The organism is Actinokineospora globicatena (assembly GCF_024171945.1).
Lineage (GTDB): Bacteria > Actinomycetota > Actinomycetes > Mycobacteriales > Pseudonocardiaceae > Actinokineospora > Actinokineospora globicatena.
On the sequence record NZ_JAMTCR010000002.1, the window covers coordinates 285685 to 343355 of the forward strand.

42 protein-coding genes are annotated in these 57671 nt (G+C 70.0%); 13 read left to right on the plus strand and 29 right to left on the minus strand.

Annotation, left to right across the window (positions count from 1 at the left end; all coding sequences use genetic code 11):
* Positions 1 to 51 precede the first annotated feature (51 nt).
* The 3 genes from LV79_RS01390 to LV79_RS01400 all read left to right on the plus strand — a co-directional run bounded on the left by LV79_RS01390 (position 52) and on the right by LV79_RS01400 (position 3185).
* The gene (locus tag LV79_RS01390) at positions 52 to 1521 is read left to right on the plus strand and encodes a S10 family peptidase (protein ID WP_253831363.1); all 1470 of its coding nucleotides are present in this window, start codon (positions 52 to 54) and stop codon (positions 1519 to 1521) included.
* A 106-nt stretch (positions 1522 to 1627) separates the two neighbouring features.
* Positions 1628 to 2803: a helix-turn-helix domain-containing protein gene (locus tag LV79_RS01395; protein WP_253831364.1), complete on the plus strand. Its 1176-nt coding sequence runs from the start codon at positions 1628 to 1630 to the stop codon at positions 2801 to 2803.
* 166 nt (positions 2804 to 2969) lie between these two features.
* The gene (locus LV79_RS01400; RefSeq protein WP_092779822.1) at positions 2970 to 3185 is read left to right on the plus strand and encodes a hypothetical protein; all 216 of its coding nucleotides are present in this window, start codon (positions 2970 to 2972) and stop codon (positions 3183 to 3185) included.
* Between the two features lie 764 nt (positions 3186 to 3949).
* Here LV79_RS01400 and LV79_RS01405 read toward each other — a convergent pair.
* The 11 genes from LV79_RS01405 to LV79_RS01455 form a co-directional block, all read right to left on the minus strand.
* Positions 3950 to 4402, minus strand: coding sequence for a hypothetical protein (locus tag LV79_RS01405; RefSeq protein ID WP_253831365.1), 453 nt, complete (start codon positions 4400 to 4402; stop codon positions 3950 to 3952).
* Positions 4403 to 4467: 65 nt separating this feature from the next.
* Entirely contained in the window at positions 4468 to 5769 is a 1302-nt protein-coding gene (locus LV79_RS01410; protein WP_253831366.1) for a caspase, EACC1-associated type, read from the minus strand.
* Between the two features lie 89 nt (positions 5770 to 5858).
* A complete protein-coding gene (locus LV79_RS01415) occupies positions 5859 to 7589 on the minus strand; it encodes a S8 family serine peptidase (protein ID WP_253831367.1) in 1731 nt (576 codons plus the stop codon).
* A gap of 43 nt (positions 7590 to 7632) precedes the next feature.
* On the minus strand, positions 7633 to 8631 hold the full coding sequence (locus tag LV79_RS01420) for an ABC transporter ATP-binding protein (protein ID WP_253831368.1): 999 nt from the start codon (positions 8629 to 8631) through the stop codon (positions 7633 to 7635).
* Complete coding sequence (locus tag LV79_RS01425; RefSeq protein ID WP_253831369.1) at positions 8624 to 9658, minus strand: ABC transporter ATP-binding protein; 1035 nt, start codon at positions 9656 to 9658, stop codon at positions 8624 to 8626. Before LV79_RS01425 ends, LV79_RS01420 begins: the two co-directional genes overlap by 8 nt.
* Before the next feature lie 4 nt (positions 9659 to 9662).
* Entirely contained in the window at positions 9663 to 10616 is a 954-nt protein-coding gene (locus tag LV79_RS01430; protein ID WP_253831370.1) for an ABC transporter permease, read from the minus strand.
* Positions 10609 to 11538: an ABC transporter permease gene (locus tag LV79_RS01435; RefSeq protein WP_253831371.1), complete on the minus strand. Its 930-nt coding sequence runs from the start codon at positions 11536 to 11538 to the stop codon at positions 10609 to 10611. The genes LV79_RS01430 and LV79_RS01435 overlap by 8 nt, the downstream gene beginning before the upstream one ends.
* Before the next feature lie 75 nt (positions 11539 to 11613).
* Entirely contained in the window at positions 11614 to 13284 is a 1671-nt protein-coding gene (locus tag LV79_RS01440; protein WP_253831372.1) for a peptide ABC transporter substrate-binding protein, read from the minus strand.
* Positions 13285 to 13562: 278 nt separating this feature from the next.
* A complete protein-coding gene (locus tag LV79_RS01445; protein ID WP_253831373.1) occupies positions 13563 to 14534 on the minus strand; it encodes a Ppx/GppA phosphatase family protein in 972 nt (323 codons plus the stop codon).
* 237 nt (positions 14535 to 14771) lie between these two features.
* Positions 14772 to 15464 carry an enoyl-CoA-hydratase DpgB gene (gene dpgB / locus LV79_RS01450; RefSeq protein WP_253831374.1) on the minus strand — a complete coding sequence of 231 codons (693 nt, stop codon included), beginning with the start codon at positions 15462 to 15464 and terminating at the stop codon, positions 14772 to 14774.
* Positions 15465 to 15866: 402 nt separating this feature from the next.
* Entirely contained in the window at positions 15867 to 17129 is a 1263-nt protein-coding gene (locus LV79_RS01455) for a lytic transglycosylase domain-containing protein (RefSeq protein WP_253831375.1), read from the minus strand.
* A gap of 264 nt (positions 17130 to 17393) precedes the next feature.
* On the opposite strand from LV79_RS01455, the gene LV79_RS01460 reads away from it, so the two are divergent.
* On the plus strand, positions 17394 to 19028 hold the full coding sequence (locus tag LV79_RS01460) for an acyl-CoA dehydrogenase family protein (RefSeq protein WP_253831376.1): 1635 nt from the start codon (positions 17394 to 17396) through the stop codon (positions 19026 to 19028).
* A 234-nt stretch (positions 19029 to 19262) separates the two neighbouring features.
* On the opposite strand, the gene LV79_RS01465 is transcribed toward LV79_RS01460, so the two are convergent.
* Both LV79_RS01465 and LV79_RS01470 read right to left on the minus strand, forming a co-directional pair.
* A complete protein-coding gene (locus LV79_RS01465; protein ID WP_253831377.1) occupies positions 19263 to 19517 on the minus strand; it encodes a hypothetical protein in 255 nt (84 codons plus the stop codon).
* A gap of 97 nt (positions 19518 to 19614) precedes the next feature.
* On the minus strand, positions 19615 to 20001 hold the full coding sequence (locus LV79_RS01470; protein WP_253831378.1) for a tetratricopeptide repeat protein: 387 nt from the start codon (positions 19999 to 20001) through the stop codon (positions 19615 to 19617).
* 157 nt (positions 20002 to 20158) lie between these two features.
* Here LV79_RS01470 and eno point away from each other — a divergent pair, with 157 nt between their 5' ends.
* From eno to LV79_RS01485, 3 genes are all read left to right on the plus strand, one after another.
* Entirely contained in the window at positions 20159 to 21445 is a 1287-nt protein-coding gene (eno, locus tag LV79_RS01475) for a phosphopyruvate hydratase (RefSeq protein WP_253831379.1), read from the plus strand.
* Between the two features lie 71 nt (positions 21446 to 21516).
* Positions 21517 to 21975, plus strand: a complete 459-nt coding sequence (locus LV79_RS01480) for an FtsB family cell division protein (protein WP_253831380.1) — start codon at positions 21517 to 21519, stop codon at positions 21973 to 21975.
* Positions 21972 to 22457, plus strand: a complete 486-nt coding sequence (locus LV79_RS01485; protein ID WP_253831381.1) for a DUF501 domain-containing protein — start codon at positions 21972 to 21974, stop codon at positions 22455 to 22457. The genes LV79_RS01480 and LV79_RS01485 overlap by 4 nt, the downstream gene beginning before the upstream one ends.
* On the opposite strand, the gene LV79_RS01490 is transcribed toward LV79_RS01485, so the two are convergent.
* From LV79_RS01490 to LV79_RS01530, 9 genes are all read right to left on the minus strand, one after another.
* Entirely contained in the window at positions 22454 to 23158 is a 705-nt protein-coding gene (locus tag LV79_RS01490; RefSeq protein ID WP_253831382.1) for a hypothetical protein, read from the minus strand. The two genes, LV79_RS01485 and LV79_RS01490, sit on opposite strands and share 4 nt — an antisense overlap.
* 655 nt (positions 23159 to 23813) lie before the next feature.
* On the minus strand, positions 23814 to 24638 hold the full coding sequence (locus LV79_RS01495; protein ID WP_253831383.1) for a lytic transglycosylase domain-containing protein: 825 nt from the start codon (positions 24636 to 24638) through the stop codon (positions 23814 to 23816).
* Positions 24639 to 24781: 143 nt separating this feature from the next.
* On the minus strand, positions 24782 to 25618 hold the full coding sequence (locus tag LV79_RS01500) for a class I SAM-dependent methyltransferase (protein WP_253831384.1): 837 nt from the start codon (positions 25616 to 25618) through the stop codon (positions 24782 to 24784).
* An 11-nt stretch (positions 25619 to 25629) separates the two neighbouring features.
* Positions 25630 to 28833: a S41 family peptidase gene (locus tag LV79_RS01505; protein WP_253831385.1), complete on the minus strand. Its 3204-nt coding sequence runs from the start codon at positions 28831 to 28833 to the stop codon at positions 25630 to 25632.
* Positions 28834 to 29648: 815 nt separating this feature from the next.
* The gene (locus LV79_RS01510) at positions 29649 to 30548 is read right to left on the minus strand and encodes a nucleoside triphosphate pyrophosphohydrolase (protein ID WP_253831386.1); all 900 of its coding nucleotides are present in this window, start codon (positions 30546 to 30548) and stop codon (positions 29649 to 29651) included.
* A complete protein-coding gene (locus tag LV79_RS01515; RefSeq protein ID WP_253831387.1) occupies positions 30545 to 31540 on the minus strand; it encodes a hypothetical protein in 996 nt (331 codons plus the stop codon). The genes LV79_RS01510 and LV79_RS01515 overlap by 4 nt, the downstream gene beginning before the upstream one ends.
* 53 nt (positions 31541 to 31593) lie before the next feature.
* Positions 31594 to 32337 (minus strand): ESX secretion-associated protein EspG, encoded by a 744-nt coding sequence (locus LV79_RS01520; protein ID WP_253831388.1) that lies wholly within the window; start codon positions 32335 to 32337, stop codon positions 31594 to 31596.
* Complete coding sequence (locus LV79_RS01525) at positions 32334 to 33641, minus strand: PPE domain-containing protein (protein WP_253831389.1); 1308 nt, start codon at positions 33639 to 33641, stop codon at positions 32334 to 32336. The genes LV79_RS01520 and LV79_RS01525 overlap by 4 nt, the downstream gene beginning before the upstream one ends.
* Complete coding sequence (locus LV79_RS01530) at positions 33638 to 33952, minus strand: hypothetical protein (RefSeq protein WP_253831390.1); 315 nt, start codon at positions 33950 to 33952, stop codon at positions 33638 to 33640. Before LV79_RS01530 ends, LV79_RS01525 begins: the two co-directional genes overlap by 4 nt.
* Positions 33953 to 34206: 254 nt before the next feature.
* Here LV79_RS01530 and LV79_RS01535 point away from each other — a divergent pair, with 254 nt between their 5' ends.
* The 3 genes from LV79_RS01535 to LV79_RS34900 all read left to right on the plus strand — a co-directional run bounded on the left by LV79_RS01535 (position 34207) and on the right by LV79_RS34900 (position 35814).
* A complete protein-coding gene (locus tag LV79_RS01535; protein ID WP_253831391.1) occupies positions 34207 to 34662 on the plus strand; it encodes an SUKH-3 domain-containing protein in 456 nt (151 codons plus the stop codon).
* A gap of 41 nt (positions 34663 to 34703) precedes the next feature.
* Positions 34704 to 35177: an SUKH-3 domain-containing protein gene (locus tag LV79_RS01540; RefSeq protein WP_253831392.1), complete on the plus strand. Its 474-nt coding sequence runs from the start codon at positions 34704 to 34706 to the stop codon at positions 35175 to 35177.
* Positions 35178 to 35355: 178 nt separating this feature from the next.
* Positions 35356 to 35814, plus strand: coding sequence for a hypothetical protein (locus tag LV79_RS34900; RefSeq protein ID WP_490240425.1), 459 nt, complete (start codon positions 35356 to 35358; stop codon positions 35812 to 35814).
* Positions 35815 to 35856: 42 nt separating this feature from the next.
* Here LV79_RS34900 and mfd read toward each other — a convergent pair whose 3' ends face one another.
* Entirely contained in the window at positions 35857 to 39414 is a 3558-nt protein-coding gene (gene mfd, locus LV79_RS01545; RefSeq protein WP_253835663.1) for a transcription-repair coupling factor, read from the minus strand.
* A gap of 255 nt (positions 39415 to 39669) precedes the next feature.
* On the opposite strand from mfd, the gene LV79_RS01550 reads away from it, so the two are divergent.
* Positions 39670 to 40266, plus strand: a complete 597-nt coding sequence (locus LV79_RS01550; RefSeq protein ID WP_253831393.1) for an HD domain-containing protein — start codon at positions 39670 to 39672, stop codon at positions 40264 to 40266.
* Here the strand turns inward: LV79_RS01550 and LV79_RS01555 are convergent.
* Positions 40240 to 41004, minus strand: a complete 765-nt coding sequence (locus tag LV79_RS01555; RefSeq protein ID WP_253831394.1) for an enoyl-CoA hydratase/isomerase family protein — start codon at positions 41002 to 41004, stop codon at positions 40240 to 40242. The two genes, LV79_RS01550 and LV79_RS01555, sit on opposite strands and share 27 nt — an antisense overlap.
* 66 nt (positions 41005 to 41070) lie before the next feature.
* Between LV79_RS01555 and LV79_RS01560 the strand changes: the two genes are divergently transcribed.
* The gene (locus tag LV79_RS01560) at positions 41071 to 42219 is read left to right on the plus strand and encodes a PQQ-dependent sugar dehydrogenase (RefSeq protein WP_253831395.1); all 1149 of its coding nucleotides are present in this window, start codon (positions 41071 to 41073) and stop codon (positions 42217 to 42219) included.
* 13 nt (positions 42220 to 42232) lie between these two features.
* Here LV79_RS01560 and LV79_RS01565 read toward each other — a convergent pair whose 3' ends face one another.
* The 3 genes from LV79_RS01565 to LV79_RS01575 all read right to left on the minus strand — a co-directional run bounded on the left by LV79_RS01565 (position 42233) and on the right by LV79_RS01575 (position 52648).
* Positions 42233 to 42685, minus strand: coding sequence for an SUKH-3 domain-containing protein (locus LV79_RS01565; RefSeq protein ID WP_253831396.1), 453 nt, complete (start codon positions 42683 to 42685; stop codon positions 42233 to 42235).
* A gap of 285 nt (positions 42686 to 42970) precedes the next feature.
* Entirely contained in the window at positions 42971 to 44482 is a 1512-nt protein-coding gene (locus tag LV79_RS01570) for a Hint domain-containing protein (RefSeq protein ID WP_253831397.1), read from the minus strand.
* 129 nt (positions 44483 to 44611) lie between these two features.
* Positions 44612 to 52648 carry a LamG-like jellyroll fold domain-containing protein gene (locus LV79_RS01575; protein WP_253831398.1) on the minus strand — a complete coding sequence of 2679 codons (8037 nt, stop codon included), beginning with the start codon at positions 52646 to 52648 and terminating at the stop codon, positions 44612 to 44614.
* A gap of 295 nt (positions 52649 to 52943) precedes the next feature.
* On the opposite strand from LV79_RS01575, the gene LV79_RS01580 reads away from it, so the two are divergent.
* Positions 52944 to 55691 (plus strand): tachylectin-related carbohydrate-binding protein, encoded by a 2748-nt coding sequence (locus LV79_RS01580; RefSeq protein WP_253831399.1) that lies wholly within the window; start codon positions 52944 to 52946, stop codon positions 55689 to 55691.
* A gap of 42 nt (positions 55692 to 55733) precedes the next feature.
* On the opposite strand, the gene LV79_RS01585 is transcribed toward LV79_RS01580, so the two are convergent.
* Positions 55734 to 56330, minus strand: a complete 597-nt coding sequence (locus LV79_RS01585) for a TetR/AcrR family transcriptional regulator (RefSeq protein ID WP_253835665.1) — start codon at positions 56328 to 56330, stop codon at positions 55734 to 55736.
* Positions 56331 to 56425: 95 nt separating this feature from the next.
* Complete coding sequence (locus LV79_RS01590) at positions 56426 to 57373, minus strand: acyl-CoA desaturase (protein ID WP_253831400.1); 948 nt, start codon at positions 57371 to 57373, stop codon at positions 56426 to 56428.
* Positions 57374 to 57671: the final 298 nt, after the last annotated feature.

Here is a 57671-nt window from a genome sequence, read left to right on the forward strand (position 1 = left end):
AATCACACCACGTCACGACCCCGTCGCGCTCGCGCCGCTAGGGTCGAGGACATGGCACAAACCGATGCGGACGACGAGGCCAAGCCCGTTGTCGAGCCGACCGACGACCTGGTCAGCACCTCCCACTCGCTCACCGTGCGCAGGCGCAAGCTGAACTACACGGCCACCACCGGCCGGGTCGTGCTCCGCCAGGAGGTGACCACCGACGGCAAGTTCGACGGGCACCAGGCCAAGGCCGAGGTGTTCATCACCGCCTACACCCTCGACGGGGCCGACCCGGCGCGCAGGCCGGTCACCTTCGCCTTCAACGGCGGCCCCGGCTCGGCGAGCGTCTGGCTGCACCTGGGCCTGTTCGGGCCGCGCCGGGTGGTCAGCGGCGACGTCGGCGACCTGGCCGCGCCGCCCTACGGGCTGGTCGACAACACCGAGACGCTGCTGGCGCACAGCGACCTCGTCTTCATCGATCCGGTGTCCACCGGGTACTCGCGCGCGGTCAAGGGCGAGAAGGCCGACCAGTTCCACGGCTTCGGGGCCGACATCGAGTCCGTCGGCGAGGTCATCCGGCTGTGGACCTCCCGCAACGGGCGCTGGATCTCGCCGAAGTTCCTCGCCGGTGAGTCCTACGGCACGACCCGCGCGGCCGGGCTGGCGCACCACCTGCAGACCAGGCGCGGGATGTACCTCAACGGCCTGATCCTGATCTCCTCGGTGCTCGACTTCGGCACCCTGTACTTCACCCCGGGCAACGACACCCCGTACCCGCTGTTCCTGCCCAGCTACGCCGCGATCGCGCACTACCACGGCCTGCACGGGGACCGGCCGCTGCGCGAGGTGCTCGACGAGGCGGAGGCCTTCGCCGCCCGGGACTACCCGTACGCGCTCGCCAGGGGTTCTCGACTGTCCACTGAGGAGCGGGAGACGGCGGTGGCCACCCTCGCGCGGCTGACCGGCCTGAGCCCCGACTACGTCGACCGGGTGGACCTGCGGGTCGAGCACGTTCGCTTCTTCACCGAACTGTTGCGCCACCGCAAGCAAACCGTCGGGCGGCTCGACGGCAGGTTCACCGGGTGGGACACCGACTACGGTCGTGAACGGTTCAGCGACGACCCGACCAGCGCGGGCATCATGGGCGCCTACACCGCTGGTATGAACCACTACCTGCACGCGGAACTGGCCTACCCCAACGACTTGCCCTACGAGGTGCTCAGCTTCGAGGTGAATCGATCCTGGTCGTTCAAGGAGTTCGAGAACGCGCACGTCACGGTCACCGACAAGCTCTCGGCGGCGATGCGGGCCAACCCGCACCTGCGGGTGCACGTCGCATCCGGGTACCACGACGGCGCGACCCCGTACTTCGCCACCGAGCACTCGTTGGCACAGCTCGACATCCCCGCCGAGCTGCGCGACAACATCGAGGTTTGCTACTACGAGGCCGGGCACATGATGTACGTGCACGAGCCGTCCCGGTTGCGCCAGTCGAAGGACATCGCCGCGTTCATCGGGAAAACCGTTAGCGGATAAGCGGTTACCCCGCGGACCCCGACGCCGTACGCTGGGCGGCGTGGCCCCCGGCCGGTCCGGCCGGGGGCGGTCTCAGCTGAGCCTCCCTTCGGCGAAGGGGTCGAGCGTGAGCGATATCGGGCGCCGCCTGCGGCAGATCCGCAACGCGCGGGGCAAGTCGCTTGCGGTCGTCGCGGGCCTGGCTGGCATCTCGCCGTCCTACCTGAGCAGGCTGGAGTCCGGGCACCGGGCGCTGGACCGGCGGTCGCTGATCATGTCGCTGGCGCGGGCGCTCGACGTCGCGCCGACCGAGATCACCAACGTCGCGCTCTCGTCCCCCGGCGAGGCGGAGGAGGACCGCTCGCTCGGCGCGGTCCGGCTCGCGTTGTTCGGGGCGGCCATGCACGTCGAGCGCGGCCGGGTCTGCGGGATCGACGAGCTGCGGGCCAGGGCCGACCACCTGCTGGAACGGCAGCGGCAGTGCGACTACGGGCTCGTCGGCGCCCAGTTGCCGGATCTCATCGACGACCTGCACACCACGTTGGCCGCCGGTGGTGACCGGCAGGAGGTCTTGCGGCTGCTGGTCATCACCCACGTGCAGGGCACGCAGGCCTGGTTGGGTGACATCGGCGCCAGCCAGGACCTGGGCTGGCAGGCGGCCACCCTGGCCGCCGACGCGGCGCAGCGGCTCGACGAGGCCGCGTACCTGGCCGTCAGCGGGTTCGGCACCGCGTTCGGGCTGATCGGGGCCGGTGGGTTCGACCTGGCCCAGCGGGTGCTCGACGACACCGACCCGGGCACGGCGGGCAACACCGAACTGCAGATGTCGGGCATGTTGACGCTCACCAGGTCGCTGGTCGCCGCCGCCAAGGGCGACCAGGGCGAACGGGCCGCGGCGCTCGACCACGCCGAGGACCTGGCCGGGCACGCCGGTGAGGGCAACGCGCTGTGGTTCGGCTTCGGCCCGTCCAACGTCGGCGTCTGGCGCATGACGGTGGCCCTCGAGGCGGGCGAGCACGCCGAGGCGGTCCGGATCGCGAGCACGGTCGACCCGAACGTCCTGCCGTCACCGACGCGCAAGTCGGCGTACTGGCGCGAGTACGGCCGAGCCCTGGCGCGGATGCCCAACCGCCGCGACGAAGCCGTCCTGATGCTGCGCCGCGCCGAACGCATCTCGCCCGCGCGTGTGCACCGGCACCCGTTCATGCACTCCGTGCTCGCGGAACTGTTGGCCCGCGCCCGCGACGACGCCATCGGCCGCGAACTGCGCGGACTCGCCTACCGCGCGGGATTGCTGACGTAAGGTCCCATATGCGTTCCCGCTCATGGGTTTGCGCGGTGCGCCGAACGGGGGACCTTGCCACAGTGGCAAAGCCCGCCACCCACCCGCTCCTAGCGTTGACCGCGGTGGAGGAGGTGGTGGGCGTGGTCGGGGAGATCGGGTCCGCGGCACGGATGGGTGGCACGGTGTGACGGCGACCCCGGAGCAGGTCGACACGGCACGGGCGATCGTCCTGCTCGCCGCCAAACTGGACACGCTACCCACCCGGCTGCGCGACTACGCCTCCGGTCTCATCATCGGCTGGGCCTCTCCCGAACAGGCCGACGCCCTGGCCGACGCCCTTGAGGAGACAGCACGACAGATCCGCCTCAACCGACCGAGGTTCGTGCTGACCATGGAATGACCCCCTTCCACCACAGGGCAGCGGGTCCCGCCGAGACCGACTCGACGGGGCCCGCTGTCATCCACCCCAGCGGTGGCCCGTCCGCAGTGGAGCCAGTGGGACAATCCAGTACGTGGGAGCGCGGACCAACTACGTCGTAGTCGAGAACGGCACCCGGGAGCTGTACTACTCCCACTGGGGCGCACAGGAGCTCGACGTCGGTTGACCGACCTGATCCGCTACGTCGGCGAGGACCCCGCGCTCACCCGCGCCAGGAAAGTCCTGGACTCCGTGACACCCGCCCCGGTCAAGAACGCCGACTGCCTCGTCACTATCCGGGACACAGACGGCGTCCGGGCCTATGCGGTGTACCAGGCCATGTGCGTCGCACTCGGCCCCGCCATCGCGAACCAGCTACCGCCACCGGGAACGATCACCCACCTCGACCGCTTCCTCCAGCCAGGCCTGCACGTCGACCTGACCACCCGCACCGCGGGTCACTGGACCTTCGACTACCTCCACATCGACTTGTCCACAGTCAGGACCGCTGGCGCGGCTGGGGCCTCCAGTTCTGGGAGGACAACCACCGCGCCCACGCCGCCAACCGCGCGGACCTGTTCCCCTGCCCGACCTCGACCTGCCAAAGGGCTTCGACATCCTCACCAAGCGCGTAGCCGAATTCGACCAACCCGATCCTGTACCCCGAGCCCAAGAAGCGGCGATCGTGGCCGAGGCTCGCGTCCTGCTCTGGCACAGGAGCAGCCGGCGCTGTCCACTGTGGAGCTTTACGGTCTACCGGTGTTGGCTGTCGGCAGCGGCGGGGTGCCTTGGTCCTCGGGGATGTCGTGCAGGTTGACGAACCAGTGGTCGTTCACCCGGTTGAGGAAGATCCGCTCGCTGAACACCTCACCCGATGCGGTGCGCCCGACCAGGTTGACGGAGGCCTGGTGCGGGGCGGGCCCGTACCGGACCCGCCGGTCGCCGATCGTGATCCCCTTGCCGCCGCTGGTGTCGAACCGCCGCTTGATGCCAGCGTCCAGGGTCGGTCCGTCGGTGATCGAGAGATCCCGCAACCGCGCCTCGTCCCACCGGTTCAGCGCGTGGACATAGATCCCAGCAGCGTCCTCCGGCGACTCGGCCCCAGACCCCACGGTCCGCTCACCCCACGGCGCCCACAGAACCACCCCCACCACTGCGGCGACCAAGACCAGGGCCAGAACGAGCCATCGGCTAGTCACACCGTCCGGTATACGCCGATTCCACTTGCCCCGCAACGGAATCAAGACTTCCCGCCGCTCGACGGCTAGTCGCAGGTGACCGGCGGGCGGGTCTCGCCTGCGGGAAGCTTCTCCGGGGAGCGGTAGTCGTTGGTCACGATGACCAGCACGCCGGGCGAGGCGTCTTTGATCCCGTCGAAGCGGGACTCGCAGCGGGCGCCGAGGTCGGTGGCCACTTTCTCGGCCAACTCCCGCTCGTACTGGTCGCCTGCGCGGAAGTAGATGGTGGTCATCGGGATCGTACCGCCGGAGTAGTTGCCACCTGGGGCGACGTCGTACCCCAGATCGCCGATGTCCTCTGCCGCCTTCGCCCCTAGGCCAGGAACGGAGGAGTTGTTGTACACCTTGATAACCGGCTTCTCGGTGACCGATGTGGGGGCGGTCGGCGTGGTGGTAGTGGTGGTCACGACGGCGGGTTTCGCGGGAGCTGAGGTGGGTGTCGGAGAAGAGGAGGTCGGGGCGTGGAGCGCGTCGAACGGGTCTGGAGTGAAGCTCTCGTAGGCGAACCAGCCCGCGAAGGCGGTGGCGATACCCAGGGCCGCGGCCACAACCACCGTCCCCCAAGGGAAGCGGCGGCGTTCGGCGACGGGCGGCAGTGGACGCGGGTGGTGCACGGGGTTCCGGGCGAGCGCGAGCAGGCCCGCGTTGTGCGAGCCCGCGCTGCCGGGTAAGGGATAGCCGTGGGCGGACATGCGGGAGTGGACCGCGCGGTAGATGTCGTCCAGGCCGAGGAGTTCCGAGTCGTTGGCGACGCCGTGGGTCAGGACGTGCAGGAGTTCGCCGGTGAAGGCGGTGTGGGTGTGGCCTCTGGGCGCGAGAGCGACAGCGTTGGGTGGTGTGGCGGCGAGGGTGTACGTGCCGGTGACCTCGACCTGGCCGACGACCGTGCCCATCGCGTCGGGGAGGGCGCGGCCGCTGAAGCAGCAGTCCAGGACCAGGACCCGGTTGGCGGCGGGCGATTCGCGCAGCACCTCCCGCACCACGTCGAACGCCAAGGCGCTGACCCGGACCTCGTCGGGGTCCGTGTCCGACAGCGCCAAGTGCAGTTCGCCCTTGCCCGGACTGATCAGGCCGTGCCCGGCGAAGTAGACCAGGACCGTGTCCTGCGCCTTGGTCTGCTCCCGCAGCGCCCGGTACACCTCGCGCACCGAGGTCGGGTTCGCCAGCACCACGCAGTGCTCCGGGGCGAACCCGCCCAGGTCCGGGTCGGTGAGGGCGGCCGCGAGGTCGCGCAGGTTCGCCCGGACGGCCGGGAGGTCGGGCAGGCGCTGGTAGTCGGTGGTTCCGATCAGGATGGCCCGGGAGCGGGCGGGATCGGGCAGGCGCATCGACGTCCCTCGGCAGGCGGCGGGTCCGGGACGACGATAAACGAAAAGGCCCCCCGGGTGCACCGGGGGGCCTTCGCGTGGAACTGGTGCTACTTCAGGAACTTGCGACCGCCGGTCACCGCGTTCCAGGCGTCCACGGAGCCGTGGCCGTAGAAGCTGTTGAAGGAGGCGGTGCCGGTGCAGGTCGCGTTGAACTCGGCCGGGCGGCCGATGGGGGTGTAGTCCACCGTCCGCGGGGTCGGGCAGGCGATCTCGGCCGCGGTGCCCTCGAGGACCCGCTTGACCTTGTCCGGGGACAGCGACACGCCGTTGCGGGTGTAGTCGCCGTACTGGGACACGATCAGGGCGGCCACGCCGGAAGCGTGCGGCGAGGCCATCGAGGTGCCCTGCAGGTACTGGTAGTAGCCGCAGGTGCCGTTGGGCTTGCAGGCCTTCTGGACCCCGAGCGCCTCACCGTCCGGGGTGATGTCCCCGGCCTCGTCGATCGCCCCTTCGGTCAGTGCGACGTTGCGGGGGTAGGACGAGAGGATGAGGTTCTCGTTGGTGCGGTACCAGTCGGTGCCCAGGCCGTCGCGGAAGTACCCACCCGGCGCCGACACCGAGATGCGCTCGGTGCCGTAGTTCGAGTAGTCCGCCTTGGCCTGCGACGGGCCGTACGCGCTGACACCGATGGCGTGCGGGCCCTCGATCGGCAGCGAGAAGCACGTCGCGTTGTCGATCGTGCGCAGGTACGCCGCGCCTGCCGGGTAGTCCGGGCTGCTGGAGTCGGGCAACGGGTTGCCCAGGTCCATGTGCCCGTTGCCGAGCGAGACGATCTGGCTGACGCCCTTGCGGTGCGCGTACTCCATCGCCCGGTTGATGGACCGGACGATCAGCCGCTGCTCGGCGCGCTGCTCCGGGCTGTCGGCCGGGTTGTTGGCGCAGTTGTAGAGCCACGGGTCGACGTAGAACGACATGTTGACCACGTCGATGCCCGCGTCGCCCGCGTAGGTCATCGCGTCGACGACCGGCTGCAGGAAGAAGTAGCCGGAGTCCTGGCCACCGCGGATGTTGACGATGGACACGTTCGGCGCGACACCGGAGATGCCGAAGCCGTCGGCGGCCGCGGCGATGGTGCCCGCGACGTGCGTGCCGTGCCCGCCGTTGTCGACGTCCGCGGGGTCGACGCAGCCCCGGTACTCACAGGGGCCGTCGACGACCTCGCCGTTCTCGTCGAACGGGATGTCGCGGGTGAAGTTGCGCGACAGCGCCCGGTCGAAGTTGGGCGCGATGTCCGGGTGCGACGCGTCGACGCCGGTGTCCAGGACACCGACCTTGACCCGCTTGTCCCCGGCCTGCTTGGTGCGGGCCAGGTCCGAGCGCACCGCGGACAGGCCCCACGCCAGCGAGTCGAGCGGGTCGAGACCCGCCGTCGACGCCTTCGGGGCCTTCTTCTTGCCCACCTTGGCCGAACGGCCCTCCTGCTCGACGGCCTTGGCCTTGGCCGCCTTGGAACCGCGCGGCGACTGGCCGATGGACTTCGAGCGGGCGGCCGTGTCGACCGCCCTGTTCCCCGCGAGTCGGGCGGTGAAGCCGTTCTCGGGAGCGGTGGCGGTGATCAGACCAGCGGCCTTGTTGCTGGTCACCACGGTGCCACCGGCCGCGCGCACGGCGGCCTCGACCGACTCGACGGACGCGCCGTCAGCGGTGAGGACGTTGAACTCGACGGTCTTGCCGGACAGTGCTGGCTGGGCGTGGGCCGCGCTGGGCGCGACGAACCCGGCCAGGGTCACCACCAGCGGAACCGCGAGCGCGGCACCGACCAGTTTGCGACGATTCACGCGAACTCCTCCTCGTGCACCATCCCTGAGGTCTGCCCCCGACTCAGGGAACGATCGACTTCTCCTCGGCGAAGTGGCAGGCGCTGGGGTGGTTGGCCACCCTGGTCACCAGCTTCGGCGCCTCCTGCGCGCAGATGTCCTGCGCCTTCCAGCACCGGGTGCGGAACCGGCAGCCCGACGGCGGGTCGACCGGGCTGGGGACGTCGCCCTCCAGCCGGATGATCTGCCGGGAGCTGCGCAGCTCCGGGTCCGGCACCGGCACCGCCGAGAGCAGCGCCTGGGTGTAGGGGTGGGTCGGGTGCTCGTAGATCTCCTCTTCCGTCCCGATCTCCACCACCTTCCCCAGGTACATCACGGCGACCCGGTCGGACAGGTGGCGGACCACGGACAGGTCGTGCGCGATGAACACGTACGACAGCCCGAACTCGGTCTGCAGATCACCGAGCAGGTTCATCACCTGCGCCTGGATGGACACGTCCAGCGCCGAGACCGGCTCGTCGCAGACGATCACCTTGGGCCGCAGCGCGAGCGCGCGGGCGATGCCGATGCGCTGGCGCTGACCGCCGGAGAACTGGTGCGGGTAGCGGTTGATGTGCTCGGGGTTGAGCCCGACCACGTCGAGCAGCTCGCGCACCTTCTTCGCCCGCGAGCCCTTCGGCGCCACCTCGGGGTGGATCTCGAACGGCTCGCCGATGATGTCGCCGACGGTCATCCTCGGGTTGAGCGAGGTGTACGGGTCCTGCAGCACGATCTGGATGTCGCGGCGCAGCTTGCGCAGCTCGCCGCCCTTCATCTTCAGGATGTCGCGACCCTCGAAGGTGGCCGTGCCGCTGGTCGCGGGCTCCAGCCGCATCAGCACCTGGGCCAGCGTCGACTTGCCGCAGCCGGACTCGCCGACCACGCCGAGGGTCTCGCCGCGCTTGAGGTCGAAGGACACGCCGTCGACCGCGCGCACGTGCCCGACGGTGCGCTTGAACAGCACGCCGACCCGGACCGGGAAGTGCTTGACCAGGTCGCGGACCTCGATGATGTTGTCAGTCACCGCTGATCAGCTCCTCGGCGAAGTGGCAGGCGCTGAGCCGACCTGGGGCCAGGCGGTGCTGCGGCGGGACCTCGGTCTTGCAGATGTCCTGCACGCGGGGGCACCTCGGGTTGAACGGACAGCCCTTGGGCACGTTGAGCAAGCTCGGCGGCAGCCCCTTGATGGTGCGCAGCTCGGTGCCCTTGAGGTCGAGCCGGGGCAGCGAGTCGAGCAGCCCCTGGGTGTAGGGGTGGCCGGGCTTGCGGTAGAGGTCGCGCGCGAGCGACTGCTCCACGATCCGCCCGGCGTACATGACCGCGATCCGGTCGGCGACCTCGGCGACCACGCCGAGGTCGTGGGTGATCAGGATCAGGCCCATGTTCCGCTCGACCTGGATGTCCTTGAGCAGGTCCATGATCTGGGCCTGCACGGTGACGTCGAGCGCGGTGGTCGGCTCGTCGGCGATGAGCATCTCCGGGTCGAGCGCGAGCGACATCGCGATCATCGCGCGCTGCCGCATGCCGCCGGAGAACTCGTGCGGGTACTGGCGCACCCGGCCCTTCGCGTTCGGGATCTTGACCTGGTCGAGCAGTTCGACGGCGCGCTTGCGGGCGTCCTTTCGCGACATCCCCCGGCGCAGCCGCAGCTGCTCCTCGATCTGGAAGCCGACGGTGAAAACCGGGTTGAGCGCGGAGAGCGCGTCCTGGAAGATCATGGCGATGCCCGATCCGCGCACCTCCCGCCGCCGCCGCGCCGAGGCCTTGAGCAGGTTCTCGCCGTGGAACCGGATCTCGCCGCCGGTGATGAAGCCGGGCGGCATGTCCAGGATGCCCATGATCGTCTGCGCGGTCACCGACTTGCCGGAGCCGGACTCGCCGAGCACGGCGAGCGTCTCACCCGGCTCGACCCGGTAGCTGACGCCGTTGAGCACCTTGGCCACCCCGTCGCGGGTGCGGAACTCGACGAACAGGTCGTCGACCTCCAGCAGCGGGGCCCCGGGGACCTGGCCTGGTTCTTCGAAGTCCACTTCGGACTGTGTGGTGGTCATGGCGCTACCTCGCCTTGGGGTCCAGCGCTTCGCGCACGGCGTCGCCGAGCATCACGAAGGCGAGCACGGTCGCGGTCAGGAACGCAGCGGGGAACAGCAGGCTGTGCGGGGCCACCCGGATCACGTCGCGCGAGTCCGAGATCATCACGCCCCAGGACACGACCGGCGCGCGCAGCCCGATGCCGAGGAACGACAGCGTCGCCTCCGCACCGATGAACGCGCCGAGCGCGATGGTCGCGTAGACCAGCACGGGCGCGACCGCGTTGGGCAGCATGTGCCGCAGGATGATCCGCGACGTGCTGGCGCCGAGCGCGCGGGCGGCCTTGACGTAGTCCTGCTGCTTGGCGGCGATGGCCGCCGACCGCATGATGCGCATGCACACCGGCCACGACAGGATCGAGATGGACAGCACGACCAGGAAGATGATCTGGGTCGCGCTGGTGTCGCCGCTGGCGCGGAAGCTGGACAGGATGACGATGGCGCCCAGGACGAAGGGCAGGCCGAAGAACACGTCGGCGATGCGCGACATGAGTCCGTCGAGCCAACCGCCGTAGTACCCGGCGAGCAGGCCGAAGGTCGATCCGATGAGGACGGTGAGCAGGGTCGCTGCCACGCCGACGATGATCGACGCCCGGCTCCCGTAGATGGTCCGGGAGAACAGGTCGTAGCCCTGGTTGTCGTAACCGAACCAGGCGGCCGCCGAGGGTCCCTCGCGGCTCTTGCCCAGCTCGGCGTAGTTCGGGTCCACCGAGGTGAACAGGCTCGGCCAGAACGCCATGAGCAGCACGAGCAGGATCAGCGCCGCGGAGACGATGAACAGGGGTCGCCTGCGCAGGTCGTGCCAGGCGTCGGAGGCGAGGCTGCGGGGCTTGTTGCCCTTGACCTCGGCGTGCTCTGCCGCGGTGACGAACTCCTCTGGAGCGGTCGTCACCGCGCTCGCGGTGCTCGGGTCAGTCATAGCGGATCCTTGGGTCGAGGACGGCATAGAGCAGGTCCACCAGCAGGTTCGACAACAGGTAGACCATCACCAGCAGCGTGACGACGCCGGTGACCGTTACCCCTTCCTTGCCGATGATGCCGTCGTAGACGAGACTGCCGATGCCCTTGATGTCGAAGATGCCCTCGGTGACGATGGCTCCGCCCATGAGGGCGCCGAGGTCGGTACCGAGGAACGTCACCACGGGGATCGCGGAGTTGCGCAGCAGGTGCACGCCGACGACGCGCCGCTGGCGCAGTCCCTTGGCGGTCGCCGTCCGGACGTAGTCCGCGCGCTTGTTCTCCGCGATGGAGGTCCTGGTCAACCTGGTCACGTAGGCCATGGACAGGCTGCCGAGGACGAACCCGGGGACGATGAGGTGCTCCCACGGCGCTGGTGAGGCGGAGACCGTGGTCTTGATCCACTTGAGCTCGAACCCGAGGGTGATCTGCAGGACGAAGCCGGTGACGAAGACGGGCAGCGAGATCAGGAACAACGTGGAGACGAGCACCAGGTTGTCCAGGAAGCCGCGGCCGCGCAGGCCGGTCAGCACGCCCGCGGCGAGGCCGATGACCGCTTCGATGGCGAGCGCGACGAGGGCCAACCGGATGGTGTTCGGGTAGGCGTCGCCGATGAGCTCGCCGACGTCGAGGCCGCGGAAGGTCTCACCGAAGTTGCCCTGCAGCACGTTGAGCATGTACTTGCCGTACTGCACGACCAGCGGGTCGCCGAGGTTGAACTTGTCCATCATGGCCTGGACGTAGGCGTCCGGGCAGGGGCGGTCGCCGCACTTGCCCGCGAACGCGTCGCCGGGAAGGCTCCAGACCAGCCAGTAGATCAGGAAGGTGGTCCCGATGAACACCGGGATCAGCTGTAGTAGTCGTCGGAGGACGTAGCGTCCCATTGTCTCTCCCAACCTGACTCCGGGCCGGGGGCGCGGGATCGCCGCACCCCCGGCCCGGAGTGGAACTGGTGTGAACTACTTCTTCTTGACCGTCACGCTGGTCAGGTCCAGTTCACGCAGCGAGCTGAGGCGGGCGTTGTCGAGCCGCTCGGACCAGCCGTACTGGGCGGTCTGGTTCCACAGCGGGATGACCGGGAAGTCCTCGGCGAGCACGCGCTCACCCTCCTGGTACAGCTTGTTCGCCTCTTCGACGCTGGGGGCGGAGTCCGCCCGGGCCAGGATCGCGTCGAGCTTGGGGCTGGAGTACTCACCGTCGTTCGAGGAAGCGCCGGTGCGGTACAGCTGGTTCAGGAAGTTCTCGATCGACGGGTAGTCCGCGATCCAGCCGGTGCGGAAGATCGCGTTCATCTGCCGCGCGTTGATCTTCTGGCGGGTCTCGGCGAAGGTCGGGATGGGCTCGTAGAGGCACTCGATGCCCAGCGCGTTCTTGATGCTGTTGCAGGTCGCGGTCATCCAGTCCTTGTGCCCACCGTCAGCGTTGGTGGAGAACTTGACGGTGCCCTTGAAGCCGGACTTGGCCAGGTACTCCTTGGCCTTCTCCGGGTTGTAGGTGCACAGGTCGCCGCACTGGCCCTTGGCGTAGCCGGGGACAGCCGGGTTGACCCAGCCGTCGGCCGGGATGCGGGTGCCGTCGAAGATCTTGTCGACGATCTCCTGGCGGTTGATCGCCAGCGACAGCGCCTTGCGCAGGTCGGCGTTGGTGTAGGTCGGGTCGTAGTACGGGAAGGTCAGGGTCTGGTTGCCCATGTACGGGGTCGACCCGTTGCGGCCCTCGAGGTCCTGCTTGTACTTGCCACCGGCGATGCCGGTCGGCGGGATGGTGTCGAGGAAGTCCAGGTCACCGCCGACGATGGCGGTGTAGGCGGCCTCGTTCGACTCGAAGATCTTGAACGTGAGGTCCTTGAACTTCGCCTTGTCGTCACCGGCGTAGTCGTCGTTGCGGGTCAGCACGATCTCGGCGTTGGGCTTGCGCGAGACGAACTTGAACGGGCCGTTGCCGACCGGCTTGGCCTCGAAGCCCTTCTGGTCGCTGAAGAACGAGTCCGGCAGCGGGAAGAAGGGGTTGTAGCCCAGCTTCAGCGGGAAGACCGCGAACGGGGCGGTGAGGTTGACCTCGAAGGTGGTGTCGTCGACGACCTTGAGGCCGGACATCTCCTTGGTGGTCGGCTCCGGCGCCTTCTGCGGGCCCGCGGTGCCGTCCGGGTCCTCGGTGTGCACGTCCTTGTAGCCCTGGACCTGCTCGAAGAAGCTCGCGCCCTGCTGCCCGTTGGGGCTGTAGGCGGTGTAGTTCCAGGCGTCGACGAAGTTCTTGGCCTTCACCGGGGTGCCGTCGTGGAACTTCCAGCCCGCGTTGAGCGTGATCTTGTAGGTCTTGGAGTCGGTGGTCGCGATCTCCTTGGCCACGGCGTTCTTCGACTCACCGGTGACCGCGTCGTACCTGGTCAGACCGGTGAACAGCGCGCGGATGACCTTGCTGCCGCCGCTCTCGGTCGTGTTACCGGGCACGAGCGGGTTCTCCGGCTCGGTACCGAAGGCCGACAGCGCGCCATCGGCGTCAGCGGCCCCGGTGTTGCCACCGGTGGTGCCGCCGCTGCCGGTGTCCTCGCTGCCACCGCCACACCCCGCGATCGTGAGCGCGAGTGCAAGCGGCATCACCGATGCCGCTATCCAGCGTGGTTTGCGCATGGGTCTCCTCCCAGGCTAGTTCGACGTGCTCGGGCTTGGTACGCCCAACGGCAGTCGTCGATCGCGGAGCGGAACCGCCCGCTCCGAAAGTGAGTGGAAGTTAACCGGAGGGGTGAGTCAGCAGGCGATCGACAGCGTCACAAACGAGTCACAATCAGCGCGAGTTCATCCGTTTGGGGGATGGCATCTTCGGAGAGTGACCGCTAACCGAACAGTTTGTCGTTGGCGATTCTGTGTCAGGGCAATGTTATGACGGCTATCGGAGAAACTGATGCGGATCACTGATGGCCCGCGGTCCTCGCGATGGACAGCGCGATGCCGTCCAGAATGTCGTGTTCGCTCACCAGAAGGCTTGTGATCTCCGTCTCCAGCGCGACGCGCCTGGCCAGGGCCCGGACCACCACCGCGCCACCACCGATCACGTCCACCCGACCGGGGTGCATGGCCCCGATGGCGGCGCGTTCGTGGTGACCGGTGGTGAGCAGGCGGGTGGTGATCTCCTCGATCCCGGTGAACGGGATCCGGCTCAGGTGGATCCGCTCCGGGTCGTAGGTCGAGAGCCCCAGCGCCATCGCGGCCATGGTGGTGACGGTGCCCGCGACGCCGACCCAGGTGCGCGCGGCGGCCACCGGGACCTGCGCGAACGCCTCGTCGAGCAGCAGGCGGGCCACCTCGTCGGCCTCGGCCACCTCGGCCGCGGTCGGCGGGTCGGAGCGCAGCGCGCGCTCGGTGAGGCGGACGCAGCCGACGTCGACCGAGTGCGCGCCGTCGAAGGTCGCGGAGACCCCGTCCCAGGTGCCGAGCACCAGCTCGGTCGACCCGCCGCCGACGTCGGCGACCAGGAAGGGGCCGTCGTCGGGGTCCAGGTCGCCCACGGCGCCGGTGAACGACAGCCGCGCCTCCTCGGCCCCGCTGATGACCTCGGCCTCGACACCGAGCACCTCGGCGGTCATGGCGAAGAACTCGGCGCGGTTCGCCGCGTCCCTGGTGGCCGAGGTGGCCACCATCCGCACCCGCTCGACGCCCTTGCGGCGCAGCACGCCGCCGTAGTCGACCAGGGCGGACCTGGTCCTGGCGATGGCCTCGGGGGCGAGCAGGCCGGTGGCGTCGACGCCCTGGCCCAGGCGCACGACCCGCATCTCGCGGTGCAGGTCGCGCAGCGCGGCCGAGCCGTCGTGCCCGGTGGCCACCTCGGCCACCAGCAGGCGGATCGAGTTCGTGCCGCAGTCGATGGCGGCCACTCTGCTCATGGCACGAGCGTAAGCGTCGGATTTTTACAGCGTCTTCCCGGGCCGGGCCGACCTACTTTCGTCGGGTGCGGCCCGGTGGAATGCGCGGACGTGCCCGATCGCACTCGGCAGTGCGCGCATTCACCGGGTCGGGGAAGGCAGGACACAGACCGTCAATGGTGAGTGAGGACGGCGCCCATCATTACCGGTTGCCATTTGCCAGTCGTCACGCTGCCGCCCCGGAACGGTGTGAAGGCGTCAGTGCGGGGCGGGCAGGCGGCCGGGCAGGCCGATCCTGGTCAGCTCCGCGTCGCAGGCCGCGAGGTGCGCGGCGAGCGCCGTGGCGTGGTCGCGGCCCGCGGCGTCGAGCAGCAGGGCCCGGCGGGCGGCGAACCCGCTGGTCACCGGGCCGATGTCGGCGATGACGGCGGCCAGCGCGGCGGCCGGGTCGTCGACGACCTCGTCCACCAGGCCGATCCGGTGCGCGTCCGCGGCCGTCAGGTCGGTGGCCCGCACGACCAGGCTCCTGGCCCTGGCCGCGCCGAGGTGGGTGGCGAGCCGGTGCAGGACGACGCCGGGCCACACCCGGCCCTGGTTGCGCGGCAGCCCGACGCGGGCGTCGACGGCGGCGATGCGGTGGTCGGCCACCAGCGCCGTCTCCAGCGCGGGACCGCCGCAGGCACCGGCCAGCACCGCGACCACCGGGACGTCGAGCCGCTCGACCCGGCGCAGCACCCGCTCCCAGGCCGCGACGTCGGTGCCGTCGGCGGCGCCCGGCCACGGCCGCGCCGCCTCGTGGTGCCAGAGCACCAGCACCCGCCGGTCGCGCTCGGCCGCCGCGCAGGCCCGGTCGAGCAGGGCTGCCAGCTCCGCCATCGGCCGGTCACCGCCCACGTCGACCTCGGGTCCACCGGCGGGCGGACAGGTGGGGCTCGGGACAGGACTGGTCATCGTCTCCCCCTCGAATTGCGCACCCGGGTCGGCGCGGACCGCGGGCCTTGATCCGGCCGCGCACCACCGACCATCCACTTGGGACAGTCAGGGCGCGGCGCGCGGGTGCGGACAATTAAATAAAAACAAAAACCCCCTGGTGGCACGCGAACCCCAGGATGCGCACAGCCGGTGAGCACTGTCAACCAAGTGGGGACTTTCGTCTGCGGCATCGGTGAAAACGCCGTGACAGGATCCGGGGGCCGCTATTCTGGTGGGCCGCCCACAAGATCTTTGCCTTGCGGCACAGGACAGGCGGCCAACCACAGGATCGTCCGGTGCCGAAAAGGAAACCGCCCCGCTCGTGCTGAGCGGGGCGGTTTCCTTGATCAAGCGGATCGCGGGTATTGCCTTTCCGCAGTACTACGGAGTCGGCACCACCGAGGAACCGGCGGCACCGGTGGGCTGGGCGGACGAGGCCAGCGGCGCGCACGGGTCCGGGACCGGCGTCGTGGTCGGCGTCGGCGACGGGGTGGTCGTCTCGGTCGGCTCGACGCAGGTCGGCGCGGTGGTCGGCGTCGTGGTGCTGGTCGGGTCGCTGCTCGACGTGGTCGTCGGGGCCGTGGTCTGGCTGGTGGAGCTGGCCGTCGGCTCCGTGCTCGAGGTGGTCGAGGCGCTGGAACCGGTCGGCGCGGTGGTGCCGGACGGCGGGACGCTCGAGCTCTGCGTCGGGGAGACGCCGTCGACCGGCGGCGGGGTGGTGCCGCCCTGCGGCTGCGGCTCCTTGGGCGCGGGCAGCGCGAGCTGCTCGGCCTGGTCCACCGGGGTGCTCGGCAGCGGGGTGACGCCCTTGGCGTAGGCGTCGGCCCAGATCAGGACCGTGCGCACGTAGCTGTCGGAGTGGTTGTAGCGGAACACCGCGGTCGCGCGCTGCTGCGGGTTCGCCAGGTCGAGACCACCGGAGCACAGGTACTTGCCCGCGCCGAGGGTGGCGTCGTAGATGTTGTTCGGGTCGGTCTCGCCGTCGCCGTTGCCGTCGGAGGCGTAGCCCTTCCAGGTCGACGGGATGAACTGCATCGGGCCGACCGCGCGGTCCCACCGGGCGTCGCCGTCGTAGCGGCCGCCGTCGGTGTCGCTGATCGCGGCGAAGCCACCGCCGTTGAGCACCGGACCCAGGATCGGGGTCGCGGTCCTGCCGCCGGCGTCCACCCGGCCGCCGCGCGCGTGGTTGGACTCGATGCGCCCGATGCTGGCCAGCAGCGGCCAGTCCAGGTGGCAGTTCGGCGTGGTGGTGGCCAGCGTCTGCGCCGCGCGCATGTAGGCCTGCAGCATGGTGCCCGGGATGCCGTTGGGGCCGCCGGGCAGCGTGACCGCCGGGCCTGCCGTGTACTTGAGCAGCTCGGGGGTCCCCGCCAGGGCGAGGATCTGCTTGCCGAGCTCGGTGTTCTCCGGCGCCGAACCGTCCGCGCCGACCTCGTTGGGGTCGGCGAGGCCGAACAGCCCACCGCCGACGTGCTTGGCCAGTGCGACGGCGCTCGCGTCGTCGGCACCGGCGAAGTTCACCGGCTCGCCCGCCACGACGACGGGGACCAACAGCAGCGCACCTGCCGCCGCGGCCGCTCCGCGTCTGCGCTTGCGCTGCTGCCGGTGCTTGCCTGCCTTCCTGCCCCCGGTCTTGGAACTCACCGTGAAACCCCGCCCCTCGGTTGTGCTTTCGCCTGCCGCCGCAGACCCGTGCTCAGTTCTCCGGTCATCTACCCTGCCTCATCTCGGTCCCAGAGTCATCGTCGGCAGGCGAAGCCGCGGTAAAAGGGTCCAGAAGTCGTCACCTGCCGCCCTTACGTCCGTCCGTTGTTAACCCCGGGGTTCGAAATGGGGCCGTACTCGACCAAGGGGGGACGGAACGCGCACCGTCCCCGGTTGCCTGGCACGCCGAGTTACCCTTCGGTAATGACCGGCACCGAGCCACCCGCGCGCCCGCTGGACAGCACCCACGACGTGATCAACCAACCCCCACCTCTGCATCGCGCGGACCCCCTCGCGTGTGACCCCGCGCTGGTCAGCGCCGTGCGCGCGTTCGGGTCGGACAGCGTGCTCGACTCGATCGACTCGGTGGCCAGGGAGTCCGCGACGGCCGAAGCGCGTGAACACGGAAGGTTGGCCAACGAACACCCTCCGGTGCTCCACACCCACGACCGGTACGGCAACCGGGTGGACGAGGTCGAGTTCCACCCGTCCTGGCACTGGCTGATGACACGCGCCGTGGCACACGGCCTGCACGCGGCACCGTGGGCACCGGACGCGGGCAAGCACGCGCACCTGCGCCGGGCGGCCGCGTTCAGCGTCTGGTCGCAGGTGGAAGCGGGGCACGGTTGCCCGATCTCCATGACCTACGCGGCGATCCCCGCGCTGCGCCACGAACCGGGTCTCGCGGAGCGCTACGAACCCGGGTTGCTCTCTTCGGCTTACGACTTTGGTATGCGCCCCGCCGAAGCGAAAGCGGGGTTGCTCGTGGGGATGTCCATGACGGAGAAGCAAGGCGGCTCGGACGTCCGCGTGAACTCCACCACAGCAACACCTTCGGGGGACGGGACGTACGCGCTCGTCGGCCACAAGTGGTTCACCAGCGCCCCGATGAACGACCTGTTCCTCACCCTCGCGCAGGCCCCCGGCGGCCTCACCTGCTTCCTGCTGCCCAGGGTGCTCCCGGACGGCACCCGCAACGCACTGCGGCTGCAACGGCTCAAGGACAAGCTGGGCAACAAGTCCAATGCCTCCGCCGAGTTGGAGTACGCGGGCGCCACGGGGTGGCGGGTCGGCGACGAGGGCAGGGGCGTGCGGACCATCATCGAGATGGTCACCATGACCCGGCTCGACTGCGTGCTCGGCTCCGCGGCGAACATCCGGGCCGCTCTCACCGAGGCCGCTCACCACGCCGCGCACCGGTCGGCCTTCGGCGCGCTCCTGCGGGACCAACCGGCGATGACGGCCGTGCTCGCCGACCTGGCGCTGGAGTCGGAGGGCGCCACTGTGCTGGGGATGTGGCTGGCCTCGTTGGTCGACAGCGGCTCTCCCCTGCTCCGCCTCGCGCTGCCAGCGGCGAAGTTCCTCGTCTGCAAGCGGGCGCCGGGTGTCGTTGCCGAGGCACTGGAATGCTTGGGCGGCAACGGTTACATCGAAGATTCCGGCATGCCGAGGCTCTACCGGGAAGCGCCGCTGATGTCCATCTGGGAAGGCTCTGGCAACGTGACCGCGCTGGACGTGCTGCGGGCGTTGAGCCGGGAGCCGTCCGTGGTCGAGGCGCTGTGGGCGGAGTTGGCGGTGACCGCCGGGGCGGACGCGCGGTTGGACGCGGCGGTGGCGGAGCTGCGGTCGGAGATCGCCGAGGCGTCGCCGGAGCGGGCCAGGCGGGTGGCCGAGCTGATCGCCCTGTGCCTGCAGGCGAGCCTGGTGCTGCGGGTGGCACCGGAGGTCGGCGAGGCGTTCATCGCGTCGCGGCTGGGCGCGCGGTCCGGGGTGTTGGGTGTGCTGCCGCGCGGGGTGCGGACGCGGGACCTGGTCGACCGCGTGACGCCCGCCGGTTGACAGCGGGCCGCCTGATGATCGTCCGCTGTGGATCAGGCGCTGTCCTGCGAGTCCGGCACGCGCTATCCGCGCCCGCGTGGTTCCTGGCCGCACGGCCGGAAAACCCAAGTACGTCCAGTACGAGCGGCTTCCCGTCCGCGCACCCAGGAACCACGCGGATCACGAATCCCACCCACCGGACTCACCGGACAGCGCCCAACCGCCGACCAGCCGGTGCCGGTCGGCGGCCGCGGCTCAGCCGGTCAGGTGGTGCTGCGCGGCGTCCTGGATGGCCTGGCGGGCCTGTTGCAGGGCCTGGTTGAGCGCGTCGGCGTGCGACTCGGCCTGGTGCAGCAGGTTGGTGATGTTGCCGGAGGTGGACGTGCTGCCCAGGATCGACGACACCTCGGCCCCGATGTTGCTCAACTCGCTGAGGAACTGCTGGGTGGCGTTGACCGGGACGCGGTCCGCCACGCCGTTCAACCGCTGCGCTTCTTCTTGGATGCTCATCCTCCGGATTCTCCCGTCGGCCGGTGACGCGACTCGGACCGGGATATCTTCTCCGACACCGGGCGAACACCCGCGGTGATGGCCGGAACCCGCGCGCTCAGCGGTCGCTCTCGACCGAGATCCTGGCGTTGACCTCGCCGAGCGCCTCCTGGTACTCGGGCAGCGGGTTCATCGCGACCGCCATCCGCAGCTGGGTCTGCGCCTCGGTCAGCCTGCTCTGCCGCTGCAGCGTCTTGCCGAGCGCGAAGCGGGCGTAGTGGTCGGACGGGTCGAGCTCGAGCACCCGCAGGAAGGCCTGCTCGGCGCGGCGCAACTGGGCCGAGCCCAGGTAGGCGCGACCGGCGAGCAGGTGCACGCTCGGCGCGTTCGGCTCGGCCTCGAGCACCGGGACGAGGGCCGCGAGGGCGTCCAAGGGCCTGCGTTGGGCCACCAGTGACTCTGCGTGGCGGAACGCGGCGAACACCTCAGCGGGCTCCTGGGTCATAGTCAGATCAACTATAGGCGGGCGGGGGTGGTAGTTCGACCCCAGAACAACTCGCCCCACGATGTGAGCGATCCCCCGCTCGTGTTCGTCTCCGACCGGGTCAGAGCACCGCTAGGCTCGACCCGGAGTAGTCGGCAGACGTTGTTAGGAGCACCACGTGGCGGTCATCGAGCAGGTCGGCGCGCGCGAGATCCTGGACTCACGCGGTAACCCCACCGTCGAGGTGGAGGTCGCACTCGACGACGGCACGCTCGCCCGTGCGGCGGTGCCCTCGGGCGCCTCGACCGGTGAGCACGAGGCGGTCGAGCTGCGCGACGGCGACCCCAACCGGTACTTCGGCAAGGGCGTGGAGAAGGCCGTCACCGCCGTGCTCGACGAGATCGGCCCCGAGCTGCAGGGCGTCGACGCCGTCGACCAGCGGATCGTGGACCAGAAGCTGGTCGACCTCGACGGCACCCCGGACAAGTCCCGGCTCGGCGCCAACGCCATCCTCGGCGTGTCGCTCGCGGTGGCCAAGGCCGCCGCCGACTCCAGCGGCCTGGAGCTGTTCCGCTACCTGGGCGGCCCGAACGCGCACGTGCTGCCGGTGCCGATGCTCAACATCCTCAACGGCGGCGCGCACGCCGACACCGCGGTCGACATCCAGGAGTTCATGATCGCGCCGATCGGCGCGGAGAGCTTCCGCGAGGCGCTGCGCTGGGGCACCGAGGTCTACCACTCGCTCAAGTCCGTGCTCAAGGCCAAGGGCCTGGGCACCGGCCTCGGCGACGAGGGCGGCTTCGCGCCGAGCCTGTCGAACAACCGCGAGGCGCTCGACCTGATCCTGGTGGCCATCGACAAGGCGGGCTACACCGCTGGCCGCGACATCGCGCTGGCCCTCGACGTCGCCGCCACCGAGTTCCACTCCGACGGCGCCTACACCTTCGAGGGCAGCAAGAAGAGCGCCGAGCAGCTCATCGCGTACTACACCGAGCTGGTCAACGCCTACCCGCTGGTCTCGATCGAGGACCCGCTCTCGGAGGACGACTGGGACGGCTGGGTGCGGCTGACCGCCGAGCTGGGCGAGCGCGTGCAGATCGTCGGCGACGACCTGTTCGTCACCAACCCCGACCGGCTGGAGGAGGGCATCGCCCGCCGCGCGGCCAACGCGCTGCTGGTGAAGGTCAACCAGATCGGCACCCTGTCCGAGACCCTGGACGCGGTCACCCTGGCCACCTCCTACGGCTACCGCAGCATGATGAGCCACCGCTCCGGCGAGACCGAGGACACCACCATCGCCGACCTGGCCGTGGCCACCGGCGTCGGCCAGATCAAGACCGGTGCCCCGGCCCGCGGCGAGCGCACCGCCAAGTACAACCAGCTGCTGCGCATCGAGGAGACCCTGGGCGACGCCGCGCGCTACGCGGGCGAGCTCGCCTTCCCGCGCTTCACCGCGGAGTCCTGACGCCGATGGTCGGGCGCGGAACCGAACGAGGCCGGGGTCGGCGCGACCCCGTCGCCCGCAGACCGGCACGCGTGCGGCGCACGCGCCCGACCACCGCCACCCCCGCCAGGGAGCAGCCGTCCCCGGCCAAACCGAGGCGCACCCGCAAGGGCATCCTCGGGCTCGCCACCACCCGCCGCGCCGCCGTGGTCGCCACCGTCGTGTGCGCCCTGGCGCTGAGCGTGGCGGTGCCGCTGCGCAACTACCTGTCGCAGCGCTCGGACATCGAGGTGCTCGAGCAGCGCCACGCCGAACTCGAGGCCCAGGTCGCCGAGCTCAACGCGCGCAAGGAGCGGCTGTCGGACCCGGAGCAGATCCGCGCGCAGGCCCGCGAGAGACTGCGCTACGTGATGCCAGGAGAGACCCCGTACATGGTGGAACTGCCCAGCGACCCGGTCACCGCCCCCGGTGCCGGCCAGCACGGCCGACCGATCCCGCAGCAGGCCTGGTACGAGGGCCTGTGGGACTCGGTCACCGGAGCCCGCCGGTGACCCTCACACCCGCGACCGAGGCCGACGTCGCCACCATCACCGCGCACCTGGGCAGGCAACCGCGCGCCATCCGCGCCATCGCCGCCCGCTGCCCCAGCGGCCACCCGGCGGTCATCCAGACCAACCCGCGCCTGGAGGACGGCACACCGTTCCCCACGCTGTACTACTTGACCTGCTCCCGGCTCGCCGCCGCCATCAGCACCGTCGAGACGACCGGCGTGATGCGCGAGATGACCGACCGTCTCGCCGACGACGCAGACCTGGCCGCTTGGTACCTGCGGGCCCACCAGTCCTATTTGGACGAGCGGAACGCTTTGGGGGACTTGGGAACGCAGGTCACCGCAGGCGGAATGCCCGGCCGGGTCAAGTGCCTCCACGCCCTGGTGGCGCACTCCCTGGCCAAGGGCCCAGGAACCAACCCCTTCGGCGACGAGGCACTGGAACTCCTGACCCCCCACTGGCCCTCCGGCGACTGCGCTTAGTCAGCGGAGGATCGCCACAACGTCCGCCTCGTCGTGGCGGCCCGGGTCACCATCCAGCGGTCACCTTGTCGGTGAACGCGGCCGACGGTGAGGACCACGCCGGGGCGGGTGAAGATGAGCCGGTTGCCGTCGGCCAGTTCTCCCGGGCCGATGGGGTCGAACCAGGTCATGCCGTCGGTGGTGGTCAGCGTGCCGGGGATACCGGAGATGTTGGCGCTGATCTCCCCCTCTTCGGCCAGCGCGGCCAGATCAGTGTTGAGCCTGCCGTCGGCGCCGACCACACCGACGACACCACTGCCCGGCGCGGCGATGATCGCGCCCGGCGTTTCGGATGCGCCCGGCTGCGTTCGCGGGTCGTTGACGCTTGCCGCCAGCGGCACTTTCTGTTCCGAGACAACAGCTGTCGTGTTCCACGGCCCCCACCCGGCGGGCGTGATGCGCCAATGCGCTCCGGCCGAGGTGTCGTCGCCGAACTCATAGTCCACAACGGACGAAGTAAAGTCTATTAAGGACTTCTCTTGTGCGGCCAACACAAACGCGATACTCCCCCCACCGGGGATCGGCGCGTCTCCAGGACCTGGCCGCATCCCCCAGTTCGGCGAGGCCTGTGCATAGATCACCCGCACCTCCCCCACCACCAGCCCAATATCCCTCGCCTGGTACCCAAAATCGGGTGCAGCACTGTGCCGATAGTTGTCCACAGAGCGGTTGGTTGTCCACAAGCAGCTATTTGGCTGGCCCGGTTTTCGGCGGGCTTCGGTAAGCTGTACATCGGGGGCTTCGTTGGGCGGGTTGATCTTGCAGGCCGTGGTTGGCGGGGCTTTGAGCTGGGGAAGTCCGGGTCTCGGGCCTTCGCTTCGCCGCGGTAGACGCCTCGGCTGCGCCATCGGATTGACGCGAGTTTCGAGCAGAGCTCGATGGGGCGAACTTGTTTTGCGCGGGGCCCCGAGACCACCCGTGGCAGGACCGCAAAGCAGGGGCCGAAAAGCATGGCCCTGTCCGCGCAACGACGCTGCGGGTGGTCCTCCCCCACACAAAACAAGTCCACCCCATCGAGCCGGCCTGGCACCAGCGGCTTGAGGGAGCGGTGGGCGGCCAACATCGTCGGCGGGTGTGTCGGGGCCGACGTCGGGGGCGGGTGTGTGGGGCAATGCGAGGGAAGGCTTTGCCAGTCGTCAGTGGTGGGCGGGACTGGGGGTAGGGACTTGGTGGGGCGCGGGCGGGTTGGCCGCGAGCGAGCAGCCCCCGATATACAGCTTACCAAGGGTGAGTGGGTCGGTCGAAGCGTCGAGTTGGTGCTGTGGATGGCTGGGGCCCATGTGAACAACCGCGACCAAAGGGCAGCGGTGAGGGGGGTCAGGCCAGTTCGGCGGCTTTGCGGGCGTAGGCGGCTGCTCCGCTGTAGACGGATTGGGCGTAGCGGGTGGATTCGTTGTAGGTGAGGACGGCTTTCCACCAGCCGGGGCCGGTGGCCAGGTCGCCGCCGGAGGTGCAGAGGTAGTTGGCGGCGGTGAGGGCTGAGTCGTCGACGTTCTGGGGGTCCGGGCGGGCGCCGTCGGGGGCGGCGCGGAGGCCGAAGCGGGACCAGGTGGTGGGGAGGAACTGCATGGAGCCGACGGCGCGGTCCCACTGGGGGTCGCCGTCGAGGGTGCCGTCGTCGGTGTCGGGGATGGCCTGGACGCCGGGGGAGCCGTCGAGGGGGACGCCGATGATGGGCTTGGAGAGCTTGCCGTCGTCGCCGACGCGGGTGCCGCCGTAGCGGCCGTGGTGCGACTCGACGCGGCCGACGCCCGCCAGGGTGACCCAGGTGAGGTTGCACTGGGGCAGGCGCTGGCGGGTCGCGGTCTCGGCCGTGGCGTACGCGAGCAACGTGCGCCGCGGGATGTCGGTCGCCGCGGACACCCGGCTGGCCCACCCGGCCACGTCGTCGGTCGGCACCGGCTCAGCGTGCGGCGGCACCTCACCCCGCCGGACCGGCACCTCCACCACCGCGAACCGCTGCGGCGGCGGCTGCTCCTCACCACCGTCGAGCAGGATCACCGTCCCCGCGGCCAACGCCACCAGGAACGCGACCAGCGCGAGCCGCGCCACCACCCGAACACCCCGGCGCCGCCGAGGCCCCGGGGCCGGTTCCAGCGGGATGGACAGCGTGGTCGGCTGGGGTGTCGGAGAGGCGGCCACGAAATCCAGGCTACGTGCTCACCAGCAGTGCTCGACCGCGCCCTCCGTCCTCTGCACCCGCCAAACCCTCGCTGACCAGCAGCAACTCCACCCGAAATAGCTACGCCCCCACCCCCGCGCCGCATGGCCGGACCGGTTGGTGGTTATGGCTTCACGGCTTGGAGGGCGTAGATCAACGGGATCCGGGGCGCGGACTCGGGCAGCGTGAACCAACCCCCCGCGGTCGTCATGGTCGACCAGCGTGGCCACGGCAGTTGCTCCGTCTCCCGCAGTCGGGTGATCCGCAGCCCGGCCCCGACCAGTGCCGTCACCACCTCCCCGATGCCGTGTTGCCACTCGAACGACACGCGCGCGTCCGGCAGCTCGGGCCCGTCGGTGTACGTGCGGGTGCCGTCCCGCTCGATGGCGCCGCGGCCGCTCAGGTAGTCGTGGCGCAGCAGGAGTTCTTCGCTGCCGTCCGGGGGTGGGACCGGGCTCAGGGCGTTGAGCAGCGGGTGGAACTCGACCAGGTAGAGCTGGCCGCCGGGCCGGAGCAAGCCGGCGACCTGACCGGCCCAGATGTCCAGGTCAGGCACGTAGCAGAGTGCACCCTTGCCGGTGTAGACCACGTCGAACCGGGACGCGCCCAGGGTCTCGACGGCCGTGTGCACGTCGGACTTCACGTACTCGACCGCGACCCCCTTGGACTCGGCCAACGCGGTCGCGGCGCGCACCGACTCCGCCGAGATGTCCAGCCCGACGACCCGGGCGCCCAACGGCGGGAACGCGATGGTCTCCGCGCCGATGTGGCACTGCAGGTGCACCAGGTCCTTGCCCGCCAGCTCGCCGAGGTCGGACCACTCGAACTCGGCGAACCAGGCGCGGGGGTCGCGCCCGGCCACGTCGTAGAAGCCGGACGCCAGGTGGATCGGGGTGCGGGCGTCCCAGTTCGCCTCGTTCGCCCGGATCATGGCAGCGGTGTCGAAGTCCATGATCCTCATCCTGCCCGTCCCTACCGCAGCGGTGGGATGGCCGGTGGCGTCGCGGCGGGCTTGGCGGCCAGCCGCTCCATGGCGATCTCGATGGCGGCGTCGAGCTGCGGGTCCCGCCCGGCCACGTGGTCCTGCGGGGTCATCACCACCTCGACGTCCGGGTCGACGCCGTGGTTCTCCATGCCCCAGCCGGTGCCCTCCATCCAGGTGGCGTAGCGCGGCTGGGTGACCAGGGTGCCGTCGACCAGCCGGTACCGCATGTCCACGCCGACCACGCCGCCCCAGGTGCGGGTGCCCACGACCGGCCCGATGCCCAGCGCCTTGATCGCGGCGTTGACGATGTCGCCGTCGGAGCCGGAGAACTCGTTGGCCACGGCCACCACCGGCCCGCGCGGGGCGTCGACCGGGTAGGTCTCCTCGTAGTAGCCGTCGCGCGCGCGGACCCAGCCGACGATGCGGCGGCTCAGCTTCTCCACGATCAGCTGCGACAGGTGCCCGCCGCGGTTCTCCCGCAGGTCGACGACGACCCCGCCGCGGCGCATCTCCAGCCGCAGGTCCCGGTGGAACTGCGCCCAGCCGTTGGCGACCATGTCCGGCACGTGCAGGTAGCCGATCTTGCCGTCGGTCGCGGCGTGCACGTGGGCGCGCCGGTCGTTGACCCAGGCCTGGTAGCGCAGCGGCATGTCGTCGAGCAGCGGCACCACCACCACGCGCCGGGTCGCGCCGCCGCCCTTGGGCTCCACGGTCAGCTCGACCGGGTTGCCCGCGGTGCCGACCAGCAGCGTGGCCGGTCCGCGCAGCGGGTCGACCGGGATGCCGTCCACGGCCACGATCGCGTCGCCGTCGCGGACCCCGACGCCGGGGGCGCGCAGCGGGGACCTGGCCCGGGGGTCGGAGGTCTCGCCGGGCACGATCGCGCTGATCCGCCACACCCCGTCGCCGTCGCGGTCGAGGTCGGCGCCGAGCAGGCCGAGCCTGCGCCGGGAGTCGCCGTACCCGCGGACCGGGGTGACGTAGGCGTGCGAGGTGCCCAGTTCGCCGTTGACCTCCCAGAGCAGGTCGACGAGGTCGTCGTGCGAGCCGATCGCGTCGACCAGCGGCCGGTAGGTGCCGAGCACGCCCGCCCAGTCGACGGCGTTCATGTCCGCGCGCCAGAAGTGGTCGCGCATGAGCCTGCCGGACTCGTCGAACGACTGCCGCCACTCCGCCGCCGGGTCGACCCGGACCCGGACCCGGCTGAGGTTGACGGTGATGTTGTCCTCGGAGTGGTCGTCGTTGTCGGCCTTGCGGTCGGCGGGCAGCACCCGCAGGGACCGGCCGTCGCGCACCACGATGCGGCTGCCGTCGCCGCTTGGCCACACCGCGTCCAGGCCGTCGACCAGGATGTCGGCCTTGAGCTTGGCCAGGTCGTAGCGCTCCAGCACGGACCGGGGCGCGGCGGCGCCGGAGTCGTCGAGGTCGTCGCCGAGCGAGCCGGTGAGCGGGTCGCGCAGCCAGGCGACGCCACCCTTGACCGCGATCAGCCGCGAGTAGCGGGCCGCCGGGACCGGGAACGCCACCACGCGGTCGGTGATGCCCTCCAGGTCGACGGCGGTGCGCGGGGTGCGGTCGTCGGAGTCGGTGTCCTTGTCGGCCTTGTCCTCGGCGCCGCCGAAGGCCCGCCCCTCGCGGACCGGGGCGAACGGCGACGGGGTCAGCGCGGCCAGCGGCGCCAGGTAGGGCCGGGAGCCGTTGGCGAAGGACACGTCGAACACGTGCACGTCGTAGATCGGGTCGAAGCTGCGCGAGGACAGGAACGCCAGGTGCTTGCCGTCGAGGGTGAACGCCGGGTCGGAGTCGACGAACCGCAGCGGGGTCACGTCGACCACGGTGAGGCTGGTCGTGTTCACCATCTTGATGTGCCGCAACGGGTCCGGCCCCGGGTGCGACCAGGCCAGCCAGGCCGAGTCGGGCGAGAAGGTGAGCCCGGACGGGTCGGCCTCGGTCGCCTTGATGATCTCCCGGACCTCACCGTCGTCGGTGTCGACCAGCAGCAACCGCCCGTCGTGCGACACCACCGCGACCCGCCTGCCGTCCGGGGACGCGGCCAGTTCCAGCACCCGGCCCAGCTCACCGGTGGCGACCCGGCGCGGGTTGACCCCGGGCTCACGGCCGTCGACCGGCCCGAACTCCAGCGCGTCCTCACCGTCGGCGTCGGTCACCCACACGGCCTGGCCGGTCGTGCCGAGCACCTGCGGCAACCGGGCGCGGACCCCGGGTTCGACGGAGAGCGCCCGCACCGGACCGTCCCGGTGGGTCACCCAGTGCACGGTGCCGCGGACCTCGACCGCGCTGGCCCGCCCGGTGCGGTCCGGACCCGCCCAGCCGATGTTGCGGCCCACGTTCACCGGGTACACCTGCCGCGACCCGCGCGGGCCACCGAGCTTGACGTCGACCAGCCTCGGCTCCGCGTCCAGGCCGTCGAGCAGCCAGATCTCCCCCGCGCGGTGGTAGACGACCCGGGTGCCGTCGGTGCTGGCGTTGCGGGCGTAGAAACCGCTGTGGTCGCTGTGCTTGCGGACGTCCGTCCCGTCCGGTTCGCACGAGTAGACGTTGCCGACGCCCTCGTGGTCGGACAGGAACGCGATCCGGCCGCCGACCCACAGCGGGCAGACGATATGACCGTCCACATCGGACAGAATGCGCTCGAAGCCGCCGGTCCCCGCCCGGTCGACCCACACCTTGCCGATGGTCCCGCCGCGGTAGCGCTTCCACCAGGCCGGCTCGCGGGAGATCGGCGTGCCCAGCACGACACCACCGTCGGGGGCCAGGCTCAACGACGCGAGCGGCCCGTACGGCAGCCGCTCGGCTGGCGCCCCGTCGAGCGGCACCGCGTACGCCCAGGTCGCCCGGATGGACGCCCGCCCGGTCGAGGACTTCGCCGCCACCCGCCCGTCCCCGGTCCACCCGACGACCGCGGTGTTCACGTCCCCCCAGAACGTCAACCGGTCACTGGCCCCACCCCCGACCGGCGCGACGAGCACCTCCGGCTCCACATCCCGGGTACTGCTCCAGGCGATCGCCGCCCCGTCCGGCGAGAACCGCGGGTTGGTCACCGGAACCTGGTCAGCCGACAAGCGCCACGCCCGGCCGCCGTCGACCGGCGCCAACCACACATCGTCCTCGGCGACGAAGGTGATCAGGTCCGCGTGCAGGTGGGGAAATCTCAGGTAGGCGTCGGTCACCCTGCCAAGTTAGCCACACTCGCCCGCCCACGGTGCCACTTTCACCGCCTAGCCCCACCCCATCCACCGACTGCCGTAGCGCCCACCCACCCCCGCCACAACACCCACCGCTGTCAGCCACTTCCCCACCACAAACCCACTTCCCCCGCCCCTCACCAACCCCCACGCCCCCCGACAACGTTGGCCCCGCGCGCACCCCCCGCCGACGACGTTGGCCCCACACCCCCGCCACAACGTTGGCCCTCACATGCCCGCCGACAACGTTGCCCCAAAACGCCCGCCGACGACGTTGGCCCACCACCGCTCCCTCAAGCCGCTGGTGCCAGGCCGGCTCGATGGGGTGGACTTGTTTTGTGTGGGGGAGGACCACCCGCAGCGTCGTTGCGCGGACAGGGCCATGCTTTTCGGCCCCTGCTTTGCGGTCCTGCCACGGGTGGTCTCGGGGCCCCGCACAAAACAAGTTCGCCCCATCGAGCTCTTCGCATTCTCGCGCCTGTTCGATGGCGCAGCCGAGGCGTCTACCGCAGCGCAGCGGAGGCACGACACCCGGACTTCCCCCAGCTCAACGCACTGCCCCAAGATCAACCCGCCCCAAAGACCCCCGAATACACAGCCTACCCAAGGGCACGCAAGCCCAGAGAGGCTGAAACCCACCCCTGTGGACCACCCAGGCCATTGTGGATAACCCAGCCATGTGGAGCCCACCCGGCCACGTGAACACCCAGCCACCGCGGACACCCCAACCACGCGAACACCCCAGCCACGTGGACCAACCCGGCCATGCGGACCAACCCAGCCATCGTGGACAACCCCACTCAAGCAGGCCAGTGCGCCCGCCAAGCCTCCGCCGTCAACTCCACCCCAGCAGCCTTCACCGACTTCTCCGCAGAACGCACCCTGTCCGCGAACCCCCGAGCGACTTCCCGCAGATCATGTTCCGGGTCCCGCCCGTCCACCCGAGCCCGCGCGGCCAGGGCGAACAACCGCTCCCCCACCGACTCCCCCTCGGGCACGAGGTCAGCCGGGAACCCAGCCTTCCCCGCCCGGTGCACCAGCTTCGCCGCCAAGGCAAGCGCGGGCTGCCCCATAGCGACCCCGTCAACGCTCGAGTCGCGCTGCTTCTCCTGCTGCTTCAGCTCATCCCAGCGCCCCTGCTGGGTCTCCGCGTCCCACACCGCGGGCCCGTCAGCGAACACGTGCGGGTGCCGCGACACCAGCTTGTCCACCAGCGCCGTGGCCACGTCGTCGATGTCGAACGGGTCGGCCGTGTCGTCAGAGGCGACCCGCGCGTGGAACAGGACCTGCAGCAGCACGTCCCCCAGTTCTTCGCGGAGGGCGGGGCGGTCGCCGTCGTCGATGGCGTCGAGGAGTTCGTAGGCCTCTTCGACCAGGTACTGGCGGAGGGACTCGTGGGTCTGGTCGGCGTCCCAGGGGCAGCCGCCTGGGGAGCGGAGGGTGTCCATGACCTGGGCGGCGCGGATCAGGGCGGCGCCGGGGGTCCGGTGGGTCGGGGCGCCCGTGAGGGTGAACGCGGGGTCATCGGTGAGGATGACGGATCCGGCGGGGACCTCGGGAGGCACGGGGCCGTCACCGAGGGCGGGGTCGACGCCGCCGTGGGTGTAGACGTGCGACGCGGTGCGCAGGAGCGGGAGTGCGGACACGGGCACCGTCGTGGCGGTCAGTACCACCACGGCGGTGCCCGGCTGCTGGGTCACTGCTGGGGCGTGTTCTTGATCGGCAGCACCACTCCGAGGGTCTCGGACTCGCTGGCCGCGATGTTCATGTCGGCCACGTCCCACACGCCGTAGCGGGGGCTGATGGTGATGCCGAGGTCGTTGCCGGTGGACTGCAGGAGCCTGCGGCCAAGCGAGGTCGCGGCCCTGGCGTCCTCCTGGGCCTCCGCGGTGGGCTTGCCGTCCTGGGCGCGCTTGTGGATCACCGCGACCACCCAGTTGGCGTTCTCCGGGTTCGGCTGGAAGGCGATCACCGAGTTGGCCGGGGCGCCGAAGATGACCGTGCCCGCGATGTCCGGGGCGGACGCCGGGGTGAGGGTCTCGCCCTTGGCGGCCTGGGCACCGGCGGCGACGTCGGCGTCGATGACCTTCTTGGCCTCGTCGAGGCCCTTGGCCAGCTGGTTGGCCTTGTCCAGCGCCTGCTGGCGCAGCGAGCCGGTCTGGCCCTGCTCACCGGCGGCGGCGACCAGGGTGAAGTCGAAGGTGACCGAGAGCTTGTCCATCTGCGCCTGGCCGAACTGGGCCAGCAGCAGGAAGTCGCGGGCCAGGTAGTCGGCCGGGAAGGTGCGGTTCACCGCCTGCTGGACGATGGCCTCCGGGGACGCGCTGCCGTCGGCCGGGAACTCCTTGAACGAGCCGGTGATCTGCTCGGCGAGCTGGGTGACGGCGGCGGGCTCTGCGGTGATCTGCTGCTTGACCGAGTAGTCCGCGATCAGCTCGTGCAGCACGAGCTGGCGCAGCAGGGCCCGGGACAGCAGGTTGAGCTTGCGCTGGTCGGCGAGCACGCGCACGGCGGGCTCGGCCTGCGTCGCCTTCGTGACGAGGTCCTGGACCTCGTTGACGCCGATGGTCTTGCCGCCCACGATCGCGGCGGCGTTCACCTGGCTTGGCCCGCTCGCGCAGGCGCCGAGCACCAGTCCGATCGCGAGGAGCGACGCGACGAGGGGGGTGCGGCGGCGGATGACGGTGGTCACAGTGGTCAAGCCTCTCACAACGGCCCTGGCGCGGCGACGAGTACCCGACCGTGTTACACGCCGTGAGCGGCGCCGCTGCCGCGCAGCAGGTGCGCGAGCTGGTCGCGGAGCAGGGCGGCGTCCGCAGGGGCCAGGGCGACCCACTGGCGGCCGTCGGCACGCACCGTGCGCATCAGCGCGTAGCGGCCGTCGTCGGCGACGTCGAACCAGAACAGCGACGGACCGCGCTCGCCGTGCGTGGTCACGCCGAGTTGCCCCGCGCGCAGCCTGCGGGCGGCGAGCAGCTCGGTCAGCACCGGCACCTGCTCGGCCTGCTCGGCGGGCCACTGGCCACCGGGGACCCTGCCCGCCCGGTCCGCGGGCAGCTCGGCGACGACGGCGGAGACCAGCGCGGTGATCCCGACGTCGCGGACGAGGACGTCGCCGCCCGCGTGCTCGCTCGGGCCCGGTTCCTGGGTGGCGATGGCGGCGCGCCTGCCGACCCGCGCGGCGAGCACCCGGTGCGGGGAGTCGGAGCCGTCCTCGGCCATCCACACCGAGTCGACGGAGATCTCCGGGGCGTGCAGCATGCGCAGGCTGGCGTCGAGCTCGGGGTCGACCCGGTCGCCGCGGCCGAGGATGTTGGCGGTGCGCAGCCTGGCCCGCACCCGCTCGTTGACCTCGGCCTGCTCGCGCTGGGTGATGCCCGCGCGGGCCACCTGCAGCGGGTACGGGAAGACGTCCATGCCGAGCCGGTCCCAGATGTGACCGAACTCCTCCGGGGTGAGCGTCCAGCCGAGCTGGGTCGTCAGGGTCACTGCTGCTCCCCGATCACGGGCGGCGCCGCCCGCAGGCCTGCGCCGAACACCTCGTCCTTGTCGATCTCCGTCAGGTACCGGTTGCGGTGCTCGGTGTCCTCATCCCCGGAGGAGGAGCCGTGCGCACCCATCGGCGCGGGCAGTCCCGCCGAGCCGGGGCGGGGCGCCGTAGCGGACATTGTCGTCGACGCGCGCGATCCGGTAGGGCCGAACTGCCCTGGTGGCACCGTCCCCGACCGTTGACTGCCGTCGCGGGCGCCGGTCCCAGCGGTCGCGTTCGGACCAGTGTGCGGGCGGTATGCCCAGCCCCCACCTGCGGAAACAGCCCCACCAGCGAGTGCGGCGGATGGCGTGGTCGACCCCGGAACCGTTGGCGCCGTTGGTGTTGCCAGCAACACGTTCGGCGATACGGCATTCGGCGGCACGCTGCTCGCCGGGACAACGGGTGATGGCACAACACCGGATGACACGGTCGCGTGGTGCGTCGACGGCGGGAGGTAATCGGACGGGTATCTCGACGGGGCGGGGTAGTCGGCGTGACCTGATGGCGCCGCGAGCACGGGTCGCCGGTGGTCGTACGTCCACTGCGGACGGTAGTCGGTCGGTGTCGACCGGTAGACGCTGGAAGATTCTTGCGGGTTCTCGCCGGTGCGGGTGCCCGGTGGCGACGGGAACGCGGGCACGCTGTTGTCCACGGTGACATAAGGGACCGTGTAGTACGTGAGCATCACCTGGCGCGCACGGGCAAGTGCGGCCTCGCGTTCGTTGAACTGCTGCCGCATGTCGTAGATGCCAGCGGCAGCTGCACTTGCCGATGCCAGAGGGCCATATCCGCCACCGAACGCGGCACCCGCCATGGCGGCCATCATGTTGCGGCGCCAGTTGAAGTCAACCGGCTCAGGTAGATGTGCCTGGGTGTCGCGGACCGCTTGGGCTACCTCGTGGAGTTTGCCCGCGGTGCCGTCGATCGAGGCACGCATGTCCGCGGCCCACGTGCGGTACGGGTTCACGGTGGCACTGGCGCGCTCGGCGGCCTCGCCCTTCCAGCTGACACCAACGATCTTCGACAAGTTCGCGCTGAAGTCCTCGAAGGACTCGACGAGCTTGGCGCCGAGGCCCTGCCACGCGTGCGCGGTCGCGTCGATCCGACCCGGGTCGATCTTGTGGACCATGCGCTTGAGGTCGTGGTGGTCCCACACCCACCAGTTGTCCCGCTCCAGCAACCGGGGCGAGTCGAAACCGACGAACTGGCCGTACTCGGGGAACTGGCCGTACCCAGGGGCTCTCGCGGGCTCCTCGGTCACCGGCCGCCACCGATCCACCGCATGCTGTCCAGGTCGGCCTGCGCGTAGCCGTCGGCGATCGCGCGGAACTTCTCCGCCATGTCCCACAACTCGGCCCGCACCTGCGCCACCCGGTGGTCGAACCCGTGGTACGCGGCGGCCTTGTCGGCGAACTTGAACCCCATGGCGTGCCCGAGCGCGCAATCCCCGTAATCGATGTACTCGTGCACCGTCGCGGCGGCAACGAGCACATCCAACCGGTCGATCTGCGCCATGCAGTGCGCCACGGCCTGACGCGCCTCGTCCGGACTGATCGAGAACTCGCCAGCCATGGCCGTTCCTCCCCTGCTCAGCCGCCCTTTCCAGGCCGCTCGCCAGGGGAGTCGCCAGCCACCGGACCCGTGTTACCGCCCACCCCCCGGTCCACCCCATCAACGCCGCTTAGTCGCCGGCCGTCCCCCTAGCCGACACCTGTCGCCGCACCTCAGGGCGACAAAACCGGTGCCGACTGAGGACACCACATGATCTCCTTGCGGCGCAGGTCTCGGTAAACATTCCCGGCGCCCCAGAATCGAGGAGCGAAGCAGTGGGCACAACCTTCCCCGACGACGTCGAGTCCGTCCTGCTCGCGGCGGGCTGGCACGCCGGCCGCGAGGTCGACACCTCGCCGTGGCGGTCCCAACTGGCGGCGGAGGGCGTGAAAATGCACGAGGCCGCTGACCGATTTCTAGCAGAGTTCGGCAACCTGACCTTTGACTACCGAGGTGTGGGACTCGAGGTCGCGCCATTCAATTTCGACCCAGCTCGCGGCATTGCCGATCTGCCGCGACTCGTCGAATGGGGTGAGCACCTGGGTGTCGACCTGTGTCCTATCGGGATGATCGAACCACCAGTCCACCACCTGGCGATGGACGCCGACGGCGACTGCTACTTCATCTCCTCCTGGGCGGGCCGGTATGGCCCCTGGCCAGAGGCCGTGGTCAAGTGGATCCGCGGCATCAACTACGTGGAGATCCCAGAAGAGCCAGAGTGGGGTCCGTGATGTTTCGACCTATCGTTGTCACACCAGGAAGGTGGTCAAACGTGCGTGAGTCGTATGTGTGGGCGCCGCAGACCTTCGAGGTGTTGCGGGCGGTGGGCTGGACACCTGACCGCGCTGTTGACACCGCACGGTGGGAGGCCGAACTCGGCGCCGGGGGGTTCACCATCGGCGATCCCACGTTCGAACCGACGCGCCGGTTCCTCGCCGAGTTCGGTGACCTCGAGGTCGATGACCACGGGCCGGGGATTCTTAAGGGCTGCATCGGGTTCACCATCGCACCGCTCGCGATATGGCGGAGGGCCGCCAGCGCGGTGAGAACCGCAGAACGCCTCGGCGTGAACCAGGTCTACCCCATAGGCCACGTCCAAGGCCACGCCATCCTGGTCATGAGTGACGAAGGCGAGGTGTACATGGACTGGGGCCGAGGACACACGAACCTAGGCTACGAACGCGACGCAATAGCCCGCCTAATCCAGGGCGACCCAGTGTCAGTCTTCAACCCGAGGCCTTCGTAGCGCCGCTCCACCGTCGTGAGGCGCCACTAGAATCCGGTTGCAACAGTTCAGCGGAGATATCGGGGTTGGAGTAGCTGTGGAGTGGCTTACCGTTCGTGTCGGCGGAGTCCGGATCGCATACTTCCCGGCGGGTGCGGCAGTCGACTTCTCGCGAGTGTTTCACTGCACGCCGAAGGTCATGGCCGCTGATCAATATTTCGCGAACCACCCCGACGTGCGGCGAATCTTGTCGCGGCCCGGCAAGCCGGACTGGAAGGTCGGGCCCGCGGGCTGGCTCAACAAGCCCAAGTCGTACGGATTCCACTACGGTCTGCTTCATTGGGCCGATGGCGCTGACTTGGCAGACCTGGACAGCCGCGTTCGTAGCCACACAGTGCGTCCCGATGACTTCGCCGCGTGTGTGGCCGCTATCCCGATCTCCATCGGATGCCTGCGATGTCGTGCGCACATCACGGTCGCGTTCACAGCAGCCGGGGAAGGGCCCCCGTGGGCCGCGAACGTCGAGCGGATCAACGAGCACGTGTTCTACCGCGAGTGCCCGGCCTGCGGCCAAGGGGAGCGATGGCCGCTGGTCGTCGACTTCGTTGATCCGCGGAGTTGGCCGCAGGGGTGGCACGTGCGATCTCCACCTCGATGACCGCAGCGACCACCCCCACGGGTCACCTCCATTGTGGAGGCGTCACACGCCTGCCACGGCGGGTTTGACCTCCAGGGACTCCAGGAACTTGACGCACCAGTCGAGGAGGTCGCGGTCGCGGAGGACTGGGGCGCCGAGGCGGCCGCCTGCGGCGCCTTCGGTGGGGCGGGGGACGGTAACGGTGTTGGTGACCGCCTTGTGCGTGGCCTTGGGGTGTAGGCGCTTGAGGCGGACTAGTTGGGAGTCGCGCAGGGGCAGGGGGGCGAAGCGGATTGAGTTGCCCTGGGCGATGGCTTCGGTTACGCCGTGTGCTCGGCATTGCTGGCGGAACCTGGCCACCGCGAGCAGGTTGACGACCGGCGCGGGTGGCTCGCCGTAGCGGTCGACGAGTTCCTCGCGGACGGAGTCGAGGGCGGCTTCGTCCGGTGCGGCGGCCAGTTTGCGGTAGGCCTCGAGGCGCAGGCGTTCGCCGGGGACGTAGTCGTGGGGGATGTGGGCGTCGACGGGGAGGTCGACCCGCACCTCGGCCAGGTCCTCCTCGTCCTCGGCACCCGGGGCGCCCGCGTGCTTGCGGAACGCCTCGACCGCCTCACCCACCAGGCGCACGTACAGGTCGAACCCGACGCCCGCGATGTGGCCGGACTGCTCGGCACCCAGGATGTTGCCCGCGCCGCGGATCTCCAGGTCCTTCATGGCCACCGCCATGCCCGCGCCGAGTTCGGTGTTCTGCGCGATGGTGGCGAGCCGGTCGTGCGCGTGCTCGGTGAGCGGCGACTCCGGCGGGTACAGGAAGTAGGCGTACCCGCGTTCCCGGCCGCGCCCGACCCGGCCGCGCAGCTGGTGCAGCTGGGCGAGGCCGAGCATGTCGCCGCGCTCGACGATCAGGGTGTTGGCGTTGGAGATGTCCAGGCCGGTCTCCACGATCGTGGTGCAGACCAGCACGTCGTGCTCGCGTTCCCAGAACCCCTGGATGATCTTCTCCAGCCGGTCCTCGTTCATCTGGCCGTGCGCGGTGACCACCCTGGCCTCGGGGACCAGCTCACGCAGGGCGCGCGCGGCCTTCTCGATCGAGGACACCCGGTTGTGCACGAAGAACACCTGGCCGTCGCGCAGCAGCTCGCGGCGGATGGCGGCGGCGACCTGCTTGTCGTCGTAGCCGCCGACGTAGGTCAGGATCGGGTGCCGGTCCTCGGGCGGGGTGAGGATGGTCGACATCTCGCGGATGCCCGCCAGCGACATCTCCAAGGTGCGCGGGATCGGCGTCGCGGACATGGTCAGCACGTCGACGTGGGTGCGCAGCGCCTTGATGTGCTCCTTGTGCTCGACGCCGAAGCGCTGCTCCTCGTCGACGATCACCAGGCCGAGGTCCTTGTAGCGCAAGCCGGTCTGCAGCAAGCGGTGCGTGCCGATGACGATGTCGACCGAGCCGTCGGCGAGACCTTCGACGGTGCGCTCCGACTCCTGCGCGTCGGTGAACCGGGACAGGCCGCGGACGGTGACGGGGAAGGAGTGCATGCGGCCCGCGAAGGTGTTGAGGTGCTGCTGGGCCAGCAGCGTCGTCGGCACCAAGACCGCGACCTGCTTGCCGTCCTGCACCGCCTTGAAGGCCGCGCGCACCGCGATCTCGGTCTTGCCGTAGCCGACGTCGCCGCAGATGACCCGGTCCATCGGGACGCCGCGCATCATGTCGGCCTTGACCTCGTCGATGGCGGCGAGCTGGTCGATGGTCTCGGTGAACGGGAACGCGTCCTCCAGCTCCCGCTGCCACGGGGTGTCCGGGCCGAACGCGTGCCCGGGGGCGGCCTGGCGGGCCGCGTAGAGCTGCACCAGCTCGGCGGCGATCTGCTTGACCGCCTTCTTGGCCTTGGCCTTGGTGTTCTTCCAGTCGGCGCCGCCGAGCTTGTTGAGCGTGGGCAGCTCGCCGCCGACGTAGCGGGAGATCTCGTCGAGCTGGTCGGTCGGCACGAACAGCCGGTCGCCCGGCTGGCCGCGCTTGGAGCTGCCGTACTCCAGGACCAGGTACTCGCGGGTGGCGCCCGCGACGGTGCGCTGGACCATCTCCACGTACCGGCCGATGCCGTGCTGCTCGTGCACCACGTAGTCGCCCGGCTTGAGCGCCAACGGGTCCACCGCGTTGCGGCGCCGCGACGGCATCTTGGTCGACATGTCCTTTGTGGACGTGCCGTGCCTACCGCCGGTTAGGTCTGCCTCGGTGAGTAGGACCAGCTTTGACCCGGGCGCGATAAGCCCGTCTTCGATGGCACCGCATACGACGGTGACCAGCCCAGCGCGCGGGGGCTCCGATAGGCCTTCCTCCGCGAATACGGCTGACACGTCCGCGTCGGCCAACTGCTCGACCGCGCGCTTAGCCGTACCGGCGCCAGGTACGACCAACACGGCCGCGCCGCCGGTAGCGGTATGTGCGCGCAAGTCCGCGAAGGCTCGTTCGATCTCACCGCGGTAGCCCTCGATGGGACGCACGTCGAGCGTGATCGAGTCCTCGTCGGGGGTGGTCAGCTGCGAGAGGGTCCACCACGGGTGATCGCTGTCGCGGGCGTGCGCGGCGACCTCACCCAGGTCACGGTAAGCGGAGGCACCCAGGTCGATCGGGGCCTTACCGCCACCGGCCGCGGCCATCCAGGAGGCCTCTAGGAACTCTTGCCCTGTGCGGACGAGGTCGTGCGCACGGGTGCGGATCTTCTCCGGGTCGTTGAGCAGCACGTGCGTGCCCGCCGGGACGACGTCGGTGAGCAGTTGCATCTGACCGGGCACCAGCGCCGGGATCAGTGCCTCCATGCCCTCTGAGGGGATGCCCTCGGCCAGCTTGACCAGCATCTCGTGCAGGTGTGCGTCGGCTTGGTGCGCCCCGGCCAGCCCGGCCGCGCGGGCCCGCACGTCGGCGGTGAGCAGCAGCTCCCGGCACGGCGGCGCGGTGACCTCGGCGATCTCACCGGGCAGCGACCGCTGGTCGGCGACGGCGAACGCGCGGATCTCGCTGACCTCGTCGCCCCAGAACTCGACCCGGACCGGGTGCACGGCGGTCGGCGGGAACAGGTCGACGATGCCGCCGCGGACCGCGAACTCGCCGCGCTTCTCGACCATGTCGACCCTGGCGTAGGCGAGGTCGGCGAGCCGGGCGACGACGGCGTCGAAGTCCTGCTCGACGCCGGTCTTGAGGTGCACCGGGGCCAGTTCACCCAACCCGGGGGCCATCGGCTGGATCAGGCTGCGGACAGTGGCCACGACCACCTTGAGCTGCCCGGCCGGGTGGTCTTCCGGGTGAGCGAGCCTGCGCAGCACGGCCAGCCGGGCACCCACGGTGTCCGCACGCGGCGAGAGCCGCTCGTGCGGCAGGGTCTCCCAGCTGGGGAAGTCCGCCACCGCGTCGCCGCCGAGCAGGTCGCCGAGCACGGCCACCAGGTCGTCGGCCTCGCGGCCGGTCGCGGTGATCGCGAGCACCGGCGCGCGGGCGGCCAGCGCGGCCACCACCAGCGGCCTGGCCGCGACCGGGCCGGACAGGGTCTTGGTCGGTGCCCCGGCCGCGTCGGTGATGGCGACGGCGGCGGGGTCGGCGAGCAGGGTGGTCAGCAGGCCGTGCAGCTTCGACACGAGCGGGGTGTCCTTCAGTGCTGGAGTGCGGGTCAGTGCTGGATGACGGGGTCAGTGCTGGAGTGCCGGTGGTACTGGGGTGTCGGTCGTTCTGGGGTGCTTGCGGCTCGGCGGGTGTCTGGTGGGAGCCGTCGGGAGCTCTCTCGGGCGTGCGGGAGTGCTCGGTCCCGGGAGCGGGCCCGGCCGAGGTCCACCTCCCAGACTACGGCTTGCCACCGACAGTCGTCGCGCCGTATACGTGCTGCTATGGCGCTGGCGCGGTGGGCTTCGCTCGGACTGGACGAGGCGTTGGGGCGGTCCCTGGTGGGCCGCTGGTCGGAGCCGCACCGGCGGTACCACGACCTGGCGCACCTGGAGATGGTGCTGTCCGGTGTGGACCTGCTGGCTGGGCACGCAGATAGCGCTAACCTGGTGCGGTTGGCGGCCTGGTACCACGATGCCGTGTACCAGGGCAGACCGGACGACGAGGAACAAAGCGCGCTGTTGGCCGAGGTAGAGCTACCGGCCGCCGGTCTGGATGCGGCTGCGGTAGCGGAAGTGGCACGTCTCGTGCGTCTTACGGCTGGACACCGCACTTCGCCCGGTGACCGCAACGGCGAGGTGTTGTGCGACGCGGACCTGGCCATCTTGGCGTCGGACGGGTACGACGACTACGTGGCCGCGGTCCGCGAGGAGTACCGCCATGTTCCGGAGGAGGCCTTCCGCGCTGGTAGGGCTGCCGTACTTCGGAACCTGTTAGCCCTACCCAACCTCTACCGGACCCCGCTGGCTCGCGAGCGGTGGGAGACTGTCGCGCGGAAGAACCTGCTCTCGGAGCTAGAAGCGCGGGAGTCGCTTCTCTAGGAACGCGGAGACACCCTCTGCGTAGTCGGCGCTGTTCACGGACGCGGAGTACATGAAGTGCACTTCCTCGTCCTCTTCATATCGCCCGTCGACGATGCGGCCGACGATGTCCTTGGCACCGCGGATCGTCACCTGTGACCGGGACGCCATGGTGGTGGCCAGTTCCAGCGCGCGCTTGGCGGGTTCGGCGTGCAACTCGTTGACCAGCCCGATCCGGAGAGCAGTATCGGCGTCGATGATGTCGCCGGTGAAGAGGATCTGCTTGGCCCAAGCGGGCCCGACAGCGTCTACGAGCTGCTTGGTCGACGGCAGGTTGAAGACGATGCCCAGCTTCGACGGCGTCACCCCGAACCTGGCGTCGGTAGCCGCGATCCGCAGGTCGCACGCTAGAGCCAGCTCGCAGCCGCCGCCGATGCAGAACCCCTCTACAGCGGCGATGGTGGGCTTGTTGAGGCCGGTAAGAGCCTTGGTCGCGGCCTCTATGGCGTCGGCGTAACGGCGGGCGCCAGCGGGGTCCTTGCGCAGGCTGGTGAACTCGCTGATGTCGGCGCCCGCGGAGAAGAGGTCGGCGCTGCCGCGGATGATGAGGACGCGCACGTCGTCGTCGGCGCGGACGCGGGCGGCGATGCCGGGGATGGCGGCCCACATCTGGTAGCTGATCGCGTTCTTCTTGGCGGACCGGTCGATGACGAGGGTGGCGACCGGGCCGTCGCTGGTCAGGATGAGGTGCTCGCTCACGCCGGTCACGGTAGCCCGGGAATGTTCCCATCGGTTGGGTTCGACTGGATGGGGCATTCTGGTCATATGCGCCGTACCCCCCTGGTTGCCTTGTCTGCCGTGCTGGTGCTCAGCGGTTGCGGTTCGAGCGGGGCGTCCGTACCCGCCGGGCCCGCTCCGTCGGGCGCGCCGGGGTTACGGGTGGAGACGGTGGCGACGGGCCTGAGCCACGGCTGGGACATCGGGTTCCTACCGGACGGCAAGATCCTCGTCACCCAGCGCAACGGCGAGTTCGCCCTCATCTCCGGCGGTGGGACCGTCACCCGGCTCAAGGCGGCGACCCACACGGTGCAGGTCCGCGGCGAAGGCGGCCTGATGGGGATGGTCGTGCACCCGGACTTCGCGACCAGCCGCGAGTTCACCACCTGCCAAACGCACACGGAGAACGGCGAACCGGTCGACATCCGCCTGGTGACGTGGCGGCTGACAGACGACGAACTCATGGCCACTCGGGTTCGCGAACTACTGACCGGACTGCCTCTAGCCGCTAGCGGTCGTCACTCGGGGTGTAGGCCGACCATCGCCGCGGACGGCGCGCTGCTCGTAGGCACCGGCGACACCGCGCGCGGGGATGCTTCGCAAGACCCGCGGTCACTTGGCGGGAAGGTCTTGCGCATAGATCTGAAGACAGGACAACCGTTGCCGGACAACCCGACCCCTGGCTCTCCGGTTTACACCTACGGCCACCGGAACGTGCAGGGCGTAGCCGTGCGCGCTGGGGGCCAGGTGTTCGTCGCCGAGCACGGCCCGGACAAGAACGACGAAGTGAACCTCTTGAAGCCAGGCGCCAACTACGGCTGGGACCCCTCCCAGGGCGGAACCGTCCCCGGCTACGACGAGAGCGTCCCCATGACAGACCTGACCCGCTTCCCCGACGCCGTCCCCGCCAAGTGGCAATCCGGCAACACCACCGAAGCCATCTGCGCCGCCGCCTTCCTGACCGGCCCGCAATGGGGCTCCCTGGACGGCACCCTCGTCATCACCGCCCTCAAAGGCGCCAAAGCCCTCTTCCTCACCCTCAACCCCACCGGCGACGTCACCTCCACCACCATCCCCGCCGAACTCCAAGGCCACGGCCGCCTCCGAGCCACCCGAACCGCCCCGGACGGCTCCCTCTACATCACCACCTCGAACGGCACAGACGACAAACTCCTCAAGATCACCCCGAACGCTTGAAGCACCGTGGATCTCACTCCGGTTCTTCCGGGATCTCCTCGTAGATGATTCCGCGGATCCACTTGACCATCGCCTCTGACCAGGGGCCGTATCGGCCTGCCCAGGAGGTGATGAAGTAGCACTCACCGTCGGCGTCCATCGCCAGGTGGTAGACCGGCGTTTCGATCGTCCCGATGGGGCACAGGACGACCCCCAGGTCCTCGCCCCACTCGACGAGGCGCGGCAGATCGGCGATTCCTTCGGCGGGGTCGAAATTAAAAGCCGTGCGCGCCACGGTGATTCCCGCGCCCCGGTCGCCGAAGGCCAGGTTGCCGAACTCCGCCAGGAATCGGTCGGCGGCCTCGTGCATCGTCACACCGGACGCCGCCAGTTGAGTCCGCCACAGCGACGTGTCGACCTTACGGCCGGTGTGCCAGCCTGCCGCGCGCAGAACGGACTCGACGTCATCGGGGAAGGTTGTGCCCACTGCTTCGCTCCTCGATTCTGGGCCGCCGAGAATGTCTGCCAAGTCCTGGGCCGCAAGACATCGTACAGCTTTTCTGTCGACACCATCCAGCGGTCGGACCATACATCAGGAGTTCTCCTGCCGCATGGTACTAGCGATCAACTTTCGCGGCGATTCTTCATACCACTCCACGTCGATCAAAACCTACGGCGGCGAGCTAGGATTGCCAATCCGGAGAATCGACCCGACGACCAGGGAGTCAGCTTGCCCCCTGCAGTCGCCATCCACCTATTCACAAAAGCCTGGTCACCACTCACTCCGCGTCTTGAAACTAATCTCATACTCGGCCACGAGATGCTCACACGTATCGCACGCCTTGATCGGTTGATTTCCGGGATCGTATCCCGGGCGGGTGATCGTCCACGCCGCCGCCGAAGACCCCCTGATGTCCAACCCCTGATCCCAAGCTTGGCTTATGCATTTCAGCAAACCACACTTGCCATGGCCGTTGCCGATCTTTCCCGTTTTCTCAATCTCCTCCAACTTGGGCCCAAGGTCTGGATGCAAGACAGGCAACGGACCTTTATTACTCAGGCCAGTAATAATGAGACCGCTAGGCAACCGAAGGGCCTCTGCGACACCCGGCTTCTTCTTGTTGGATATATGAGTCCAATACGTCGCACTATTCGCCAAATCGAAGGCCGCGTCGTTCACCGCACAATCGTCATAGCGGCCTTCCCATCGACTGAGGTCGTTGTTGTGCGTGAGGACTGCGGTGGTGCCGATGCCGACGTAGTAGGTGTGGAGGGTGTCGACGGTGAGGTTGTAGACCTGGCGGTCGGGGGTTAGGGGGCGGACGGTGGTGATGGTGGTGGGGCGGTGGTCTGCGGTTTGGAAGGTGTAGCCGGGGTGGAGGTCTTCGGCGTGGATCCACTTTTGGAGGGAGTCGATCCAGAAGGGGTGTTCGTCGGTGGCGGTGAGGGTGCCGCCGTCGGTGATGGTGATTTCGTAGAGGAGGCGTTCCGCTTTGTGGGAGCGGACGTCGGTGACCGGTTGGACCGAGGTTTCGCCGGTGGTGGGGTCGGTGGCCAGGACGGTGTCGCCGACGACCACGTCCTTGATGGGTTTGGTGGTCCCGTCAGCCAGGAGCACCGGGGTGGTGCCGTCGAAGCTGTTGGAGTTGACGCGGCACGAGCCCCCGGAGGTCGCCTCGTCGCGCGCTGATTTGCCCTTGTTGCCGGGTTTGCGCTTGCCGCCGCCCGCCGCGCCTGCCAGGTCGAGCAGCTCGGCGGGCACACCCGCGGTGGCCAGGGTCTCGGCGACCTGGGCCTGGGCGGCCTCGACGACGATCTCCTTGCCGACGCCGAGCATGGCGGTCTTGATCTGGTCGTAGACCTTGTTGAGGTCCTGGACGTTGGTGACCACCGTCTGCACGATGCGGGCCGGGGCGTTCGGGACCGACGACACGATGCTCTTGAGGTTGGCGACGCGCGGCTTGAGCGCGGCCTTCATCGCGGGCAGCGGGTTGGACTTCACGACCTGGGCGACGACGGCCTTGGCCTTCGCCGTCCTGGCGACGGCGGCCTGGAACGCGGCGCGCGCGGCGGCGGCGCGGCGGGCGGCTGCCTCGGCGGCGAGCTTGCGCGGGTCGGGCACCGCCTTGGCGGGCACCGGGACGTCCGGGGCCTTGCCCGCCTTGGCCTTGACCGGCATCCCGTCGGGGCCCTTGCCCATCTTGGCGCCCGGGCCGTCCGGTGCCTTGCTCGGCGGTCCGTCGGGTTTGCGCGCGTGCGGCGCGTCCGGGGCCCGGGTGGGCACGTTGTCGGCGCGGCGGCCGACGTCGGAGGCCTTGTTGGCGTACTTCGCCGCGGTGGCGCCCCAGCCGCCGAACGGGATGGCACCGGCGAAGGACAGGCCCGCGTCCAGGTAGTTGCCCTCGGCGAGGTACTAGGCGCCGTTGATGACGTCGGCGACCTCGCCGACACCGGGGATCATGCCCGCGACGTCGAGCAGCCCGTGCCCGAGGTCGCTGAGCCAGCCGTGCCCGGTCGGGTCGAACCCGTTGAGCGGTGACCCGACGCCGTAGAGGTACCGGTTGTACCCGGCCGAGCCCGGCCCGCCGACGGTCAGCGTGTCGCGGCTGACGAACGAGCCGGTGGACGGGTTGTACCAACGGGCACCCATGGTGACCAGACCGCTGGACGTGTCGGTCCAGTCGCCCTGGTAGCCGACGCTGCGGCTGGTGCCCGTGGTCGCGGTGCGCTTGCCGAACGGGTCGAACGCGGTCGAGTCGGGCAGGGAGGTCAGCGCGGTTGCCGGGTCGAACCCGCCGACGACGTCGCCGTGCTTGTCCGACAACAGCAACCGCTTGTCCGCGCCCTGCGCCAGCGACAGCAATTCGCCGCCCGCGCCGCGCCCGTAGGTGGAGACCCCGTCGGACACCGGGTCCATCTCCGAGCCCGCGTACTTGAACGTCGACCCGCCCCGGGTGACCGGTCGGTCGAGCCCGTCGTAGGTGTAGGACACCGCGCCGACGCCGACCAGGCGGTCGAAGGCGTCGAAGGTGAAGTTCTCGGTGAACCCGGAGCTGGTGCGCGAGGCGAGCGTGCCGCGCGCGGTGTACGTGTAGGTGTAGTCCCCATCGGACTGCACGCGGTTGCGCTGGTCGTAAACCGCTGACTTGGCGCCGTTCTGGACCCGGTTGCCCGAGGCGTCCCACGTGTAGTTCGTGGTCGTCGCCCCGGCGGTCCAGGACAGGGTGCGGCCGAGCTGGTCGTAGGTGTAGGTCTGCACGCCAGCGTTCGCGGTGCCCGCGGTGGTCTTCTTGGTCAGCCTGCTGTTGAGGTCGTACTCGTAGCCGATCGACGCGACCGTCGCGCCGCCGGAGTTCTTGGTGACGTCGGAGGTCTCGCGTCCGAAGTCGTCGTAGCCGAAGGTGCGGACCCGACCGGAGCCGTAGTTGATCGTGCCCAGCTCGCCCGCGTTCGTGTAGCCGAACGCGATGCCGAGGCCGCTGATCCCCTCCTGCACCGAGGAAAGCCTGCCCGCGGTGTAGGTGAACCCGGTGGTCCCGGAAGCGTCCACACGGGACGTGAGCCTGCCGGACCCGTCGTAGGCGAACGTCGCGTCACCGGAGGGACCGGTGGCCGAGGTGAGCTGGCCGCGGTTGTTGTAGGCGTAGGTGTTCGAGCTCCCCGGCGCGCTGACCTTGGTGGTGCGACCGGCCGCGTCGTACTCCAGCACGCGGTCCGGGGTCGTGGCGGAACCGCCGCCTGCTCCGGTTTCCCGCACCATCCGACCGAGACCGTCGTAGGTCACCTGCCGGACGACACCACCCGGCTGCGTGATCGACGTGGGCCGGGAAGCCGCGTCGTACGCCGCGGTCCACGTGCGGTCCGCCGCGTTCGGGTGAGCCGGAGTGGACGGTTCGATCACCGATTCCGGCTTGCCGAGGGCGTTGTGGGTGTAGATCGTCGCGTTGCCGCGCCCGTCGGTGAACCGGGTGGTGTTGCCCTCGGCGTCGTAGCCGAACGACGTGGTGATCGACGTCGTGTCGGTCACCGGCTCGACCCGCTGCGTCACGTTTCCGAGCGCGTCGTAGGTGAACCGGGTGAGCTTGTTGTACGCGTCGCCCGCGGTGAGCAGGTTGCCCGCGATGTCGTAGGTGTAGCGGCGGGCCGCGAGGATCTGCCCGGCCGGGTTGAGCGCGACGTCCTGGGCCTTGTTGCCCGCCTGGTCGAGCTTGGTGTAGCTGGCGCGCCCCAGGGCGTCGCGCTGGTAGACCTGGTTGCCGAAGCCGTCGTAGCCGAACTGGGTGGTCACCCCGGCCGCGTCGGTGGCGCTGGTGCGCTGGCCGAGCTTGTCGTAGCCGAAGGTGGTGACGTCGTTGGTCGGCGAGGTGACCTTGGCGAGGTTGCCCGCGGCGTCGTACTCGTACTTGGTCTCGTAGTTGGCCGCGGTGGGCCGCAGCTCGATCTGGGTCGAGGTGAGCGGCCTGCGGAACTGGTCGTAGGTGGTGCGGGTCTCGGCGCCGGTCGGGTCGGTGCTGGCCAGCAGCTCACCGGTGTGGGTGTAGCTGTAGCGCCAGCTGCCGCCGGGGTTGGCCGGGGTGACCGCGTCCGGGTCCTGCCGCTCGACGACCCGGCCGAGCTGGTCGTAGTAGTTGCGGCTGATCGCGCCGGTGCCGTTGGTGGACTTCACCGCCCGGCCCATGCCGTCGTACTCGACCTGCAGCGCGCTGACGACCGGCTGGCTCGCGCCGGGGGCGAGGTAGGACGGCGACTCGACGCGGACCGAGCGGCCCGCCTTGTCGTAGGTGGTGCGCACGACGTTGCCGAGCGCGTCGCGGACCTCGGTGGCGTCGCCGAAGGCGTTGTACCCGGTGGTCCTGGTCGGCCGGGTCAGGGTCGCCGCGGCGCCGTTGCGCTCGGTGAGCACGGGCGGCGAGGCGACGGAGACGACACGGCCCCGGCTGTCGTGGGTGTAGTCGGTGGTGTGGTCCGCGGCGACCGCGCCCGCGACGTTGCCGCGCGGTGCGACGACCTTCGTGGTGAGGTCGCGCTGGTCGTAGCTGGTGCGGGTGGTCACCGGGCCCTGCGGTCCGCGCAGCGACTCGGCGGTCTGGCGGCCCGCGAGGTCGTACTCGAAGTCGACGACCTCACCGAAGCTGGCGCTGAACGCACCGGTGTTGGAGTGCGCGCCGAACCGGGCGACCTGGGTGATGTTGCCCGCGGGGTCGTAGCGGTACTCGGTGCGCCGGTTGAGCGTGCTCGGCTCCAGGGTCGACGCGGTCCGCCGCCCGGTGCTGTCGTACTCGTGGGTGGTGAGCTTGCCGCCCACGCCGACCTGCTGGGTCAGGTTGCCCGCGGCGTCGTAGGTGTTCTGCTGCAGCACCACGTCCGCGGTCTGCGGCTGGTTGTCCGCCCTGGCGCGGATCTCCTTGACCGTGCCGTCGCCGTTGTACAGGAAGCTGGTGCGCCTGCCCATGGCGTCGAGCTGGACGACGAGCCTGCCGGAGTGGTCGTACTGGTTGGCCTCCAGCACCAGGTCGGGCACGGTCTGCTCGGGGTCGAGCGGCGGGACCTCGGTGGCGCCGGGGGTGACCGCCCTGCCGTGGTAGCCGACCAGGCGGACCTGGGCGACCTTGTTGCGCGCGGTGTAGGTGGTCAGGACCTTGACGCCGTCGGCGTCCACCGCCCAGGTGCGGTTGCCGAACGAGTCGTAGCCGTAGCTGGCCTCGTTGCCCTCGGGCCCGACGGCTTTCGTCATCCGGCCGAACTGGTCGAACTCGAAGCGCGAGGTCCTGGTCTGGCTGGCGTCGCTCTCGTCGATCAGCTCGGCGAGCGTGGTGTTGCCGTCGGCGTCGTACTCGGTGCGCGCCTTCTCCCGCTTGGTCTGCGCGCTGATGGTGTTGGTGACGGGCGGGTAGCGGACCTCGGTGACCCGCCCGAGCACGTCGTAGGTGTACGAAGTGGACAGACCGGCCGGGAAGCTGTCGGAGAACTCGGTCTCGGTCGTCTTGCGGCCCAGCGCGTCGTAGCCGTAGGTGGTGCGCAGACCGGATGCCGCGATCGTCTCGGCGAGGTCGCCGTTGGCGTAGTACTTGTTCGTGATGACCGCGCCGCGCGGGTCCGTTGTGGACTTCAGCAGCCGGGCGGGTTCCAGGCCGCCGCCGACAGCGGTGCTGGTGCCGTCGGTGTAGGCGTGCGTGGTGAAGGTGCCGTCTGGGCTGGTTTCCTTCGCCAGGTCACCGAACGCGGTGTACTCGGAGGCCGTGCGGTAGGTGTTGTCTGTGGGACCGGACGAACGCGGGTCGCGGGTCGCGATGAGCTTGTCCGTGCGCGGGTCCGTGGGGTCCGCCGTCGGCGCCTGGTACTCGTAGTGCGTGCTCTGGCAGTTGCCCTCGGTGCGGCAGCTGGTCTTGGTGAGCAGGTTGCCCCGGTCGTTGTGCTCCAGGACGACCTTGTTGCCGTCCTCGTCGACGACGGTGGTCTGGAAGCCGGACTCGTCGTAGCCGAAGAGCCGCACGCCGAGGCTGACCACGAGCCCGTCGCAGGACACGATCCCGTTGCTGTCGGTGGTGCAGTCGCGGCCGACGATGTCCTCGGGGCGCGGTCCGGTGCCGATCGGCGTGACCTGGCGCAGGACGCGGCCCTTGAGCCCGTCGAAGTCGTAGTACTGCGGCCGGTCGCCGGGGTCGACCACCCGCACGCTGCGGATGATGTTGGTCTCCGAGCCGCCGACGGTCGGGGCGCCGAGCTGCCACCGGCCGCCGTCGCTGTCGACGTACTCGCGCATGCGGTCGTTGGCGGTGTCGTAGGTGATGCTCGCCGCGACCCGCAGGCTGGGCAGCTTCACCTTGGTGACCTGGGCGCCGCCGAGGCGGGCCCGGTAGTGCGCCTGCACCGCCGTGGCACCGAGCGGCCTGCTGTAGAAGGCGACCTCGTCGACCGAGGCGGTGATGGTGCTCGCGCCCGCGCCGATCGACGGCCACGACCCGATCACGTGCGCCGCGCCGAGCTGCGCGAACTCCAGCCGGGAGTGGTCGATGACGCCGCTCAGCGTGCCGACCGCGACGCCGTCGAGGTAGAGCGTCTGCGTCGCCAGCGAACCGGTGAGCACGACGTGGTGCCAGGAGTTGTCGTTGACCACACCCACGGAGGTGATCGGCGCGATCGAGCCGGTGCGGAACTGGCCGCGCAGCTTGCCGTCCTGGCCGACGTAGAGCACCGGGACACCGGTGCCGGGGGTCTGCCCGACGGCCTTGTCCTGGTAGCCGACCAGCGGACCGGCGGCACCCGTGCGGAACCACAGTTCGATCGACAAGTCGCGGTGCTTGTTGACGGTGCGGTCGGGCAGCTTGACGTGCGCGGCGCCGTTGAGCCGCACACCGGTGTCACCGGGGCCGGTCGGCACGCCGTCCTGGTAGGCGAAGTCGGTGGGGAGCAGGCCCGCGTAGGTGGCCTTGTCCTTGCCCAGCTTGACGCCGATCTGGCTGTTGGCCTCGGTGCCGCCCGGCTCGCCGAGCCGCCAGTACGACTCGGGGCGCGAGTCGAGCACCGCGCTGCGCATGTGCGACCCGAGCTCGTACTCGTAGCGGGTGCACTGCGTCGTCGGGTCGCAGGCCTCGATCAGCCGGTCGGCGTCGTAGCGGTAGACCCAGGTGAGCCGGGTGCCGTTGAGCGGGTCGGTCTTGACCTCGGTGATGTGCCCTTCCGGGCCCCAGGTGAAGCCGAGCGTGCGGTTGCTGGCGAGGCTGAGCGCCTGCACCAGCCGACCGTTGCCGTCGTAGAGCAGCTCGACGGCGCGACCCGCGCTGTCGGTGATGAGCCGCAGCGGGCCCTCGGCGCGGAACTGGTAGACGGTGCGGTCCTTGTCGACCAGCTTCCAGCCGCCGGACTGGGCGGGCGGGACCTCGGTGAGGGTGGCGAACCGACCGGGCGGCGGGGTGAAGCTGCCGTCGGGGTTGCGGCCGAAGCGGACCTGCTGCCCGTCGGGGTAGGTGACCACCAGGTTGCCGCTGCCGTCGGCGTCCGGCGCGACCCGCATGTCGTAGCGGGTGGACCAACCGACGCCGAAGGCCAGGTCCGACCGGGGGTCGAGGCTGTTGTAGGTGCGGGCCACGTTGAGCTCGGGCCCGACGACCGCGGCGGCCGCGTCGATGGCGGCGGTGGTGTAGTTGCCCGCCATGGGGTCGAAGCCCAGGCCGTTGCCGGTGTAGGGCGCGGTGCCCAGCCGGGAGGTGATCTCCGGCTGCGGAACCGAGGTCAGCAGCGCCGAGAACGGCAGCGCCTCGCTCTCGGAATGGCCGTCCCAGGCGAACGCCCGCCACAGGTACACCTTGTCCCAGCGCAGCTCGGTACCGGCGAGCGTCCAATATGGCGCGTCTCCCCTGGCCGAGCTGAAACAGTTGACCGGGGTGTTCTGCGGGCTTTTCTCGCAGACCTCGAAACGGTATTGCAACGGGTCGTTCTCGTGGTCCTGACCGCGAGCCCACAATTGCGGGTGCAGTGTTTCCACGCTGTGCCCGCTGGGTGGGTACTGCTCGCCGATGACCGGCGGGATGTTGAAGACCTGCAGCGAGATGCGGGCGGGCGCCACCTGTTCGTCGGTGAACAGCACGCCGTTGTGCCGCATGGTGAAGTCGAGGACGTAATTGCCCGGTGGCCGGGCCGAGATGGTGGCGTCGACGGTCGCGGTCGCGCCGGGCGGGACCGAGGTCGGCAGCGTGCCGGAGTTCTGCTCGGTGCCCAGGTGCGCGCCGGTGTCGGCGTTGAACACCTTGTACGCCATGGCGTGCGTGCCCGGCGCCCAGGTGCCGGACCCGGTGTTGGTGACCTTGATCTTGACGACGCCGCTCTGCACGCTGGTGACCGGCGGGTTCGGGATCGGCTGGTCGATGGCGTAGCGGGCGTTGTAGGGACTGTGGGTGATGAACAGCCGGGGCGGGTTGGCCGAGGCGGTGCCGGTGAACTTCTTGAAACCGGACGGGTTCGTCTCGTGCGCGCGCAGCGTGATGCCGTGGTTGGCCGCGCCGTTGGCCCAGCGCTGCACCAGGTCGGTGCCCGCGACGCCGAAGTCGATGAGCTCGCCCGCGGCGGGGCAGGCCGAGCGGGTCTGGCCGAGGCGGATGAACCCGTGCGAGAACGACGCGCCCGCGATCGGGGTGCCCGCGAACGCCGGACCCGGCCAACCGCCGCTGCTCCCCCAGGCCTGGCTGACCTCGTGCACGGTCAGCGGGGTCGCCTGGCAGGTGGTCGAATCGAAGTTCACCACCTGCAGCGCGGCGCCGAAGACCTTGTGGTTGGCCAGCCGGGTGCCGATGTCGCCGAAGGCGATGTAGGAGGCGTTGCGGACGCCGTTGTAGCCGATCCGCAGCTCGCTCGGCGCGTTGACGCGGCTGCCACCGGCGACGTACATGCTGGTGTTGGCGCGGATCTCGGTGACGCTGGGGTCGACGAGCACCGGGTAGGCGCGCGCCGGGTCGGCCAACCACGCCGGGTCGGCGGTCACCTCAAGCGCCTGGCCGACGAGCCGGTAGCCGACGGCGGCCGAGACGGCGCCTGCCGCGTCGACCATGTGACCGGCGGGGATGCGGGCCTGCTCGGCGCCCGCGGCGTCGGTGAGCACGACATCACCGTCGACGACCTTGGCGGTCAAGCCCTTGAGCCGCAACGGGAACTGCCAGGAGCGCGGCGCGGTGGCCGCGCGCAGCACGATGGTCTCCTTGACGGTGCCCGCGAGCGACTCCAGCACCAGGTCGGTCTGCTCGGCCACCCCGGTGTAGGTGATCTTCGACCCCGCGTGCGCGCCCGCGACCGGGCGAGCCCCGGCCAGCCGGTAGCCGAACTCGGTGCCACCGCGCAGCTTCACGGTCACCAGTTCGTCGGCCGCCGCGGAGTTCGCGACTCGGACGCCGAGCTGGTCGGCGGCGTTGCGCCACCCCGCGCCGTCGGCGACGAGGGTGGGGTCGACCGGGGCCCAGCTGCCGTCGGGGCGCTGGTAGTTGAGCGGGGTCGCGCTGAACTCGGTGGTCTGGGTGCCGTCGGCGTTGCGGTAGACGCGTTCGGTCCTGCCGCGCCGCTCAGCGATTTCCTCGCTCGTCGAGGAGTTGAACCCCGCCTTGGCCGCGGGGGGCGACAACACGGCAGCGGCGTTGCGCGCGCCCGCGCCGATCGCCGGGAACTTGGGCGGTGGGTACTTGGACTGCTCCGATTCGGGCATTCCCCAGTTGCCCTTGGCCTGGTCCGCCTCGGGGGACAGGCCGTCCGCGGTGCCCCAGCGCTGCTGCGCCGCCTTGGCGCGCGCTTCTTCCAGCCCGGCACGGATGTCGGCGGCCGTTTGCCCGTCCTCGCCGAGGGTCCACGAACTCCACGGGTAGGACGGGCCGACCACCCCACCCACCAGCACCAAGACCAGGAATAGGCCGAACATCCCGACGAGCGCCTTGGGCAAACGGGCGCGCGAAAACCCAGAGCGGTTCATGTGACTTCTCCCCAGAAGTAGCGCTCACCAAAGCAGCCCGCGATCGAGCCCCAGCCGTCAAGAGCAGGTAAAGCGACACTAAGCGGACCGCCCGACGTACCACAAGAGCCAACCGGGGATTTCCACAAAATGCCGGTGTGGCACACCGCGCACTTCCGGGTCGCGCCACGCTGCCGCACACTGACGTGCTGAGTCGACGATTCACCTGGGGAAGATCATCTTTAGCGGGCGGGTCCCGTAAATAACGCACGCCATTTGTCGTGTCAAGGAAAATGCAGACGAAGTGGAGGAGTCGATGGGCAGATTCACGCGTTCGGCCCGACTCGCGCTGGCCGCCCTGGTCGGCGCGGTGGGGATACCCGTGCTGGTCGGCGTCGGCACGCAGGCCGCGGCGCTGGACACCAGCACGTGCGCGCCGTCGGTCAACCTGTTCACCGCGCTCAGCGGTGGCGATGGTCTACAGCTGTACACCCACGACGAGCCGGAGTCCGGCATCGCCTCCATCCCGGTCAGCCAGGGCATCGGGAACGGCTGGAACGGCCGGGTGCTGACTGGGCCGAACGGGTACGTCTACCACCTCAACGCCGCGGGCGATGTCGCCAGGCACCGCTGGTTGCCCTCGGGCGCCTGGGAGAACGGCGGCCAGTCGGTGCTCGTGGGCACCGGGTGGACCGGCTGGCAGACCGCGGCCCAGCACTACCGGATCACCGTCGACGCCAACGACCACTTCTACACCGTGAAGCCGGACGGCAAGCTGCGCTGGCACGCCTACACCCAGACCGGGTCGACCTACACCTGGCAGGAGCGCGAGCTGCAGTCCGGCTGGGACCGGTTCGACCAGGTCTTCGCCGGTGGTAAGGGCGTCCTCTACGCCAGGGCACCTGGTGAGGGCACCGGCAAGCTGTACCGGTTCGTCTACGACCACGTCACCAACACCTTCACCCAGAACAACCTGGTCGTCGGGGACGGGTGGAACGGCTTCAAGCAGCTGGCCTCCGGCGGCGGCGACGTGATCTACGCGCTGCGCACCAACGGCGAGCTCTGGTGGTACCGCTACCGGCCGACGCAGGCCGCGTGGGCGAACAACCCGGCGGGCGCGGAGAAGACGCTGCTCGCGGGCTGGTGGACCGGGGTCGACGAGTTCGCCCCCGCCATCGACGCCTGCTCGCCGAGCAGCCTGGCCACCGACGTGGTCTGCGCACCGCAGGTCGACCTGCACTCCACCGGGGCGTCGGGCGGGTTGACGCTCAACCGCCAGGAGGAGGTCGAGGTCGGCTACTTCGGCCGCAAGGGCGCCATCACCAGCATCGGCGGCGGCCCCGGCTGGGCGAACCGGGTGCTGCGCGGGCCTGGCGGGTTGATCTACTTCATCACCCCGGCCGGTGAGCTGCGCAGCCACCAGTGGAGCGCGTCGGGCTGGACCGACGGCGGTGTCTCGCTGCTCAAGGGCACCGGCTGGACCGGGTTCGACCAGCCCGCCAACCGCTACCGGATCACCGTCGACGCCGCGGGTGACTTCTACTGGGTCAAGGACAACTCGGAACTGGTCCGCTCCCGCCGCGACTCCGGCGGCACCTGGACGCACGAGACCCTGGACTACGGCTGGGGCCGCTACAACCAGGTCTTCGCCGCGGGCAACGGCGTCATCTACGCCCGCGACGGCTCCATCGGCGACGGGACCGTGTACCGCTTCCACTACGACGTCGCCAGCAGGCGGTGGTTGGACTACGGCACCTCGCTGAGCACCGGGTGGAACGGCTTCAAGCAGCTCGTCTCGCCCGGTGGCGACATCATCCTCGGCCTCACCGGCGGTTCGGGGGTGTTCTGGTACCGCTGGGACCCGGCGGCCAAGCTGTTCGCACTCAGCGGTCGCGGTGTCACCAAGGAGTTCCTGCTCGCCTGGGACGGCGCGAACGAGATCACGGCGGACATCACCGCGTGCACCGCGGTCGCGCCGCCGACGGTCCCGGCGGTGACGCCCGCCGGGCCCAACAGCGAGCGGGGCGCGCTGGTCTACAACCCGGGCACGCAGAAGCTCGACGCGGCCTACGTCAGCGACCAGAACCAGCTCTACCTGGGCAGCCAGTCCTCGCAGAACAGCCCGGTGATCACCTTCGACCCGGCGCTGACCGGGCCCAGCTACACCGGGACGCCGAGCCTGGCGGTCGGCTCGGACGGCGCGCTGGTGGTGGCGGTCAACGCGACCGACGCCCAGACCAGGACCTCGGCCCGCACCGGTCCGATCACCGCGCCGTGGACGGCGGCGGTGTCGCAGCGCGGCACCTTCGCCAACAGCCCGACCCTGGTGCGCGGCGGTGACGGCCTGCTCTCGGCCTTCGCGGTCGACGGCGCGGGCAAGCTCTGGTGGTCCAAGCAGTTCTCCGCCACCAAGGCGTTCGCACCGTGGCGGCTCGCGGGCAGCACGACCATCACGGCGGACTTCGCGGTCCTGGCCAACGGCAACGACTTCGAGGTCGTCTACCGCACCACGTCGAACGCGGCGGCGGTGAGCAAGGTCGTCAACGGCGTGGCCTCGGCGCCGCGGACCGCCGCCGGTGTCACCGTCGGGTCCGCCCCGGCCGGTGTCGTGTTCGCCGACGGCAAGGTCCAGCTCGTGGTCCGGGCCGCGGACGGCAAGCTGCACACCCAGAAGGAGACCGCGTCCGGATTCACCGCGGGGTGGACCGAGATCGGCGCGTCCCAGGCGACCTACGCGGGTTCGCCGAGCGCCATCCTCAACACGCACGGCATCGTCGAGGTCGCCGTGCGCGGCAGCGACGGCTACGTGTACCGCGGGGGCCAGACCGTGCCCGGCTCGAGCACGTGGCGCTCGTGGGCGACCAACCTGGACCCGGCGGCGAGTGACCCGGTGCTGGCCAAGGCGTCCGGTGTGGAGCAGCGGGTGTTCTTCCGCGACGGCTACGGGGGCTCGTACCTGTGGTACGTCGAGGCGTACAACTCCAGCCAGCAGTTCGCGGCGGGCACGAGGCCGGGGACCGAGCGGGTGGAGATCAAGTCGGTGAAGGGCAAGGCTCCGAGGTAGTCGGAGCTGGCGGGCCCCGTGGTGGTACCACGGGGCCCGCCGTCACCGTCCTTGCAGGACTGGTTTTCCGTCCAGGTTGGACAGTCCGTTCCAGGCGAGGTTGACCAGGTGTGCGGCGACGTCGAGTTTCTTGGGTTTGCGGGCCTCCAGCCACCACTGGCCGGTGAGGGCGACCATGCCGACCAGGGCCTGGCTGTAGAGCGCGGCGAGCTTGGGCTCGTAGCCGCGGCGGGCGAACTGGACGCCGAGGATGTGCTCGACCTGGCTGGCGATGTCGTTGAGCAGGCTGGAGAAGGTGCCGGTCGTGGTGGCGACCGGGGAGTCGCGGACCAGGATGCGGAAGCCGTCGGTGCTGCTCTCGACGTAGTCCAACAGCGACAGTGCGGCGCGCTCCAGCAGCACCCTGGGGTGCTCCTCCTCGGACAGCGCGTTGGTCATGCCCTCGAGCAGGGTCTCCATCTCGCGGTCGACGACGACCGCGTAGATGCCCTCCTTGCCGCCGAAGTGCTCGTACACCACCGGCTTGCTGACCGAGGCGCGGTGGGCGATCTCCTCCACCGAGGTGCCGTCGAACCCCTTCTCCGCGAACAGGGACCTGGCGACGTCGAGCAGCTGCTGCCTGCGCTCCTTGCCGGTCATCCGGACGCGGGGGGTCTCGATCTTTCTCGGCACCGGCACAGCCTAGGGGGTCGGGGCGGGCGGTGCGGGTCGGTCGACCGGCACCGCCCCGCGCGCTAGCGGACGCTGAGCTTGGCCAACCTGGCCTCGGTGGGCCAGCGCACGTCGCTGACCCAGCCGAGCTTCTCGAAGATCCAGATCAGCCGGGCCGAGGTGTCGATCTGACCGCGCTGCACGCCGTGGCGGGCGCAGGTCGGGTCGGCGTGGTGCAGGTTGTGCCACGACTCGCCGAAGCTGAGGATGGCCAGCGGCCAGAAGTTGGCTGCCTTGTCGCGGCTGGCGAACGGGCGCTCGCCGATCATGTGGCAGATCGAGTTGGTCGACCAGGTCACGTGGTGCAGCACCGCGACCCGGACCAGGCTGGCCCAGAAGAACGCGGTCACCGCGCCCCACCACGACCAGGTGAGCAGGCCGCCGAGCAGCGCGGGCAGCAGGAAGGTGGCGACGGTCAGCAGCGGGAACAGCTTGCTGACCCGGACGATGTCCTTGTCCGCCAACAGGTCCGGCGCGAAGCGCTCCTTGTTGGTCACGTCGTTGTCGAAGATCCAGCCCATGTGCGCGTGCCAGAAGCCGCGGGCGAGCGCCATCGGCGAGGTGCCGAACAGCCACGGCGAGTGCGGGTCGCCCTCGCGGTCGGAGAACGCGTGGTGGCGGCGGTGGTCGGCGACCCAGGTGGTCGGCGGGCTCTGCACGGCCATGCTGCCCATCACCGCGAGCACGATCTTGAGCGGCCGCTTGGCCTTGAACGAGCCGTGGGTGAACAGCCGGTGGTAGCCGACGGTCACGCCGAGGCCGGAGAAGTAGAAGAAGAACACCGCGAGCGCGATGTCGACCCAGCCAAGTCCCCAGCCCCAGGCGAGCGGCACCGCGGCGATCAGCGCGGCGAACGGCACGAGGATGAAGATGTACACGGCGATCCGCGAGGTCAGCGTGCGCTTGCCCTCGAACATCGGTTTCCGCCCCGTGGGCGGCTGATCCGTGGTGGCGTCGAGCGTGCTCGTCATGGTGTCCCTCTCTCCGAACCCGGGGCCTGCGGACTAAGGCCCGGCTTACCTACGGCGCCGTAACCTACGACAGCGTAAGGAACGATCCGGCCCGCGCGCCAGTGCCCGGGTCGTGCGCCACCCGACCCGGCCCCCGGGGTCGCTCAGCGTCGCTGACCTGGTGAACGACGGTCCGCACACATACCGCCCCGTTCGGTGACACCGCTGCGGATCTTGTGAGTCCGCTAACACCCGAACGGACGCGAGCGGGGGCCAATCGCCCGGGTAGGGCTGCCCCGGTGGGTACCCTCGTGCCACG

Excerpts from the sequence above, each read along its gene's own strand:
- LV79_RS01410 (WP_253831366.1), bottom strand. The coding sequence starts at position 5,769 with ATGCGCCTGCCCGATCCCGCCCGCTCCCGGGCCATCCTGATCGGAACC.
- LV79_RS01440 (WP_253831372.1), bottom strand. The coding sequence starts at position 13,284 with ATGCGCAAACCACGCTGGATAGCGGCATCGGTGATGCCGCTTGCACTC.
- LV79_RS01580 (WP_253831399.1), top strand. The coding sequence starts at position 52,944 with ATGGGCAGATTCACGCGTTCGGCCCGACTCGCGCTGGCCGCCCTGGTC.
- LV79_RS01445 (WP_253831373.1), bottom strand. The coding sequence starts at position 14,534 with ATGAGCAGAGTGGCCGCCATCGACTGCGGCACGAACTCGATCCGCCTG.
- LV79_RS01500 (WP_253831384.1), bottom strand. The coding sequence starts at position 25,618 with ATGAGGATCATGGACTTCGACACCGCTGCCATGATCCGGGCGAACGAG.
- LV79_RS01460 (WP_253831376.1), top strand. The coding sequence starts at position 17,394 with ATGACCGGCACCGAGCCACCCGCGCGCCCGCTGGACAGCACCCACGAC.
- LV79_RS01560 (WP_253831395.1), top strand. The coding sequence starts at position 41,071 with ATGCGCCGTACCCCCCTGGTTGCCTTGTCTGCCGTGCTGGTGCTCAGC.
- LV79_RS01550 (WP_253831393.1), top strand. The coding sequence starts at position 39,670 with ATGGCGCTGGCGCGGTGGGCTTCGCTCGGACTGGACGAGGCGTTGGGG.
- LV79_RS34900 (WP_490240425.1), top strand. The coding sequence starts at position 35,356 with ATGGCCGCTGATCAATATTTCGCGAACCACCCCGACGTGCGGCGAATC.
- LV79_RS01470 (WP_253831378.1), bottom strand. The coding sequence starts at position 20,001 with ATGACCCAGGAGCCCGCTGAGGTGTTCGCCGCGTTCCGCCACGCAGAG.
- LV79_RS01430 (WP_253831370.1), bottom strand. The coding sequence starts at position 10,616 with ATGACTGACCCGAGCACCGCGAGCGCGGTGACGACCGCTCCAGAGGAG.
- LV79_RS01435 (WP_253831371.1), bottom strand. The coding sequence starts at position 11,538 with ATGGGACGCTACGTCCTCCGACGACTACTACAGCTGATCCCGGTGTTC.
- dpgB (WP_253831374.1), bottom strand. The coding sequence starts at position 15,464 with ATGACCAGTCCTGTCCCGAGCCCCACCTGTCCGCCCGCCGGTGGACCC.
- LV79_RS01465 (WP_253831377.1), bottom strand. The coding sequence starts at position 19,517 with ATGAGCATCCAAGAAGAAGCGCAGCGGTTGAACGGCGTGGCGGACCGC.
- LV79_RS01530 (WP_253831390.1), bottom strand. The coding sequence starts at position 33,952 with ATGGCTGGCGAGTTCTCGATCAGTCCGGACGAGGCGCGTCAGGCCGTG.
- LV79_RS01590 (WP_253831400.1), bottom strand. The coding sequence starts at position 57,373 with ATGACGAGCACGCTCGACGCCACCACGGATCAGCCGCCCACGGGGCGG.
- LV79_RS01425 (WP_253831369.1), bottom strand. The coding sequence starts at position 9,658 with ATGACCACCACACAGTCCGAAGTGGACTTCGAAGAACCAGGCCAGGTC.
- LV79_RS01390 (WP_253831363.1), top strand. The coding sequence starts at position 52 with ATGGCACAAACCGATGCGGACGACGAGGCCAAGCCCGTTGTCGAGCCG.
- LV79_RS01575 (WP_253831398.1), bottom strand. The coding sequence starts at position 52,648 with ATGAACCGCTCTGGGTTTTCGCGCGCCCGTTTGCCCAAGGCGCTCGTC.
- LV79_RS01585 (WP_253835665.1), bottom strand. The coding sequence starts at position 56,330 with ATGACCGGCAAGGAGCGCAGGCAGCAGCTGCTCGACGTCGCCAGGTCC.